At 58.3% G+C, this 57671-nt stretch carries 51 protein-coding genes and 1 pseudogene (1 of these 52 running past the window's edge); 25 read left to right on the forward strand and 27 right to left on the reverse strand.

The window, feature by feature from the left end:
- Positions 1–264 precede the first annotated feature (264 nt).
- Positions 265–1023 (forward strand): DNA-binding transcriptional repressor XynR, encoded by a 759-nt coding sequence (xynR, locus tag FHC48_RS18700; protein WP_023617555.1) that lies wholly within the window; start codon positions 265–267, stop codon positions 1021–1023.
- Positions 1024–1027: 4 nt separating this feature from the next.
- Here the strand turns inward: xynR and FHC48_RS18705 are convergent, their stop codons facing one another.
- The 5 genes from FHC48_RS18705 to FHC48_RS18725 form a co-directional block, all read right to left on the reverse strand.
- Positions 1028–2638: a glycoside hydrolase family 43 protein gene (locus FHC48_RS18705; protein ID WP_220418948.1), complete on the reverse strand. Its 1611-nt coding sequence runs from the start codon at positions 2636–2638 to the stop codon at positions 1028–1030.
- Between the two features lie 11 nt (positions 2639–2649).
- Positions 2650–4032, reverse strand: coding sequence for an MFS transporter (locus FHC48_RS18710; protein WP_023326596.1), 1383 nt, complete (start codon positions 4030–4032; stop codon positions 2650–2652).
- A gap of 226 nt (positions 4033–4258) precedes the next feature.
- Positions 4259–6226: a xylonate dehydratase YagF gene (yagF, locus tag FHC48_RS18715; protein ID WP_045415480.1), complete on the reverse strand. Its 1968-nt coding sequence runs from the start codon at positions 6224–6226 to the stop codon at positions 4259–4261.
- A gap of 14 nt (positions 6227–6240) precedes the next feature.
- On the reverse strand, positions 6241–7149 hold the full coding sequence (gene yagE, locus FHC48_RS18720; protein WP_059362821.1) for a 2-keto-3-deoxygluconate aldolase: 909 nt from the start codon (positions 7147–7149) through the stop codon (positions 6241–6243).
- A 223-nt stretch (positions 7150–7372) separates the two neighbouring features.
- Positions 7373–7825, reverse strand: coding sequence for a YhcH/YjgK/YiaL family protein (locus FHC48_RS18725; RefSeq protein ID WP_059360922.1), 453 nt, complete (start codon positions 7823–7825; stop codon positions 7373–7375).
- Between the two features lie 675 nt (positions 7826–8500).
- On the opposite strand from FHC48_RS18725, the gene arcA reads away from it, so the two are divergent.
- From arcA to FHC48_RS18750, 5 genes are all read left to right on the forward strand, one after another.
- Positions 8501–9721, forward strand: a complete 1221-nt coding sequence (gene arcA / locus FHC48_RS18730; protein WP_008501384.1) for an arginine deiminase — start codon at positions 8501–8503, stop codon at positions 9719–9721.
- Between the two features lie 10 nt (positions 9722–9731).
- Entirely contained in the window at positions 9732–10643 is a 912-nt protein-coding gene (arcC, locus tag FHC48_RS18735; protein ID WP_023293410.1) for a carbamate kinase, read from the forward strand.
- Positions 10644–10669: 26 nt separating this feature from the next.
- The gene (argF, locus tag FHC48_RS18740) at positions 10670–11674 is read left to right on the forward strand and encodes an ornithine carbamoyltransferase (protein WP_008501386.1); all 1005 of its coding nucleotides are present in this window, start codon (positions 10670–10672) and stop codon (positions 11672–11674) included.
- Positions 11675–11721: 47 nt separating this feature from the next.
- On the forward strand, positions 11722–13125 hold the full coding sequence (locus tag FHC48_RS18745) for a YfcC family protein (RefSeq protein ID WP_059362823.1): 1404 nt from the start codon (positions 11722–11724) through the stop codon (positions 13123–13125).
- Positions 13126–13205: 80 nt separating this feature from the next.
- Positions 13206–13685 carry an arginine repressor gene (locus FHC48_RS18750; protein WP_025912003.1) on the forward strand — a complete coding sequence of 160 codons (480 nt, stop codon included), beginning with the start codon at positions 13206–13208 and terminating at the stop codon, positions 13683–13685.
- Positions 13686–13688: 3 nt separating this feature from the next.
- On the opposite strand, the pseudogene FHC48_RS18755 reads toward FHC48_RS18750, so the two are convergent.
- Positions 13689–13806 (reverse strand): annotated as a pseudogene (locus tag FHC48_RS18755) (hypothetical protein).
- Here FHC48_RS18755 and FHC48_RS18760 point away from each other — a divergent pair.
- From FHC48_RS18760 to ridA, 4 genes are all read left to right on the forward strand, one after another.
- Complete coding sequence (locus FHC48_RS18760; protein ID WP_022646880.1) at positions 13786–13890, forward strand: pyrBI operon leader peptide; 105 nt, start codon at positions 13786–13788, stop codon at positions 13888–13890. The pseudogene FHC48_RS18755 and the gene FHC48_RS18760 overlap by 21 nt on opposite strands.
- A 34-nt stretch (positions 13891–13924) precedes the next feature.
- Positions 13925–14857: an aspartate carbamoyltransferase gene (gene pyrB / locus FHC48_RS18765; protein ID WP_032651472.1), complete on the forward strand. Its 933-nt coding sequence runs from the start codon at positions 13925–13927 to the stop codon at positions 14855–14857.
- A gap of 12 nt (positions 14858–14869) precedes the next feature.
- Positions 14870–15331, forward strand: coding sequence for an aspartate carbamoyltransferase regulatory subunit (gene pyrI / locus FHC48_RS18770; protein WP_008501390.1), 462 nt, complete (start codon positions 14870–14872; stop codon positions 15329–15331).
- A 73-nt stretch (positions 15332–15404) separates the two neighbouring features.
- Positions 15405–15791, forward strand: coding sequence for a 2-iminobutanoate/2-iminopropanoate deaminase (gene ridA, locus FHC48_RS18775; protein WP_008501391.1), 387 nt, complete (start codon positions 15405–15407; stop codon positions 15789–15791).
- Positions 15792–15842: 51 nt separating this feature from the next.
- Here the strand turns inward: ridA and FHC48_RS18780 are convergent, their stop codons facing one another.
- Together FHC48_RS18780 and mgtA are read right to left on the reverse strand one after the other, a co-directional pair.
- Positions 15843–18227, reverse strand: a complete 2385-nt coding sequence (locus FHC48_RS18780) for a beta-N-acetylhexosaminidase (protein ID WP_059362826.1) — start codon at positions 18225–18227, stop codon at positions 15843–15845.
- 204 nt (positions 18228–18431) lie between these two features.
- Positions 18432–21140, reverse strand: a complete 2709-nt coding sequence (mgtA, locus tag FHC48_RS18785) for a magnesium-translocating P-type ATPase (protein WP_039024032.1) — start codon at positions 21138–21140, stop codon at positions 18432–18434.
- A gap of 391 nt (positions 21141–21531) precedes the next feature.
- Here mgtA and treR point away from each other — a divergent pair, with 391 nt between their 5' ends.
- From treR to FHC48_RS18805, 4 genes are all read left to right on the forward strand, one after another.
- On the forward strand, positions 21532–22479 hold the full coding sequence (gene treR, locus FHC48_RS18790) for a trehalose operon repressor TreR (protein ID WP_059362829.1): 948 nt from the start codon (positions 21532–21534) through the stop codon (positions 22477–22479).
- Between the two features lie 129 nt (positions 22480–22608).
- Positions 22609–24027 (forward strand): PTS trehalose transporter subunit IIBC, encoded by a 1419-nt coding sequence (treB, locus tag FHC48_RS18795; RefSeq protein ID WP_059362870.1) that lies wholly within the window; start codon positions 22609–22611, stop codon positions 24025–24027.
- Positions 24028–24078: 51 nt separating this feature from the next.
- Positions 24079–25734, forward strand: coding sequence for an alpha,alpha-phosphotrehalase (treC, locus tag FHC48_RS18800; RefSeq protein ID WP_059362832.1), 1656 nt, complete (start codon positions 24079–24081; stop codon positions 25732–25734).
- A 135-nt stretch (positions 25735–25869) separates the two neighbouring features.
- Positions 25870–26616 carry an oligogalacturonate-specific porin KdgM family protein gene (locus FHC48_RS18805; protein ID WP_023293417.1) on the forward strand — a complete coding sequence of 249 codons (747 nt, stop codon included), beginning with the start codon at positions 25870–25872 and terminating at the stop codon, positions 26614–26616.
- 8 nt (positions 26617–26624) lie between these two features.
- Here FHC48_RS18805 and FHC48_RS18810 read toward each other — a convergent pair whose 3' ends face one another.
- Positions 26625–27284 (reverse strand): MurR/RpiR family transcriptional regulator, encoded by a 660-nt coding sequence (locus tag FHC48_RS18810; protein ID WP_023293418.1) that lies wholly within the window; start codon positions 27282–27284, stop codon positions 26625–26627.
- A gap of 179 nt (positions 27285–27463) precedes the next feature.
- On the opposite strand from FHC48_RS18810, the gene FHC48_RS18815 reads away from it, so the two are divergent.
- From FHC48_RS18815 to nrdG, 5 genes are all read left to right on the forward strand, one after another.
- Positions 27464–28861 (forward strand): PTS fructose transporter subunit IIC, encoded by a 1398-nt coding sequence (locus FHC48_RS18815; protein ID WP_071787691.1) that lies wholly within the window; start codon positions 27464–27466, stop codon positions 28859–28861.
- Between the two features lie 10 nt (positions 28862–28871).
- Entirely contained in the window at positions 28872–31469 is a 2598-nt protein-coding gene (locus tag FHC48_RS18820; protein ID WP_220418942.1) for a glycoside hydrolase family 38 C-terminal domain-containing protein, read from the forward strand.
- A gap of 1 nt (position 31470) precedes the next feature.
- On the forward strand, positions 31471–32043 hold the full coding sequence (locus FHC48_RS18825) for a fructose PTS transporter subunit IIA (protein ID WP_023293421.1): 573 nt from the start codon (positions 31471–31473) through the stop codon (positions 32041–32043).
- A 369-nt stretch (positions 32044–32412) separates the two neighbouring features.
- Complete coding sequence (gene nrdD, locus FHC48_RS18830) at positions 32413–34551, forward strand: anaerobic ribonucleoside-triphosphate reductase (RefSeq protein ID WP_023293422.1); 2139 nt, start codon at positions 32413–32415, stop codon at positions 34549–34551.
- 105 nt (positions 34552–34656) lie between these two features.
- Positions 34657–35121, forward strand: a complete 465-nt coding sequence (gene nrdG / locus FHC48_RS18835; protein WP_023326577.1) for an anaerobic ribonucleoside-triphosphate reductase-activating protein — start codon at positions 34657–34659, stop codon at positions 35119–35121.
- Between the two features lie 32 nt (positions 35122–35153).
- Here the strand turns inward: nrdG and FHC48_RS18840 are convergent, their stop codons facing one another.
- From FHC48_RS18840 to pmbA, 12 genes are all read right to left on the reverse strand, one after another.
- The gene (locus tag FHC48_RS18840) at positions 35154–37064 is read right to left on the reverse strand and encodes a transcription antiterminator (RefSeq protein WP_008501401.1); all 1911 of its coding nucleotides are present in this window, start codon (positions 37062–37064) and stop codon (positions 35154–35156) included.
- Between the two features lie 19 nt (positions 37065–37083).
- A complete protein-coding gene (locus FHC48_RS18845; protein WP_059362838.1) occupies positions 37084–38220 on the reverse strand; it encodes a lactonase family protein in 1137 nt (378 codons plus the stop codon).
- Between the two features lie 25 nt (positions 38221–38245).
- On the reverse strand, positions 38246–38986 hold the full coding sequence (locus FHC48_RS18850; RefSeq protein ID WP_021240686.1) for a 2-dehydro-3-deoxy-phosphogluconate aldolase: 741 nt from the start codon (positions 38984–38986) through the stop codon (positions 38246–38248).
- On the reverse strand, positions 38983–40101 hold the full coding sequence (locus tag FHC48_RS18855) for a DgaE family pyridoxal phosphate-dependent ammonia lyase (protein WP_059362842.1): 1119 nt from the start codon (positions 40099–40101) through the stop codon (positions 38983–38985). Before FHC48_RS18855 ends, FHC48_RS18850 begins: the two co-directional genes overlap by 4 nt.
- Positions 40085–41218: an amidohydrolase/deacetylase family metallohydrolase gene (locus FHC48_RS18860; protein ID WP_059362845.1), complete on the reverse strand. Its 1134-nt coding sequence runs from the start codon at positions 41216–41218 to the stop codon at positions 40085–40087. Before FHC48_RS18860 ends, FHC48_RS18855 begins: the two co-directional genes overlap by 17 nt.
- 42 nt (positions 41219–41260) lie before the next feature.
- Positions 41261–41902, reverse strand: a complete 642-nt coding sequence (locus tag FHC48_RS18865) for a DUF4310 family protein (RefSeq protein WP_008501407.1) — start codon at positions 41900–41902, stop codon at positions 41261–41263.
- Between the two features lie 13 nt (positions 41903–41915).
- Complete coding sequence (locus FHC48_RS18870; protein WP_008501408.1) at positions 41916–42692, reverse strand: DUF4311 domain-containing protein; 777 nt, start codon at positions 42690–42692, stop codon at positions 41916–41918.
- 22 nt (positions 42693–42714) lie between these two features.
- A complete protein-coding gene (locus FHC48_RS18875; RefSeq protein WP_006810338.1) occupies positions 42715–43014 on the reverse strand; it encodes a DUF4312 family protein in 300 nt (99 codons plus the stop codon).
- Positions 43015–43016: 2 nt separating this feature from the next.
- Positions 43017–43379, reverse strand: a complete 363-nt coding sequence (locus FHC48_RS18880; protein ID WP_006810339.1) for an SFCGS family glycine-rich protein — start codon at positions 43377–43379, stop codon at positions 43017–43019.
- 10 nt (positions 43380–43389) lie between these two features.
- Positions 43390–43728 (reverse strand): glycine dehydrogenase, encoded by a 339-nt coding sequence (locus FHC48_RS18885; RefSeq protein ID WP_025911967.1) that lies wholly within the window; start codon positions 43726–43728, stop codon positions 43390–43392.
- Positions 43729–44045: 317 nt separating this feature from the next.
- The gene (gene cybC, locus FHC48_RS18890) at positions 44046–44432 is read right to left on the reverse strand and encodes a cytochrome b562 (RefSeq protein ID WP_008501412.1); all 387 of its coding nucleotides are present in this window, start codon (positions 44430–44432) and stop codon (positions 44046–44048) included.
- Positions 44433–44470: 38 nt separating this feature from the next.
- Positions 44471–45823: a metalloprotease PmbA gene (gene pmbA, locus FHC48_RS18895; RefSeq protein WP_008501413.1), complete on the reverse strand. Its 1353-nt coding sequence runs from the start codon at positions 45821–45823 to the stop codon at positions 44471–44473.
- Between the two features lie 95 nt (positions 45824–45918).
- Here pmbA and yjgA point away from each other — a divergent pair, with 95 nt between their 5' ends.
- Complete coding sequence (gene yjgA, locus FHC48_RS18900; RefSeq protein ID WP_008501414.1) at positions 45919–46470, forward strand: ribosome biogenesis factor YjgA; 552 nt, start codon at positions 45919–45921, stop codon at positions 46468–46470.
- Positions 46471–46547: 77 nt separating this feature from the next.
- On the opposite strand, the gene mpl is transcribed toward yjgA, so the two are convergent.
- On the reverse strand, positions 46548–47927 hold the full coding sequence (gene mpl / locus FHC48_RS18905) for a UDP-N-acetylmuramate:L-alanyl-gamma-D-glutamyl-meso-diaminopimelate ligase (protein ID WP_059362847.1): 1380 nt from the start codon (positions 47925–47927) through the stop codon (positions 46548–46550).
- Between the two features lie 197 nt (positions 47928–48124).
- Here mpl and fbp point away from each other — a divergent pair, with 197 nt between their 5' ends.
- Positions 48125–49123 (forward strand): class 1 fructose-bisphosphatase, encoded by a 999-nt coding sequence (gene fbp / locus FHC48_RS18910; protein WP_008501416.1) that lies wholly within the window; start codon positions 48125–48127, stop codon positions 49121–49123.
- A gap of 150 nt (positions 49124–49273) precedes the next feature.
- Positions 49274–49630, forward strand: coding sequence for a LysR family transcriptional regulator (locus FHC48_RS18915; RefSeq protein WP_059362850.1), 357 nt, complete (start codon positions 49274–49276; stop codon positions 49628–49630).
- On the opposite strand, the gene FHC48_RS18920 is transcribed toward FHC48_RS18915, so the two are convergent.
- The 5 genes from FHC48_RS18920 to ytfQ form a co-directional block, all read right to left on the reverse strand.
- Positions 49602–51173, reverse strand: a complete 1572-nt coding sequence (locus FHC48_RS18920) for a methyl-accepting chemotaxis protein (RefSeq protein WP_059362853.1) — start codon at positions 51171–51173, stop codon at positions 49602–49604. The genes FHC48_RS18915 and FHC48_RS18920 overlap by 29 nt on opposite strands.
- Before the next feature lie 84 nt (positions 51174–51257).
- Positions 51258–52259 (reverse strand): galactofuranose ABC transporter, permease protein YjfF, encoded by a 1002-nt coding sequence (gene yjfF / locus FHC48_RS18925; RefSeq protein WP_023293434.1) that lies wholly within the window; start codon positions 52257–52259, stop codon positions 51258–51260.
- Complete coding sequence (gene ytfT / locus FHC48_RS18930) at positions 52246–53271, reverse strand: galactofuranose ABC transporter, ATP-binding protein YtfT (RefSeq protein WP_021240695.1); 1026 nt, start codon at positions 53269–53271, stop codon at positions 52246–52248. Before ytfT ends, yjfF begins: the two co-directional genes overlap by 14 nt.
- Before the next feature lie 10 nt (positions 53272–53281).
- On the reverse strand, positions 53282–54784 hold the full coding sequence (gene ytfR / locus FHC48_RS18935; RefSeq protein ID WP_059362856.1) for a galactofuranose ABC transporter, ATP-binding protein YtfR: 1503 nt from the start codon (positions 54782–54784) through the stop codon (positions 53282–53284).
- A 105-nt stretch (positions 54785–54889) separates the two neighbouring features.
- Positions 54890–55846, reverse strand: a complete 957-nt coding sequence (ytfQ, locus tag FHC48_RS18940; protein ID WP_021240696.1) for a galactofuranose ABC transporter substrate-binding protein YtfQ — start codon at positions 55844–55846, stop codon at positions 54890–54892.
- Between the two features lie 309 nt (positions 55847–56155).
- Here ytfQ and ppa point away from each other — a divergent pair, with 309 nt between their 5' ends.
- The 3 genes from ppa to FHC48_RS18955 all read left to right on the forward strand — a co-directional run.
- Positions 56156–56686 (forward strand): inorganic diphosphatase, encoded by a 531-nt coding sequence (gene ppa, locus FHC48_RS18945; protein WP_008501423.1) that lies wholly within the window; start codon positions 56156–56158, stop codon positions 56684–56686.
- 222 nt (positions 56687–56908) lie between these two features.
- Complete coding sequence (locus FHC48_RS18950) at positions 56909–57493, forward strand: hypothetical protein (RefSeq protein WP_059362859.1); 585 nt, start codon at positions 56909–56911, stop codon at positions 57491–57493.
- Positions 57490–57671, forward strand: partial view of a hypothetical protein gene (locus tag FHC48_RS18955; protein ID WP_023326564.1) — the beginning only. 289 nt of this gene lie beyond the right edge of the window; the window shows 182 of its 471 coding nt (coding positions 1–182); it begins with the start codon at positions 57490–57492; the stop codon falls past the right edge of the window. Before FHC48_RS18950 ends, FHC48_RS18955 begins: the two co-directional genes overlap by 4 nt.

Raw genomic sequence — 57671 nt, forward strand, 5'->3', positions numbered from 1 at the left:
GTACCTGCATGGCAGGCACGGATAAAATCAAGGCGTTGCATAGGTCGGGTCTCAGTCCAGGGCATAGCGAGTCTCCTCTTCTATGCCAGTTATAACTGTTACCCATGTATCCGGTTCATACCCTGCGCTTACCCGGCCTACACAACCCGTAGGCCCGTGCAAGCGTAGCGCCGCCGGGCGGATCAGGCCAGCTCCATTTCATTGATTTTTCACCCCGAAAAAGGTACGTTTTCGCCTTAATTCCAGCGTGGACATACCAGCATTATGCCGATTATTCAGTCTGTTGAACGTGCGTTGCAGATCCTCGACCTGTTCAACGAGCAGGCCACCGAGCTTAAGATCACCGACATCAGCAAACTGATGGGGCTGAGCAAGAGTACCCTCCACTCGCTGCTGAAAACCCTGCAGCTTCATGGCTATATCGATCAGAACCCGGAGAACGGCAAATATCGCCTCGGCATGAAGCTGGTCGAGCGCGGCCATTTTGTCGTGGGCTCCATCGATATTCGTCAGAAGGCGAAAGGCTGGCTGACGGAGCTGTCCCAGCGGACCGGGCAGACCACCCATCTGGGGATCCTTGACGGGCGTGAAGGGGTTTATATCGAGAAGATTGAAGGCAAGCTGGCCGCCATCGCCTATTCGCGCATCGGCCGCCGCCTGCCGGTCCACGCCACCGCCATCGGCAAGGTGTTGATTGCCTGGCTGGGCGAGACCGAGCTGAACGCCCTGCTGGAGGGTTATCAGTACACCACCTATACCCCTTCCACCCTCGCCTCTCGCGAAGCATTAATGGCCGCTCTGGCGCAGACCCGCGAGCAGGGTTACGCCCTGGATAGCGAAGAGAACGAGCAGGGCGTGCGCTGCGTGGCGGTGCCGGTGTGGAACCATGAATCCCGCGTCATCGCCGCCCTGAGCCTGTCGACCCTGACCTCGCGCGTGGACGACGCCGAGCTGGCTAATTTCCGCGAACAGCTTCAGCAGGCCGGGCTCGCGCTGTCACGCGCGCTGGGCTACCCGGCCTGAGCCGTTAAACCGGCTCGTAGGTGAAGTAGTCGAAGTCCGCGTGACAGCCGTCACCGCTGATGTCCTCGCAGTGCAGCCCCACAAACGCGCCGGTAAAGAAGCCGCGCCCGCCGATGTAGTCGTCCGACAGCTTCCACGCCTCATACGTTACCGGCACGGTGTGCCACGTCTCGCCGTCGAACGAGTAGCTGTAGCGGTAAAACAGCGTATCCACGTCCACCCGCAGCCAGACGCTCTCCGCACTCTCCGGCACCAGAATCGGCTGCTCGTGCAGCGGCCATGACGGCACGTTGTGGTCGAGCTGAATAACCTTGATGGTTCTCCCCTGCCCCTCCTCGAAGTCCACAAAGCAGTAGCTCCAGTTTTTGCTGTTGTAGTAGCAGGTCAGCCCCGCGCTCTGCTGGAAGTGGACCGGCGAGAACTGCATCCGCGTCTCGGCCCGGAAGGTGAAGTGCTGCCAGCGGCGCGCCACGGTCGACTGGGTGAATGTCGAGTTGAGCGAGTCGTTGCCGTAGAGCCGTAAATAGCCCGGGCGCGCGGTGAGTGAGCCGAGGGTGTCGTCGAACGGAATACGCAGGGTCTGCAGTTCCGGGTCGAGCGTGCTGCCATCGAAGTCCTCCCGCCAGCTGCTCTGAACGGCTTCAGGCTGCTCCGCCACCTGCGGGCCTTTCACGGTCAGCTGCGCGTGCTTGCCGCCTTCCACGTACGGCCAGCCGTCGCGCCATTCAATGCGGGCGATACCGGTCTCGCGGCCCAGCGGACAGTAGCCGCGCCCGCCGGAGGCCAGCAGCGGCACGCCGGGCAGACGCAGCGGGCGGCTGGTGAGGTAGGCCATGTACCACTCCCCCGTGTGGGTCTGCAGCAGCGAGCCGTGGCCGCTCTTCTGCAGCGGATTCTCCGGCAGGTGCCAGCTGGTCATCATCGTCACGTCCGGGTGCAGCTCGTACGGCCCGTCGATATTTTTGGAACGCAGCACCACGACGGCGTGCTCGTAGCTGGTGCCCCCTTCGGCCACCATCAGGTAGTACCATCCCGCGTGCCGATAAAGGTGCGCCCCCTCGGTGTAGCAGAGCGGCGTGCCGGTAAACAAGGTTTTGCGCTCGGGCGAGAGGGTGCCGGTCTGCGGGTCAAACGCCTGCATCACGATGGTGTTGTGCGGGTTGCTGTGGTGGCGCGGCCCCCACGGACGGTAGAGGTAGTACTTGCGGCCATCGTCGTCGTGGAACAGGGACGGATCGAACCCGCCGTTGCCCATCGGGATCGGCTCGCTCCACGGTCCCTCAATGGACGGCGCGGTGACGAGGAAGTTGCGGCCGTTTTTCCACGGCGAGTCGACAATCTTCACGTCGGTGTAGAGCAGCCAGAATTTGCCGTCGGCGTAGCTCAGGCACGGCGCCCAGATGCCGCCGGAGTCCGGGTTGCCCTTCATGTCCAGCATCGACACGCGGTCCAGCGGGGTGCTGACCAGCGACCAGTTTTTCAGGTCGCGGGAGTGGTAGATGCGCACGCCCGGGAACCACTCGAAGGTCGAAGTGGCGATGTAGTAGTCCTCGCCCTGGCGGCACAGGGACGGGTCCGGGTTGAAGCCGGTCAGAATGGGGTTAGTGATTTGCATAGTGCCTCCGGTTAATGGGATGCGGCTGTCGCGGCGTCGGGAACGGCCTCGCCCTGCGCCGCGCGGTGCTTGATCAGCTGCTGGCTGATGGCCTCCACGCGGGCGTCGGTGAGCTTGTAGAACGACAGCATGATGAACATGCCCGCGTAGAGCACCACCGGCACCACGCAGAACAAAATTTTGATGGTGGTCAGCACTTCCACCGGCTGCACGCTGCTGCTGGCGGAGTAGTTCACGTACGCCAGGATCCAGCCCACCACCGCCCCGCCAATCGCCAGGCCAATCTTCAGGCTGAACAGGTAGGTGGAGAACACCAGCCCGTCCAGGCGTCGCCCGCTGCGGCTTTCTTCGTAATCCACCACGTCAGAGGCCATCAGCCACTGCAGCGGCGTGGTGGTGTTAAAGACGAACAGGAACAGGATGTTGAGGGCGAAAATCAGCGCGATGTGCTCCGCCGGGGTGACGAAAATCAGCAGGCTGATCAGCGAGTAGGCGACGATGATCCACTTGAAGGCGGTGACGCGATCGAAGCGGCCCAGCAGTCGGGAGGAGCAGAGCGAGCCAAACATGGTGGCGAGGCTGCCGTAGAGTAAAAACTGGGTCGCCATCTCCGGGTGATCCATCACGTATTTGACGAAGTAGAGCGTCGCCCCGCCGCGCACCACGTTGGAACAGGTCGCCATCATCTTGAACGCGCACATGATCCGCCACTGGCCGTTGCCGAGCAGCAGCTTGAGATCTTTCGCCACCGACGAGCCCGGCTGCACCTCAAAGGTGTAGCGCTCTTTGGTGGTAAAGAAGCAGACGTAGAGCAGCACCACGCCGGTCAGCCCCAGCACGCACATGGCGCCGAAATAGCCCACCTGCTCATCCCCCTTGCCGATGATGCTCACCAGCGGCAGGGCAATGCCGCTGATGGCGAGCGATCCCGCCGCCGCCAGGAAGAAACGCCACGACTGCAGGGCGTGACGCTCTTTCGGGTCGGCGGTAATGACGCCCGGCATGGCACAGTACGGCACGTTAACGAAGGTATAAACCAAGGTCAGGAGAATGTAGGTCACGCAGGCGTAGATGATTTTGCCCTGCGCGGAGAAGTCCGGCGTGTAGAAGGTCAGCACGCAGACGATGCCAAACGGGATGGCGCCCCACAGCAGGAACGGGCGGAACTGGCCGTGACGCGTGCGGGTGCGGTCGACCAGCAGCCCCATCAGCGGGTCGGTGACGGCGTCGAGCACGCGGGAGACCAAAAACAGCGTCCCCATAATCCCCGCCGACAGGCCGAAGACGTCGGTGTAGAAATAGGCCAGCAGGAACATCGTGGCCTGCCAGACGAAGCCGCAGGCGGTGTCACCCAGCCCGTAGCCAATTTTGTCTTTCATGGTTAATTGCGTCATCAGAATTACACCCTTATGTAGTGTGCTGAATTACAACATCGTGTTAATGGAGTGTAATGAGCTGTTCAATTAACCAGCAATGGTCATATCTTATTTCTGAATTACGTTATTTTGCTTTTGTGACGCCAACGATATATCACAACTTATTGTTTAAATTGATAAAATAAAGACAAGAAAAAGCCGCCCACGGAATATATTCCGTAGACGACAACCGCGTGAAAAATAATTAAATGCCGAGCGCTTTTTTACCGGCGTTAATTACCTCGATAATTTTATCGGTGTCATAAATACAGCCTTTCCAGGTGCCGCCGCTGACCGACTGTAATGCTGCCCACAGGCGGGTGTCGTCCGGCAAAAAGTCGTGGGCGTGCAGGTCCGGGTGCGTCTGCCGCATTGCCAGCTCGCGTGCGCCCTGCTCCGGCGTCAGCGGGTTATCCACGGTGCCGATAAAGTTGACGCTGCCCGTTAATGTCAGTCGGTCGACGGCTATCTCGATGATGTCGTTATCGCGCAGCTTACCAATCGGCCCGCCCGCCAGCGCCTCCGGCGACACGTGGCCGAAGCAGGCGCCCGTCGACACGCCCGAGAAGCGCGCATCGGTGATTAACGACACCGTCTTGCCCCACGAGATATGCTTCAGCGCGGAGGTAAGCTGGTAGGTCTCTTCCATGCCGGTGCCGGACGGCCCGCCGCCGATCACCACCATGATATCGCCCTGCTTAATCTCTTCCCGCTTGATGGCCTTGATAGCCTGCGCTTCCGAGACAAACACCCGCGCCCGGCCGGTGTGGCGGTAAACGCCATCTTCACCGACGACCGACGGGTCGATCGCCGTGGCCTTGATCACCGAGCCTTCCGGCGCGATGTTGCCCGTTGGGAAGCAAACCGTTGAGGTCAGCCCTTTCGCTTTTGCCTTCTCAGGCGGCAGGATCACGTCATCCGGATCCACGCCATCCTGCTCGCGCAGGCACTGGCGGAAGCGCTCACGGCGCTCGGACGCCTGCCACCAGTCGAGGTTTTCGCCCACCGTCTGGCCGGTGACGGTCATGGCGTCCAGATGCAGAAGGCCAAGATCGCGCAGGTGAAGCATCACCTCCGGCACGCCACCCGCGAGGAAGGCGCGCACGGTCGGGTGATAGTCCGGGCCGTTGGGCAGCACGCTGACCAGGCGCGGCACCCTGCGGTTGACGCGCGTCCAGTGCTCTACGTCCGGGATCGTGCAGCCCGCCGCGTGGGCGATGGCCGGGATGTGCAGCAGTAAATTCGTCGAGCCGCCGAACGCCGCGTGGATCACCATGGCGTTTTCGATGGCTTTGTCGGTGAGGATATCGCGCGTGGTGATGCCAAGGTTATCCAGCTCGCTCACCGCCCGCGCCGACTGGCGGGCGATCTCCAGCCACACCGCCTGCCCGGACGGGGCCAGCGCGGAGTGCGGCAGCGCCAGCCCCAGCGCTTCCGCGACCACCTGCGAGGTGCCCGCCGTGCCGAGGAACTGACACCCGCCGCCCGGCGAGGCGCAGGCGCGACAGCCCAGCTCGGCGGCCTCCTGCAGGGAGAGTTCGTGGTTGGCAAAGCGCGCGCCGATGGTCTGCACCTTGCCCGCATCTTCCCCCACGGTCGGCGGCAGCGTCGCCCCGCCCGGCACCAGAATGGTCGGCAGGTCGTGCATCGCGGCCAGGGCAATCATGGTGGCGGGCAGCCCTTTATCGCAGGTTGCCACGCCTATTACCGCCCGGCGCGTCGGCAGGGAACGGATCAGGCGGCGAAACACGATCGCCGCGTCGTTGCGGTACGGCAGGGAGTCGAACATGCCGTGCGTGCCCTGAGAACGGCCGTCGCAGGGATCGCTGACGAAGGCCGCAAACGGGATCCCGCCGTTGCGGGTGATCTCTTTCGCCGCCGCCTGCATCTGCATGCCGATTTCCCAATGCCCGGTGTGGTAGCCCAGCGCGACCGGGCGTCCGTCCCCGGCGCGGATGCCGCCCTGGGTGCCGATGATCAGCACCTCTTTGCCGGTCAGCTTGTTGGCATCCCAGCCCATCCCGGCGTTCTGCGTCATGCCGAACAGGTTGCCGCTGGGGGATTCCATCAGCATCTGCGGGGTCAGCGGCAGCGCGCCCTGCGGCCCCGCCGCGTGGGTGATGACGGCATAAAACGCCTCGTCCTGCGGGGTGAAAATCTTCTCGATGGTCATGGTTATCGTCCGGCTCAGCAGAGCTTGAGCTGTTGCAGCAGGGTTTTCAGCTGCGCCTTACGCGGCTCGTCCAGCGCAGAGGCGGGCGGCAGCACGTGCGTGGAAATCGGGCGGCCGCAGAGCACAATCGCCTCTTTAATGACGTTCACAAACGGCGTATCCAGCTGATACATCTGCGGAATTTGCAGTAAGGTCTGATGATACTCAGCCGCTTTCGCCACGTCTTTATCACGCCAGGCTTTCAGAAGATTCACCGACACCTGCGGGGCAAAGTTGCCGCTCGCCGAAATCGCCCCGTCGCCGCCGAGCAGCAGGGTATTAAACAGATGATCGTCGTAGCCGCACAGCACGGTGAAGTGCGGATGGGCACCTTTGACGGTGTGGATCATGCTGCGCAGGTGGGCAACGGAGTCGATGGTATCTTTGATGCCGACGATGTTGCTGCGCGAGTCGGCGAGGGTTTTCACCAGCGCCGGGGTCAGATCCTGCCCGGTCAGCGCCGGGAAGTTGTAGAGCATCACCGGCAGCGTGACGCTGTCCGCCACCTGCTCGAAATAGCGGATCAGGTTCGCTTCCGACACTTTCCAGTAGTAAGGGTTGATCACCACGATGCCGTCCGCCCCTGCCTGCTGCGCGTGCTGGCTCAGCGCAATGGTTTCCCGGGCGTTGGTGCCGCCGGTGCCGATCAGGACCGGTACGCGACGATCGACATGATCGATAGCAAATTGGGCAATGGTTTTACGCTCTTCGGCGCCGAGCTGGGAGAACTCGCCGCCGCTGCCCAGGAAGAACAGACCGTCAACGCCTGCTTTGATGAGATCGTCGATCAGCGCGGCGGTGCCCTGCTTATCGAGCTGGCCATCGGCGGTAAAAATGGTGGAGACAGGGGGAATGATTCCCGTGAACAACGCGGACTGCGGCATGAGATCTCCTTGCTGAATCATTTTGTTCTATATTATAGAACAGCGTTCGATAAATTAACGATCATACTATGACGCAGGAAAAGCGCAGGTAAATGAGAGATGGAGAGGGAGTGCGGGAAATTTAAGCTGGATCACATATTGGAAGGTGCGGCCTGATGCCCTCACCCTAACCCTCTCCCACAGGGAGAGGGGACTTTTACACCCTCTCCCCTTGGGAGAGGAGTTACTCTACAAGCATCTTCACCACCACTTTCCTGACCTTAGCAGGTGCCCCCACCGCGCACAGCGGCTTGTGCACCTCACCCGGCCAGAACACCACAAAATCCCCTTCGCTCAACACCACGGTTTTCTCCTGCTCGCCTTCCGGCAGGAAGGCGATATCTTTATCCGCCAGCCAGTCGGTGTCCGGCGTGCCGGGCGGCAGGGTGCTGAAGGTCATCCCTTCCTGACCCTTCATCACGATCTGAATATCCAGATAGCGCGCGTGGTACTCGGCGCGGCGCTCGGCGAACGGCTGGGTCGTGTCTTCGGAGACCAGATAAAACAGGCTGTTGCCGTTGACGTCGTGCTTGCCGAGCGGCGTGGCGTCGGTGACGTGAGTTTTAACGTGCTCAATGGCCTGTCGCAGTTCGTCAGGCAGCCAGGAGTGCAGATGGTGGATGTTGCCGATAATCATCAGAAAACCCTCGATATAAAACAACGTTTCATTTTTATCTTTTATACGAGAATCCTAGCTGCCATACCAGCGCTTTTTAGACGGGTTTTGCGCGAACGCATGTTTATCGGGAATGGTGTTAATTTGCTGTTAAGCCCTCGCAGGCATTTATGCAGTCATTATGCATATCTTCAGTTCTTCGTTATCACGGCCTTGCGCTAACTTACTGATCGTCATGCCTTAACAACAAAACTCGCTACAGCTTCACATTTTATCACTTTGATAATTTGCTATTAAATTCAATAAATATTTATTGATTTTCCTTAAGCCAAAAATAGTTAATTAGCAATATTGCATAGTCATTCCACACAACCAATAAAAACATTTAAAATCAACAGCTTAACAAAATATTTCAAAGCATTAAATTCTACAAAACACTAACAACTGCAAATAATGACAACGGATAGTGCTTAGCTATTCACCTCGCCAGAATAGCCAATTAATCATTATCTGATGCGAATCATGCTAATGAAAATAAACCGCTTAATATCCATTTTCGCGTGAGCAATATCACAATACGGATTATTTAACTGCCTAGTATGAACCACGAAATCAATTGAGCTTAGCCGCCATGCAATTAAATACATCACATGGCGCATGCCCTTTTTATTCTGAAAAACAGTTAAAGGAATAATTATGGAAAAGCATTACGTCGGTTCTGAAATTGGTCAATTGCGTAGCGTTATGCTGCACCGCCCAAATTTAAGTCTGAAACGCTTAACGCCATCAAACTGTCAGGAGCTGCTTTTCGATGACGTGCTCTCGGTTGAGCGGGCGGGTGAGGAGCATGACATCTTCGCCAACACGCTGCGTGAGCAGGGGGTGGAAGTCCTGCTGCTGACCGACCTGCTGACACAAACCCTTGATATCGCTGAGGCGAAAGCCTGGCTGCTGGAGACGCAAATCTCTGACTACCGCCTCGGCCCAACCTTTGCTGGCGACGTGCGCGGCTGGCTGGCGGATATGCCGCACCGGGAACTGGCGCGCAGATTAAGCGGCGGATTAACCTACGGTGAAATTCCGGCAGCCATTAAAAATATGGTGGTGGATACCCACACGGCGAATGATTTTATTATGAAGCCACTGCCGAACCATTTATTTACCCGCGATACCTCCTGCTGGATCTATAACGGCGTCTCTATTAACCCAATGGCCAAACCGGCGCGTCAGCGTGAAACTAATAACCTGCGGGCAATATATCGCTGGCACCCGGCGTTCGCCGACGGCGATTTTATTAAGTATTTCGGCGACGAGAATATTAATTACGACCACGCCACTTTAGAAGGCGGCGACGTATTAGTCATTGGCCGCGGCGCGGTATTGATCGGCATGTCCGAGCGCACCACCCCGCAGGGCGTGGAGTTCCTCGCCAACAGCCTGTTCAAACACCGCCAGGCCGAGCGCGTGATTGCCGTTGAGCTGCCCAAACACCGCTCCTGCATGCACCTCGACACCGTCATGACCCACATCGACGTGGATACCTTCTCCGTCTACCCGGAAGTGGTGCGCAAAGACGCCCAGTGCTGGACGCTCACCCCGGACGGACGCGGCGGCCTGCTGCGCACCCAGGAAACCGACCTGCTGCACGCCATCGAGAAGGCGCTCGGCATTAACCAGGTACGTCTGATCACCACCGGCGGCGACGCCTTTGAGGCCGAACGCGAGCAGTGGAACGACGCCAATAACGTCCTGACCATCCGCCCCGGCGTGGTGATTGGCTACGAGCGCAACGTCTGGACCAACGAGAAATACGACAAAGCGGGTATCACCGTGCTGCCCATCCCGGGCGACGAACTCGGACGCGGCCGCGGCGGCGCGCGCTGCATGAGCTGCCCGCTGGAACGCGACGGAATTTAAAGGAGCCATCATGGAACGAAAACCCACTCTGGTTGTGGCCCTGGGCGGCAATGCGCTGCTCAAGCGCGGCGAGCCGCTGGAAGCGGAGATCCAGCGCCAGAACATCGAGCAGGCCGCCCGCACCATCGCCGGGCTGACGGCGCAGTGGCGCGTGGTGCTGGTACACGGCAACGGGCCGCAGGTCGGGCTGCTGGCGCTGCAGAACAGCGCCTACGACAAAGTCACGCCCTACCCGCTGGACGTTCTTGGCGCCGAAAGCCAAGGAATGATCGGCTACATGCTCCAGCAGGCGCTGAAAAACAGCCTGCCGCAGCGGGAGGTGAGCGTTCTGCTCACCCAGGTAGAAGTGGACGCCGCCGACCCGGCCTTCAGTAACCCGACCAAATACATCGGCCCGGTCTACAGCGAAGCCCAGGCAAAAACGCTGGCCGCAGAGAAAGGCTGGGTGTTTAAGGCCGACGGCAGCTACGTCCGCCGCGTGGTGCCCTCTCCGCAGCCGAAGCGCATCGTTGAGAGCGACGCCATCACGGCGCTGATCCAGCGCGACCACCTGGTGATCTGCAACGGCGGCGGCGGGGTGCCGGTGGTGGAACAGGCCAACGGCTATCGCGGGATCGAGGCGGTAATCGATAAAGACCTCTCCGCCGCCCTGCTGGCGCGCCAGATCGAGGCCGATGCCCTGCTGATCCTCACCGATGCCGACGCGGTGTACCTCGACTGGGGCAAACCAACCCAGCGTCCGCTGGCGCAGGTGACGCCGGAGCTGCTCAGGGGCATGCAGTTCGACGCCGGATCGATGGGGCCGAAGGTGGCCGCCTGCCGCGAGTTCGTTGAAGCCTGCAACGGCATTGCCGGGATCGGCGCGCTGGCCGACGGCGCGGAGATCCTCGCGGGCGAGAAAGGCACGTTGATTCGTAACTGAACACTCATTTTAAAAAGGATTTACCCATGACCATCAACCTGAAAAACCGCAACTTCCTCAAACTGCTGGACTATACCCCGGCGGAGATCCAGTACCTGATCGACCTCGCCATCGAGCTCAAGGCCGCCAAAAAAGCCGGGCGCGAGAAGCAAACCCTGGTCGGGAAAAACATCGCCCTGATCTTTGAAAAAACCTCCACCCGCACCCGCTGCGCCTTCGAAGTGGGCGCGTTCGACCAGGGCGCGCAGGTCACCTATCTCGGCCCAAGCGGATCGCAGATTGGCCATAAAGAGTCAATGAAAGACACCGCCCGCGTGCTGGGCCGCATGTATGACGGCATCGAATATCGCGGCTACGGGCAGGCCATCGTCGAAGAGCTGGGCGAGTACGCGGGCGTGCCGGTGTGGAACGGCCTGACCGACGAGTTCCACCCAACGCAAATTCTCGCCGACCTGATGACCATGCTGGAGCACTCCCCGGGCAAAACCCTGCCTGAGCTGAGCTTTGCCTATCTCGGCGACGCGCGCAACAACATGGGCAACTCCCTGATGGTCGGTGCGGCCAAGATGGGGATGGATATCCGCCTCGTTGCGCCGAAATCCTTCTGGCCGGAGGCAGGCCTGGTTGAGCAGTGCCGCGCCATTGCGAAAGAGACGGGCGCGCGCATCACCCTCACCGACGACGTGGAAGAAGGCGTGCAGGGGACCGATTTCCTCTACACCGACGTGTGGGTCTCCATGGGCGAGCCGAAGGAAGCCTGGGCCGAGCGCGTCAGCCTGATGAAGCCGTATCAGATTAACGCCCAGGTCATGAAGGCCACCGGCAACCCGAACGTCAAGTTCATGCACTGCCTGCCCGCGTTCCACAACGAGCACACGAAGGTGGGCCGCGAAATCGAGATGGCGTACGGGCTGAAGGGGCTGGAGGTGACGGAAGAGGTCTTTGAATCACCGAACTCCATCGTCTTCGACGAAGCAGAGAACCGCATGCACACCATTAAAGCGGTCATGGTGGCGACACTCGGCGACTAATCACCGCCCGGCGCGCCGCGGGGTGCGCCGGGTTTAAGGAGAACATCATGGGCAAGTTCAAGTTTCCCTCCGCTTACACCATTCTCTTTTTTCTGATTGCCGTCGTGGCCGTGCTGACGTGGATTGTCCCGGCCGGGCAGTACCATATGGCAATGAACGAGGCGCTCGGCAAAGACGTCCCCGTTGCAGGCACCTACGCGCACGTCGCGGCGCATCCGCAGGGGCTGGTTTCGGTGCTGATGGCGCCGATTGCCGGGCTGTACGATCCGGAATCCGGCCAGGCCGGGGCGATCGACGTGGCGCTGTTTATTCTGATCATCGGGGGATTCCTCGGGATCGTCACCAAAACCGGGGCGATTGACGCCGGGATCGAGCGTGTGACCACCCGACTGCGCGGACGCGAGGAGTGGATGATCCCGATCCTGATGGCGCTGTTTGCCGCAGGCGGCACGATTTACGGTATGGCCGAAGAGTCACTGCCCTTCTATACCTTACTGGTGCCGGTGATGCTGGCCGCGCGGTTCGATCCGGTTGTCGCCGCCTCTACCGTGCTGCTCGGGGCGGGGATCGGCACCCTCGGCTCCACCATTAACCCGTTTGCCACGGTGATCGCCGCCAACGCCGCCGGGATCCCCTTCACCAACGGCATCGCCCTGCGCGTGGCGCTGCTGGTCATCGGCTGGATCATCTGCGTGGCGTGGGTGATGCTCTACGCCCGCAAGGTACGCAAGGATCCCTCGCAGTCCATCGTTGCAGACAAGCAGGAGGAGAACCTCGCCCATTTCCTCGGCAACAAGGGCGAACAGTCCCTGGAATTCACCCCGGTGCGCAAAATCATCCTGGTGATTTTCGCTCTGGCCTTCGCGGTGATGATTTACGGCGTGGCGGTGCTGGGCTGGTGGATGGCGGAGATTTCAGCGGTGTTTCTCGCCAGCGCGATCATCGTCGGCCTGATTGCCCGCATGAGCGAAGAGGAGCTGACGTCGACGTTTATCAACGGCGCGCGAGATTTGCTGGGCGTCGCGCTGATTATCGGCATCGCGCGCGGTATCGTAGTCATCATGGATAAGGGCATGATTACCCACACCATTTTGCACAGCGCGGAAGGGCTGGTCAGCGGGTTGTTCACGGTAGCGTTTATCAACGTGATGTACTGGCTGGAAGTCGTGCTGTCGTTTCTTGTGCCTTCTTCATCCGGCCTGGCCGTTCTGACGATGCCGATCATGGCGCCGCTTGCTGATTTCGCTAACGTCAACCGCGACCTGGTGGTTACGGCTTACCAGTCGGCCTCCGGCATCGTTAACCTCGTCACGCCGACCTCTGCGGTGGTTATGGGCGGGCTGGCTATCGCCCGGGTACCTTACGTGCGCTACCTGAAATGGGTGGCGCCGCTGCTGGCGATCCTGACGGTGGTGATTATGGTGGCGTTAAGTCTGGGGGCGTTGTTGTAATTTGCCGGATGGCGCTGCGCTTATCCGGCCTACGGATCGGTGCGGTGTCACCGGTTATTTCGGGAACTGATATGGGAAACATGATGGATTACGAAGAGTACTCTCCCAAAGAACAGCTGCAGCTCACGGTGTGCCAGCGTTTGATCGCCGAAAAGAGTTACCTTTCGCAGGAAGAGATTCGCCGCGACCTGCAGGAGAGAGGGTTTGACAGCATCAGCCAGTCGACCGTTTCGCGATTGCTGAAGTTGCTCGGAGTCATAAAAATTCGAAATGCCAAAGGGCTAAAGATTTATTCGTTGAATCCTCAACTGCGCCCTGCCCCCGACGCCGCGCGTACCGTTTCGGAAATGGTGGTCAGCGTTGAGCATAATAGCGAGTTTATCCTTGTCCATACCGTCGCCGGATATGGCCGCGCGGTGGCGCGTATTCTGGATTATCACCAGCTTCCGGAAATTTTAGGCGTGGTGGCCGGCAGCAGTATTGTCTGGGTCGCCCCCCGGGTGGTAAAGCGCACCGCGCTGGTGCATAAGCAAATTAATTATTTACTCAGAACGCATTAATATTCACAAAGAACCGTTTGCATTGAGTAAAGCGTGCATTAAATCGCTTGATCCGAAAAGCGAGCTGCGTATAATGCCCGACAATTTGCCGGGAGGAAGCATGGTCAAGCGTGTACGACATAACGTCTTACCGCGTCTGAAATCAGACGCTGGCCTGCCGTTTTTCTTCCCGTTGCTAAACCTATTCCCAGAGCCCCTCATTTGAGGGGCTTTTTTTTGCCCGGCGTCAGGAGATAAACATGAATCCGCTTTATCAAAAACACATCATTTCCATAAACGACCTCAGCCGCGAAGAGCTGGAACTGGTTCTGGAAACCGCGGCAAAACTGAAGGCCAATCCGCAACCGGAGCTGCTGAAGCACAAGGTGATTGCGAGCTGCTTCTTTGAAGCCTCGACCCGCACCCGCCTCTCCTTTGAGACCTCCATGCACCGCCTGGGCGCGAGCGTGGTGGGCTTCTCGGACAGCAGCAACACGTCGCTGGGTAAAAAAGGCGAGACCCTGGCGGATACCATTTCAGTCATCAGCACCTACGTCGACGCGATTGTGATGCGGCACCCGCAGGAGGGCGCGGCGCGTCTGGCAACCGAGTTTTCCGGCGGCATTCCGGTGCTGAACGCCGGTGACGGTGCCAACCAGCACCCGACGCAGACCCTGCTGGATCTGTTTACCATTCAGGAGACCCAGGGCAAGCTCGAGAACCTGAATATCGCCATGGTTGGCGACCTGAAGTATGGCCGCACCGTACACTCCCTGACCCAGGCGCTGGCGAAATTTAACGGCAACCGCTTCTACTTCATCGCCCCGGACGCGCTGGCAATGCCGCAATACATCCTCGACATGCTGGACGAGAAAGGCATTGCGTGGAGCCTGCATGCCAGCATCGAAGAGGTGATGAGCCACGTGGATATTCTGTATATGACCCGCGTGCAGAAAGAGCGTCTGGACCCGTCCGAATACGCCAACGTGAAGGCGCAGTTCGTGCTGCGCGCCAGCGACCTGGAAGGCGCACGCGACAACATGAAGGTCCTGCATCCGCTGCCGCGCATCGATGAGATCACCACAGACGTCGATAAAACGCCGCACGCCTGGTACTTCCAGCAGGCCGGAAACGGCATCTTCGCCCGCCAGGCGTTACTGGCACTGGTTCTGAATCGCGAATTAGCTCTGTAAGGGGAGACGACCATGACACACGATAACAAACTCCAGGTTGAAGCCATCAAGCGTGGCACCGTGATTGACCACATCCCTGCGCAGGTGGGCTTTAAGCTGCTGACGCTGTTCAAACTGACCGAAACTGACCAGCGCATCACCATCGGCCTGAACCTGCCGTCGGGCGAGATGGGCCGCAAAGACCTGATCAAAATCGAGAACACCTTCCTGACCGACGAGCAGGTTAACCAGCTGTCGCTGTACGCGCCGGACGCCACCGTCAACCGCATCGACGAGTACGAAGTGGTCGGCAAATCCCGCCCGAGCCTGCCAGAACGTATCGAAAGCGTGCTGGTCTGCCCGAACAGCAACTGCATCAGTCATGCTGAGCCGGTTTCCTCCAGTTTCGCAGTGAAAAAGCGCGCGAATGACATCGCACTCAAATGCAAATACTGCGAAAAAGAGTTTTCTCATTATGTGGTGCTGGCCAACTAATTGAGGTTGGTAATGAAATCCCGGCTGTTATAATGGCCGGGAACATTCTTAACGCTGTAATTCTGGAGAAAACATGAGCAAAGTACTCGCGACGGAAAATGCACCAGCCGCTATCGGCCCTTACGTTCAGGGCGTTGATCTGGGCAGCATGATCATCACTTCAGGTCAGATCCCCGTAAACCCAAAAACCGGCGCGGTGCCGGAAGATGTCGCGGCGCAGGCGCGTCAGTCGCTGGAAAACGTGCAGGCTATCGTGGAATCTGCCGGTCTGAAAGTGGGTGATATCGTGAAAACCACCGTGTTCGTGAAGGATCTGAACGATTTCGCGACCGTTAACGCCACTTACGAAGCGTTCTTCACCGAGCATAACGCCACCTTCCCGGCGCGCTCCTGCGTGGAAGTGGCGCGTCTGCCAAAAGACGTGAAAATTGAAATCGAAGCGATTGCCGTTCGTCGCTAATTCGCTTTGGCGATGAAAAAAGGCAGCCCAGGCTGCCTTTTTTATGGCCCGCTACTGATTCCGCGTGGCGCGCAGCAGCGTCTCCAGCGGATAGACCGCCGCAATCACCACTTCGTCCTGCACCTTCGCCGCGTTATCCAGCTCGCTCTGAATCGAGGCGATCTCTTTGTCATCCAGCGTGCCCTGACGCGCCACCAGGTCGGTGAGCCGCAGGCCAATCGACGCCAGCTTATCCACCTCCTGGATCACCGGCTTCATCGCCTTCAGCTGATAGCTGTTTTCGCTTAAGGCCAGCGCGTCGCTGGTGTTGCTCTGCCAGCGGTTAAAGACGTGGCGCAGGGCGTCGGCGCTTTCCGTGTCTTCCGCATCGCTCACCAGACGGTCCGCCCATTTGTGCATCTGGCGCACGGTGGTGCTTTCGGCGTTCAGCGCATCCGCAAAGCGGTTGAGCGGCTCGAACTGATGGTAGTTTCCTGCCTGGAACTTCAGGTGCTGGCGGGTGTAATACTGAGCCGGTTCAATCGCCTGCGCGAGGACCTGCAGCGGCAGCGTGTCGGCATTACCGGCGAGGCGCGTGAACTGCACCTGCTGCTGGGTATGCTGCTGCAGCCCGACCGACACCGTCGACCAGCTGTCCATCGCCTGCAGGCGGGTGTACATGTTGTCGACGTCGTTGACGTCCTGCGCGGACCAGAGCCGCTCCGCCACCGCAAACGTACGCGGCCACAGACGAATATCCAGCACCGGCGCCACCACGTTTTCCGCCCACAGCGCCGCTTCGCCGCCGAGCAGGTTGGACTGGTTCGCCACGTCCGGCACGACGGGCGGAACGCCTTTCGGCACGTCGTCCAGACGCGTGCCGCTAATCGGGTAGCGCGTATTCCCGACGAGGAAATAACCGGAGAGTTTGTCGTTATCAACGGTGACAACCGGGCGCGTTTCGCCCATCCAGGTATCGACGGTGAAGGTCACCTGATTGTCATCCCGCCATTCAATATCCTGCACCGCGCGGCGGGATTTCCCGGCAAAATCAATAAACCCGCGCCAGCCGGCATCCCCTTTCACCAGCGTGAAGCTCCCCTCCACCGGCTTGCCCTTCAGGCGCGGCATGGAGAAGGCCCAGCTCTGGGCGCTGTCGGTGTCCGCTATCACGTCCACGCCGTTTAACCCCTGCGGGACGATCTCGTTGCGGTAGTGATAGGCGGTGGACTGGGGCTGGTCGAGATAAAAGCCGGTCGACAGAATGCCCCTGTAGCCGTTCTGCGCCACCTGCCCCAGCGCGTCCTGGCCCTGCCAGGACTGGATCAGAATGCTTTTCGGCAGATCGGGATGGTAGATCTCATCCCAGCCGACCATCTGGCGGTGATGCTTCTCGAGGATCGTTTCCAGCCTGCGGTTGAAGTACGCCTGCAGCGCGTGGCTGTCTGCCAGCCTGTTGTCGCGCATAAACTGCTGGATGGCCGGATTCGCTTTCCACTGGCTGTCGTCCACCTCGTCGCCGCCGATATGCAGATACGGATCGGGGAAGATCGCCGCCAGTTCGCTGACCATCGCGTCGGCAAAAGCGTAAGTTGCGTCTTTTGTCGGATCCAGCACCGGCTTCAGCACGCCCCAGTGGCGTTCCATGGCGTACGGCCCCGGGGCGCTCATCAGCTCCGGGTAGGCCACGGCAATCGCCGAGGCGTGGCCCGGCATGTCGATCTCCGGCACCACGCGAATGCCGCGCTCGGCGGCGTAACGCACCACCTCGCGCATCTGCTCAGGCGTGTAGAACAGCCCGTCGCTGGCAAGCTGGGTTAATTTTGGATAACGCTTCGAGCTGAAGCGCCAGCCCTGGTCGTCGGTCAAATGCCAGTGCAGCACGTTGAGCTTCGCCGCGGCCATGCCGTCGATCTGGCGTTTGATATCCGGCAGCGGGAGAAAGTGGCGTGCCGAATCGAGCAGCAGCCCGCGCCACGGGAAGCGCGGTGAATCTTCAATGGTCACCCACGGGATCGAGGTGTTTTCCGCCCCGTTCTGCACCAGCTGGAGCAGGGTTTCCATGGCGCGCAAGGCACCGAAGCGGGTGTTGGCAGAGATGTTCACGCCGTTGGCGTCCACCGTGAGCTTATAGGTTTCATCGCTGTCCGGCAGCGGCTGCGGCTTCACCTTTTTAGCGATGGCGATGCGGATAGTTGGTTTGTCTGGCTTTTCAGCCTGAGGCTGCAGCGTCCAGCCGGTTTGCAGGGCGATGCGCTGGCGCAGTCGGTTGACGGCGTCACCGAGATCGTCCCCGCTGACGCTTACAGAGACGTTGTTGCTGAGCACCAGTGCGCCCTGGGTGGTCGGGCGTTCGACCTTCGCAGGCCAGGGCATTAAGGGGAGATCCCCTGCCGGGGCGGCAAAGGCAGAGGCGCCGAGCATCAGCCCGGCGGTTAAGAGGCTGTACCGTAACATGAATGTTCCTTATCTGACGGGCCAAATAAAGGCAAAACATTCTGTTAACATGCGCTCAATTTGTCGTCAAGCGAATGCGCCGACGGAGATCACAGGTTGTTGAATTTGGGAGGAAAGCTATTGCCGGGTGGCGGCTTCGCCTTACCCGGCCTACGTTTCGGGAGTAGGCCGGGTAAGGCGAAGCCGCCACCCGGCAAACATAACTTACTGCCACCCATACCGACGCGCATAGAACCCTTTCACCATCTGGGTCAGCACCATATAACCGGCGAGAATCGCCACCAGCCACGGGAAGTAGCTCAGCGGCAGCGCCTGCAGCTGCAGGTAGCTTGCCAGCGGTGAGAACGGCAGCGCGATGCCGAGCGCCATCACAATGCCCGTCATCACAATCAGCGGCCACGCGGCGCGGCTCTGGATGAACGGAATGCGGCGGGTGCGGATCATGTGCACAATCAGCGTCTGCGACAGCAGCCCGACCACGAACCAGCCGGACTGGAACAGCGTCTGGTGTTCCGGGGTGTTGGCATGGAACACAAACCACATCAGGCAGAAGGTCAGGATGTCGAAGATGGAGCTGATCGGGCCAAAGAACAGCATAAAGCGCCCAAGATCTGCCGGGTTCCAGTGCTGCGGCTTCTGGATCTGCTCGTCGTCCACGTTATCAAACGGGATCGCCACCTGAGACACGTCGTACATCAGGTTCTGGATCAGCAGGTGCAGCGGCAGCATCGGCAGGAACGGCAGAAACGCGCTCGCCACCAGCACGCTGAAGACGTTACCGAAGTTGGAGCTGGCGGTCATCTTGATGTACTTGAGCATATTGGCAAAGGTACGGCGCCCTTCAATCACGCCCTCCTCCAGCACCATCAGGCTCTTTTCCAGCAGAATGATATCCGCCGCTTCGCGGGCAATATCGACCGCCCCGTCTACGGAGATACCGATATCCGCCGCACGCAGGGCGGGCGCGTCGTTGATGCCGTCGCCCATGAAGCCCACCACGTGCCCTTCTCGCTTAAGCAGGGTGACGATGCGCTCTTTGTGCATCGGCGTCAGGCGGGCAAACAGCGTGGTGCGCTGGGCAAGCTTCGCCAGTTCGTCATCAGAGAGATGTTCAATATCGCTCCCCACCACCACGTCGCCCGCGTCCAGCCCCACCTCGTGGCACACTTTGGCCGCCACCAACTCGCTGTCGCCGGTGAGGATTTTCACGGTAATACCGCTCGCCTTCAGCGCCTTCAGCGCCGGGGCGGTGGTCTCTTTCGGCGGATCGAGGAAGGCGATGTAGCCCTCGAGGATCAGATCGGATTCGTCAATACGCTGGTAATCCCCCTCCCGCGCGGGCAGGAACTTGCTCGCCACCGCCACCACGCGCAGCCCCTGACGGTTGAGGTTGTCGGTGACGCGCTTGATGCGGCGCAGCATGGTGTCGTCCAGCGGCACAATATCGCCGTTATAGCGCACCTGCGTCGACACGTTGAGGATCTCCTGCAGCGCCCCTTTGCAGATCAGCTGATGCACGTTCGGCTGCTCGCTCACCACCACCGACATCCGGCGGCGCTCGAAGTCGAACGGGATCTCATCCACCTTCTGCCAGCGGCCGGAGAGCGTGCGGGCGGCCTCCTCGTCCACGCCTTCCAGCACGGCGACGTCGAGCAGGTTTTTCAGCCCGGTCTGGTAATGGCTGTTCAGCCACGCGCTGTGCAGCACGCGCTCGCTGGTTTTGCCGGAGATATCGGTGTGGTTCTCCAGCACGATTTTGTCCTGCGTCAGAGTGCCGGTTTTATCGGTGCAGAGAATGTCCATCGCGCCAAAGTTCTGAATGGCATCAAGGTGTTTGACGATCACCTTTTGTTTAGAGAGCTTCACCGCCCCGCGCGCCAGCGTAGAGGTCACAATCATCGGCAGCATTTCCGGCGTTAAGCCGACCGCCACGGAGAGCGCGAACAGCGCCGCCTCCCACCAGTCGCCTTTGGTGTAGCCGTTAATCAGCAGCACGATTGGCGTCATCACCATCATAAAGCGGATCAGCAGCATGCTGACGCGGCCAATCCCTTTCTGGAAGGCATTCGGCTCGCTCTCCTGCTCGCTGACGCGCCCGGCAAGCTGACCAAACCAGGTGTTGCCCCCGGTGGCGGTGACAATCGCCTGCGCGGTGCCGCTGACGACCGTGGTGCCCATAAAGCACAGGGTGTCGCACTCGAGCGGGTTCATCTGCTGCGGGTCGCGGCTGCGCGCCACCTTTTCAACGGGCAGGGATTCGCCGGTCAGGGAAGCCTGCGCCACAAACAGATCGCGCGCCTGGATGATGCGTAAATCCGCCGGGATCATGTCCCCCGCGGCCAGCTTCACCAGATCGCCCGGCACCAGCTGGTCGATAGGCAATTCCACCCAGGCGTTTTCGCCGAGATCGTTGATCACGCGCGAGACGGTCGCGGTGTTGCTGACCATCGCCTTCAGGGCGTCCGCCGCTTTGGTGGAGCGGGCCTCCTGAATAAAGTTCAGCAGCGTGGAGATGCCCACCATCAGGGCAATCACCCCTGCGGCAAACAGATCTTCCGTCGCGTAGGAGATGAGGCCGAGCACGGTCAGCAGCAGGTTGAACGGGTTGCGGTAGCAGAGCCACAGATGCACCCACCACGGAGAGGGCTTTTGCGCCGGAATGAGGTTATCGCCATGCACGGCGCGGATTTTTTCCACTTCTGCCGCGTTCAGCCCTTCCGGGTGTCCGCCAAAGGCGCGCCAGACTTCGTTTTCATCCATCGCCGCCACGTTCAGGCAGCGTTCGGTCAGGGACGCGGGGATCGCCGCCCCCGCCATGTTTTTGGCGTTTGGCAGCGGGTCGCGCTGAACAAGACGGTGTGGCAGGTGGCGGCTCAGCAGGGCCTGCAGCTGCCGGGTGATATTTTTAAACATCGTCATTCCTCCGCATCCGCAAAGGCGGACGCAGCATTTCCTTCAGGCGTGGCAAAGCCGTACCTGAGAGGCACTCAATTTTTCAAGCAGGAACGTTTGGAACGCTGCTGCCTCACATCACCGGTGAGTCAGCAACAGGCTGGCTTACCGGAAAGAACGCATTCTCCCGTTCAGGAGAGGTGTGGGATCGGGATCCATGAAGCCTCCGGTAAGTAAAAAGTAGGGTGTCGCCGCGCAGTATAAGGATTTAAGCGTACCCTTTTTGATGATTCGGGCGGTATTATACCCCCCTGCAAATAAACCGAACGTAAACCAGATTTAGCCCATAGCGAAATCGCGCTATAGCATTAGGCTCAATTCATTACATTGTCGTTGTTACAGGGAATACAGCATGCAGAACCGCCTTACGATTAAAGACATCGCGCGTTTAAGCGGCGTGGGGAAATCGACCGTCTCACGCGTGCTGAACAACGAAAGCGGCGTCAGCGAACGCACCCGCGAGCGCGTTGAGGCGGTCATGAATCAGCACGGCTTTTCCCCTTCCCGCTCCGCGCGCGCCATGCGCGGGCAGAGTGACAAAGTGGTCGCCATCATTGTCTCGCGTCTGGATTCTCTGTCTGAAAACCTCGCCGTGCAGACCATGCTGCCCGCCTTCTACGAGCAGGGATATGACCCGATCATGATGGAGAGCCAGTTCTCGCCCCAGCTGGTAGAAGAGCATCTGGGGATGCTCCAGCGGCGCAACATTGACGGCGTGGTGCTGTTCGGTTTTACCGGCATCAAAGACGAGATGCTGAAACCCTGGCAGCCGTCGCTGGTGCTGCTGGCGCGCGATGCCCACGGTTTTGCCTCCGTCTGCTATGACGACGAGGGCGCGATTATCACCCTGATGCAGCGCCTGTTTGACGAAGGCCATCGCCACATCAGCTTCCTCGGCGTACCACACGCGGACGTTACCACCGGCAAGCGACGCCATGAGGCCTATCTGGCGTTTTGCAAAAAGCACAACCTCTCCGCCGTGGCCTCCCTGCCGGGGCTGGGCATGAAGCAGGGCTACGAGCAGGTCGCCAGCGTCCTGACGCCGCAGACCACCGCGCTGGTGTGCGCCACGGATACGCTGGCGCTGGGCGCGAGTAAATATCTGCAGGAGCAGCGTATCGACGGTCTGCAGGTCGCGAGCGTCGGCAGCACGCCGCTGATGAAGTTTTTGCACCCGGAGATCATCACCGTCGATCCGGGCTACGCTGAGTCCGGCAGACAGGCCGCCACGCAGCTGATCGAGCAGATCAACGGGCGCGCAGAGCCGCGTCAGATCGTTATTCCTGCCCACCTTTCATAACCCCCACCAATCGGTTTATTGTGATCTTCGCCCGATTTCGGGAACGTTCCCATTTTCGCCGTCACGCTGAAGGAGTAGGCTTGCGCTCAGGTCATTACACCCCCTCACCATCTGTCATGAGGTTTCATGATGAGTAAAGTCAAACAAGCAGATATTGATCAGCTGATCGTCCTGGTCGGCGGCCGCGAAAACATCGCAACCGTCAGCCATTGCATTACCCGCCTGCGCTTCGTGCTGAACGATCCGGCCAAAGCGAACCCGAAGGCGATTGAAGAGCTGAAAATGGTAAAAGGCTGCTTCACCAACGCCGGTCAGTTCCAGGTGGTGATTGGTACCGAAGTGGGCGATTACTATCAGGCTCTGCTGGCGACCACCGGGCACAGCGCGGCGGATAAAGAGCAGGCCAAGAAGGCTGCGCGCCAGAATATGAAGTGGCACGAGCAGCTGATTTCCCACTTCGCGGAGATCTTCTTCCCGCTGCTGCCGGCGCTGATCAGCGGAGGCCTGATTTTAGGCTTCCGTAACGTCATCGGCGACGTGCCGATGAGCGACGGCAAAACCCTGGCGCAGATGTACCCGGCGCTGAAAACCGTGTACGACTTCCTGTGGCTGATTGGCGAAGCGATCTTCTTCTATCTGCCGGTCGGGATTTGCTGGTCCGCGGTGCGCAAGATGGGCGGTACGCCGATCCTCGGTATTGTACTCGGCGTCACGCTGGTCTCTCCGCAGTTAATGAACGCTTACTTACTTGGTCAACAGGTGCCGGAGGTGTGGAACTTTGGCCTGTTTACCATCGCCAAAGTGGGCTATCAGGCGCAGGTCATTCCGGCCCTGCTGGCGGGCCTGGCGCTGGGCTTTATTGAAACCCGACTGAAACGCATCGTGCCGGATTACCTTTATCTGGTGGTGGTGCCGGTGTGCTCGCTGATTCTGGCGGTCTTCCTGGCGCATGCCTTTATCGGTCCGTTTGGCCGCATGATTGGCGACGGCGTGGCCTTCGCGGTGCGTCACCTGATGACCGGCAGCTTCGCCCCGATTGGCGCCGCGCTGTTTGGCTTCCTGTACGCCCCGCTGGTGATCACCGGCGTGCACCAGACCACGCTGGCGATTGATATGCAGATGATCCAGAGCCTCGGCGGCACGCCGGTCTGGCCGATTATCGCCCTGTCGAACATTGCTCAGGCGTCCGCGGTGACCGGCATCATTATCGTCAGCCGCAAGCACAACGAACGCGAGATCTCCGTTCCGGCGGCCATCTCCGCCTACCTCGGCGTCACCGAACCGGCAATGTACGGTATCAACCTGAAATACCGCTTCCCGATGCTCTGCGCGATGATCGGTTCCGGTTTGGCAGGCCTGGTGTGTGGACTGAACGGCGTGATGGCGAACGGGATTGGCGTCGGCGGCCTGCCGGGCATCCTCTCCATCCAGCCCGCTTACTGGCAGGTGTTTGCCCTGGCAATGGCCATCGCCATTATCGTCCCAATGGCGCTGACCACCGTGGTTTACCAGCGTAAGTACCGTGAGGGCTCGCTGCAGATTGTTTAACTTCATCTTTCGGGGCGCAGTTGCGCCCCTTCGCATTTGCAGGAACGCATTATGAATACCCTTCCTCACTGGTGGCAGAACGGCGTCATCTACCAGATTTACCCAAAGAGCTTCCAGGACACCACCGGCAGCGGCACCGGCGATTTACGCGGCGTGACGCAGCGTCTGGACTATCTGAAAACCCTCGGCATTGACGCCATCTGGCTGACGCCGTTTTATATCTCTCCGCAGGTGGACAACGGCTACGACGTGGCGAACTACACCGCCATCGATCCGGCCTACGGCACGCTGGATGATTTCGACGAGCTGGTCGCTGAGGCGCACGCGCGCGGCATTCGCATCGTGCTGGACATGGTGTTTAACCACACCTCCACGCAGCACGCCTGGTTCCGCGAGTCGCTGAACAAAGCGAGCCCGTACCGCCAGTTCTACATCTGGCGAGACGGCACGCCGGAGCAGCTTCCCAACAACTGGCGCTCCAAGTTTGGCGGCAACGCCTGGCGCTGGCACGCCGAGAGCGAGCAGTATTACCTGCACCTCTTCGCGCCAGAGCAGGCGGACCTCAACTGGGAAAACCCGGCGGTGCGCGCCGAGCTGAAAAAGGTGTGCGAGTTCTGGGCCGATCGCGGCGTGGACGGCCTGCGTCTGGACGTCATTAACCTGATTTCAAAAGATCAGGATTTCCCGGACGACAACATCGGCGACGGTCGCCGCTTCTATACCGACGGGCCGCGCATTCATGAATATCTCCAGGAGATGAGCCGCGACGTCTTTACCCCGCGCAACCTGATGACGGTAGGCGAGATGTCCTCGACCTCGCTGGAGAACTGCCAGCAGTATGCTTCTCTCGACGGGCGCGAGCTGTCGATGACCTTTAACTTCCATCATCTGAAGGTGGACTACCCGGGCGGCGAAAAGTGGACGCTGGCGAAGCCGGACTTCGTGGCGCTGAAAACCCTCTTCCGCCACTGGCAGCAGGGGATGCACAACAAAGCCTGGAATGCGCTGTTCTGGTGTAACCACGATCAGCCGCGCATCGTGTCGCGCTTCGGTGACGAAGGAGAATACCGGGTTCACGCCGCGAAAATGCTCGGCATGGTGCTGCACGGGATGCAGGGCACGCCGTATATCTATCAGGGTGAAGAGCTTGGCATGACCAACCCGCACTTCAGCCGCATCACCGATTACCGCGACGTGGAAAGTCTGAACATGTTCGCCGAACTGCGCGCCAGCGGCCGCGAGCCGGAGGAATTACTGGCGATTCTGGCGAGCAAGTCCCGCGACAACGGGCGAACCCCAATGCAGTGGGACGCGTCGCACAATGCGGGCTTTACCGAGGGCGAGCCGTGGATTGGCGTCTGCGATAACTACGAAACCGTGAACGCCCGCGCGGCGCTGGACGATGCGGATTCGGTGTTCTACACCTACCAGTCGCTGATTCGCCTGCGCAAAACCCTCCCGGTGCTGACGTGGGGAGATTATGAGGATCTCCTGCCGGAACACCCTTCCCTGTGGTGCTATCGCCGCCAGTGGCAGGGGCAGACGCTGATGGTGGTGGCGAACCTGAGCCGGGAACGCCAGCAGTGGCAGCCGGACCCGGTACAGGGCGCCTGGCGGGTCGCTCTCGGCAACTATGATGACGTTCCCTCCCGCCCCAATGCGCGGCTATTGCGCCCGTTTGAAGCCATCTGGTGGGTGCAGGAATAAATACCAGGAGATACAGCATGCTGTATCTCCTTTTTTAGGTTTAGCGATACGCTAAATGTACGACGATAACTTTTACATCACGCTGTGCCCAAAATAAAAATAGCCCTGCCAATTAAATAACCTCGGCAGGATATGATGAAAAAGACAATTATTAAAGCAACGTGTATTAGCGCATTATTATTAAGCACGCAGGGATGGTGCGGAAATACATCCGTCGACCTTCGATTTGGTCATAATACGCGCTCAGACGTAAATGATTCACGTATTAAGGTCATGCATCAGGCAAATAACGGTTTTTACTTCTCCGTTGAAGCCGCACAAAACCACAACGATACCTTTTTTGGTGATACCGACCGATATAATCCCGATGACAAAGGGTTAACGGAAGCAGCACAGGAGATTGAAACGCGCTGGCGCTTCGATCTGGGTAATGGCTTCGCCGTTGCGCCTGGCATGGTGACGGTTTTCACCGCCAGCAATACCCATTACCGCCCTTTTATTCAGGGCTGGAAAGCGTTCGATAACGGTCTGAACCTCTCCGCCCGTTACCGTTATAACACCGTTAATGACGCACACAGCGACAAAGAAGTAGACGGCAGCGGCTACACCCGCCGCCAGTCACACCAGTTCGACATTTGGTTCGCTTATAACATTGGCAAATTCGGTATGTCCTACAACCCGCGCTTCCGCTGGCAGGATGATGTCGATCAGGGAACCGGGGATGACACCTACTGGGAGCATACCGTTGCGTTCAACTACAAGCTCGACGATGGCTGGACGCCTTACGTCGAGCTGGTTTCACTGGATAAAACCTACATCACTGCCGATGGCAGTCATGAAAATGATTATGCCGTACGTCTGGGGATAGTGAAGCAACTCTGACGGTCTGACTACACCGTATCGTGCTGCAGCAGCCTGCAGCCGATACGGTCCACGGCGCTTAACAGTTCAAGCTGCCCTTCCCGCTGATACAGCGATACCGCGTTAATGTCGATCGGTAACGGCCAGCATAGCGATGAGATCGCCGCCAGTGTCGATCCCTCGCGGGTAATCGCAATAATCTTTAACCCTTTGCGCAACGCGTTACGCGCCATTTCAATCAGCGACTGCGTCTCCCCGGATTTACTGATCAGCACCAGCGTCCCCTTCGATACCCGTGTCAGCTGGTGCATGTCATTCAAAATAAGGTGCGGCAGGCTCGCCAGCGATAAAAAGCGCGACAGGTAATTGAGGCTGGTGAGCGAGGCTCCCCGTGCGTACAGATAGATATGGCTGGAATGGGTAAGCAACCCGGACACCTCCGCCACAATATCGTCCGCCTGCGGCCCAACGTCAGGCTCTACGGGTGCGGGTGTAAAATGATCGCGCAAAAAACGATACCGAAGCTCGGTATAACTTTTATAGCCCATTTTTTTACACACACGATTAACGGAAGTTGTCGTCGTAAAGGTATCACGGGCAATCTCTTTTGCCGATATATTAGAAATATTACATGCGTGATGCTGAATGTATTCAAATATCAAACGTTCACTTCCCTGGAATGAATTCATAAATTACGCCCTGTTTAATCCCGGCATGATATTAACACAACGGGAAAATAGTCTCTGGAAGACGCTTCACACATTGCATTTACGCGTATCACGATACGTAATTAGTATTAGCAAACATTAAAAACCGGTTTAGGTTCTCTTTATACTTTCCCTGTTTTCACATCCAGGGAATTATGACAATGACGAAACAAAAAGTTGTCGCGGTAACAGCCTGCCCGACGGGCATTGCGCACACCTTTATGGCGGCGAATAAAATTATTGCATGGGCTAAAGCGCACAATATTGAGGTTAAGGTCGAAACGCAGGGCAGCGACGGCGTTAAAAACCGCTTAACGAAGCAGGACATCGCCTCCGCCACGGCCATTATTCTGGCAACCGACGTCCCCATTCAGGATGCCGAGCGCTTTGAAAACATTCCTCACCTTCAGACCCGTACGCAAGAGCTGATCAAGCATACCGATCGCTATCTGCGTCAGGCGCTGGCCATGGAAAAAAGCATCACCACTGTCGTACATGAAGACGATCTTCAGCGTTCGGCTTACCAGATTTTTATCGGCCATATCATGGCAGCCATCAGCTATATGCTGCCGGTGGTGGTCATGGGCGGGCTGATGATGGCGACGGCTAAAATTACCGGCCAGTTTATTAACATCGAACATTCGCCGTTCAGCGTGCTGGATAAAGTGGGCTTTATGACCATCAAGTTCATGTATCCGGTTTTCGCTATGTATCTGGCATTTTCCATTGCCGGCAAACCGGCGCTGATCCCCGGGCTTATCGGCGGCATCATGTCAGACGAGGTCTACAAGCGCTTCTTCGATATCGACGGCTTTATGCCGTCCGGCTTCTTTGGCGCGATTGGCATCGGCTTCTTTGTAGGCTATCTGGTGCGCTGGCTGAATGATTCCATTCACGTCCGCCAGCAGCTCACCACCATTAAGACCATGCTGATCGTCCCGCTGATCACCGGCATTACGCTGGTGATGGTCATGGAATACCTGATCAACCCGATTTTTGGCTCGCTTAACCAGCTGATGGTGGTCTTTTTTACCTCGGCAGGTGACACCGGGCGCGGATTCTATTCCGCGATGATCGCCGCGGGCACCGCGTTCGACCTGGGCGGTCCGGTCAACAAGGCGGCAGGCTCGGTCGCGCTCGGCCTGAATGGCATGAGCGAAACGTTTGATCTCACCGCCCGCGAACTCTCCATCGTGATCCCCTCTATTGGCGTCGGCTTTGCGGCGTTTCTCAACGGCCGCTTTGGACTACCGGATGTCTTCAGCCGGGAAGAGAAAACCGTCGGGAGTACCTCGTTGCTGCTGGGCGTGATTGGGATCTCCGAAGGCGCGATCCCGTTCATCCTGAAAAACCCACGTCTGATCCCGGTGTTCATGACCGGTGCCGTTGCCGGCGCGCTAATCGCCATTGCACTTGGCGTGAAGCAGACGCTGCCTCTGCCTGCCATCTGGGGCTGGCCGCTGGCAACCAATGTGGTGGGCTACCTGGCGAGCGTCTTTATTGGCGCACTGATTTGCGCCCTGGGCGTGCTCTATGTCAGCCCAAAGAACGCCAGGTAAGGGGAACGTCATGAATAAGATCCACGTCATTGCCCATACGCACTGGGATCAGGAGTGGTATTTCACCCGTCAGGACAGCATGGTGCTGGCATCCTATAACTTTGCGGATGTCATCGACACGCTGGAGCTGGACCCCGCTTACAGCTGCTATCACCTTGACGGACAGATGGCGGTAGTGCAGGACTTTCTCGCCATCAATCCCGATTATCGCGCCAGGCTGGAAACCCTCGTCAAAGAGAAAAGAATCTTTGTGGGGCCATGGTATACCCAGACGGACACCTACAACGTGCATGGCGAATCCATTATTCGCAATCTCAAGTACGGCATTTTCGCCGCCCGCGCGCTGGGGCATGCTATGCAGGTCGGGTACCTTCCGGACACCTTTGGCCACAATGCGCAGATGCCCACCATTTTGCAGGGCTGCAATATCGACAATATCGTCTTCTGGCGCGGCATCGATCACGACAGACAAGCGAAAAGCAGCCAGTTCCTCTGGCGCGCGCCGTCTGGGGCGACCGTTATCGCCTGCGCGATGGCATTCGGTTATGGCGCGGCTAAAAACATGCGTTCAGACGCGAGCCATCTGCAGGGAAAAATCTTCCCGATGGTCAATCTCCTGCGTTCACGGGCCGGGATAAACGACCTGCTCCTCCCCTGCGGCGGCGATCAGGTCTGCATCGACCCGGCGCTGCCGGAAATTCTGCAGGTCGCCAGCGCACGCTCTCCCGATGGGGATCGATACGTTATCAGTTCGCTGGAGCGCTACGTCGACATTCTGCGCGCGCAGCGTGAACAGTTTGAAGGCTGGGAAGGGGAGCTGAAATCGCCGCGCTACACCCGCATCCATAAAACGATCGGCTCCGTGCGCTACGACATAAAAAAGAAAAATGATGAGGTGGAGCAGTTCATCCTGCGGCAGCTGGAGCCGACAATCGCTATGGCTCGCCATCAGGGGATTGCGGTCAACCTCTCTGTGGTCGATACGCTCTGGAAGAAGCTGTTACGAAGCCATGCCCACGACTCTATCGGCGGCTGTAATAGCGATACCACCAACCGCGACATACTGCATCGGCTGGAGCAAACCGAACAGCTGTGCCACAGCCTGTGGAACCTGGTGGTAAAAACCCTGGCCGCCGCCTGCGCTCAGGAAAATGACCTGCTGATTTTCAACCCGCTGGGCACCCCAACGCAGCGCGTAGTGATAACCACCCTGTATAGCCGTGCTGATAATATCGCCCTGACATATCAGGGGCAGCCCATCTCTTTCGACGTCCTGAAAAGAGACATTCTGCCCGGCGGAACGGCGATCTCCCTTAGCGCTGAAGGCGAATGTGAAACGCCCCTTCCTCCCTATTATCGCTGGCACGTTGCTGTGAAGACACCGGTTCTGCCGCCGGTCGGCTATCTCAGCGTTAACGTTAAGGATGACCCGGCGCCTTTCCAGCAGCAGGAACAGACAAAGGGCAGCGAGATAGAGAATGCGCATTATCGATTAACGCTGGATGCCGGAAAGCTCACCCTGCACGACAAACGCAGCGGCAGATGCATTCCCTCTTTCTTTACTCTCGAAGACTGCGCGGATGCGGGCGACAGCTACGATTTCTCACCGCTTGCGGGCGACACGCCGACGCGGTGCGACCAGTTCACGCTCGTCGACTGCCTGAAAACGCCGCTTGTCGAAAAGCTGATCGTGGAAGCCACCCTGCTTCTTCCGCCGGATCTCGCAGACCGTCAGGAAAATGCCCGAACGCCGTTATCCCTTCGTCTGGCGTGTGAATTACGCGATCACGATCCGAACCTGTATGTGGACAGCTCGCTGGAAAACAGCCACTGCGATCACCGGCTACGTTTGCTGATTAACAGCGATATTCACACCCGCCACGCAATCGCCTCGCAGCCCTTCGCGATCATCGAGCGCGAAACGGGGTGTCACGCTGAAGAGTGGCAGGAACACTATCGCGAAATGCCCGTGGATATCGAAACCAGCGAGGGAATCATCGCTGTCGCACAAGCGGGCAAAGCGCTGGTGGTGAATAGCCGCGGCATGAAGGAGTTTCAGATAATCGGCGACGCACCGGCTACGGTTGCCCTGACGCTGTTTAAATCAACGGGCGTGCTGGGACGCAGCGATCTCGACTGGCGACCGGGCCGGGCATCCGGCATCAATAATACGGTGGTCGAGACCCCCGATGCCCAGTTGCTGAAACCGTTGCGCTTCTCCTTCACCGTCGCGCTGGCCGATAGCGCCGATCACCTCACGCTTCGCCAGCTGGAAAATCAGACAGCGGGACAGCCCTTCACCTATCAACGGCAAACGCTGCACACGCTCGATCACCGTCTTGAGCGCTTTTCGTTGCGTCTGCCCGACCGCAGGCTTCCGGCAGAATTCTCATTATTGTACCTGCCGGAGCCGCTCATCCTCTCTGCCTTGCCCCATGCGCAGCAGTCGCAGGGTACGGTCGTTCGCGTGTTTAACGCCGGCACGGAGCCCGTTCCCGTCCCGGCAAGCCTGGAGGGGTTTCGTCAGATCAACTATCTGGAAGAGCCGGTGCAGCCGGTAATGGCTATTCCCCCTTTCGCGACCTGCGATTTTTTAATGGAGGCTTAATATGAACCTGCTTGCATTGACGCATCCCGATCTGGTTTTTATCAACCCGCCGCACCGTTCGCCTGAAGCGCTAATACGCTGGCTCGCCGAACCGCTCGCCAGGCAAAAAATCATCAGTGATGAAGAAACGTTCATCCAGAGCGTGTTACAACGCGAAAGTGAAGGTCCTACCGCGCTGGGTGAAGCGCTCGCCGTCCCGCACGGTAAAACCGAGGCGGTGCAGCAGGCGGCGTTTTGTCTGGCCCTCTTCGATGACCCGATACGCTGGCCGGGGCTGGACGGTGATGAAGAGGTGAGAATGGTTTTCCTGCTCGCCATTCCGCCCGCGGAAGCAGGGAGTACCCATATGCAGCTGCTGACGACGCTGACCTGTTTATTGACGGAAGATCGGGTGCGTGAGCGACTGCTGGCGGCGCGCACCCGGGAAGAGGCGATGTCCGCGCTGAGTGCTGAAGAACCACAAAAACAGGACGATGCTCCTGAACGCTCCTTTCTCATCCCGGCGGTGCTGGGCAGTATCGCAACCGCAGCCTTTTTGCAGGCGGGACTGAGCTGGATCTGCGGGGGGAGTTAAATGAACAGCGCTTAGCACACACCGTGCTGAGCGCTTGTTTTTGTTGAATAATTAATCAGATTTTTCTCGCCCGCCTTTACAATCGCTGAAGCGCCCGTCGTTTGTACTCTCGTCTTTTTACTTTGTTCTGCATCAAATAAATCGCAAACATGTTTGATGCAAATCACTATATGTAGCACTTAAAATGCACGCCGACCCAACATCTTGTATTTATCGTCTACTATTCCAACAACAAGACGGCGCTTACGCTGGCCGGAATTGTGGATAACACGAGCTGGGAACGCGGGAAGTCTTTGGCCTGGCGGGAAATGCGTCCGGTGAATACTTCTCCACCTCTGTGGATAACCTGTTTTTAAAAATGGAGTGATCATGACACCGCATGTGATGAAACGTGATGGCTGTAAAGTGCCGTTTAAATCAGAGCGCATCCAGGAAGCCATTCTGCGTGCAGCTAAAGCAGCGGGAGTCGATGACGCAGATTACTGCGCCACCGTCGCAGAAGTCGTTAGCAGCCAGATGACTGAACGCAGCCAGGTCGATATCAACGAGATCCAGACCGCGGTTGAAAACCAGCTGATGGCGGGGCCTTACAAGCAGCTGGCGCGCGCCTACATTGAGTACCGCCACGATCGTGACGTGCAGCGCGAGAAGCGCGGTCGCCTGAACCAGGAGATCCGTGGCCTGGTGGAGCAGACCAACTCCGCCCTGCTCAATGAAAACGCCAATAAAGACAGTAAAGTGATCCCCACCCAGCGCGACCTGCTGGCCGGTATCGTCGCCAAACACTATGCCCGTCAGCATCTGCTGCCGCGCGACGTGGTCTCGGCGCACGAGCGCGGCGAGATCCACTACCACGATCTCGACTATTCGCCGTTCTTCCCGATGTTCAACTGCATGCTGATCGATCTGAAAGGCATGCTGACCCACGGCTTTAAAATGGGTAACGCGGAGATTGAACCGCCTAAGTCGATCTCCACGGCTACCGCGGTCACGGCGCAGATCATCGCTCAGGTCGCCAGCCATATTTACGGCGGCACCACCATTAACCGCATTGACGAAGTGCTGGCCCCGTTCGTGACGGCGAGCTTCAACAAGCACCGTAAAACCGCCGAAGAGTGGCAGATTCCGGACGCGGACGGCTATGCGCATTCCCGTACCGAGAAAGAGTGCTACGACGCCTTCCAGTCGCTGGAATATGAGGTGAACACGCTGCACACCGCCAACGGCCAGACGCCGTTTGTAACCTTCGGCTTTGGGCTGGGCACCAGCTGGGAATCACGCCTGATCCAGCAGTCGATCCTGCGCAACCGTATTTCCGGCCTCGGCAAAAACCGTAAAACCGCCGTGTTCCCGAAACTGGTGTTCGCGATTCGCGACGGCCTGAACCACAAGTTTGGCGACCCGAACTACGACATCAAACAGCTGGCGCTGGAGTGCGCGAGCAAGCGCATGTACCCGGACATCCTTAACTACGATCAGGTCGTCAAAGTCACCGGTTCGTTTAAAACGCCAATGGGCTGCCGTAGCTTCCTCGGCGTGTACGAGGATGAAAACGGCGAGCAGATCCACGACGGGCGTAACAACCTGGGCGTGATCAGCCTCAACCTGCCGCGCATCGCGCTGGAGGCAAAAGGTAATGAAGCTGAATTCTGGAAACTGCTGGATGAGCGCCTGCAGCTGGCGCGTAAGGCGCTGATGACCCGCATTGCGCGCCTCGAAGGGGTCAAAGCCCGCGTGGCGCCGATCCTCTATATGGAAGGGGCCTGCGGCGTGCGCCTGAAGGCGGACGATGACGTATCCGAGATCTTCAAAAACGGCCGTGCGTCGATTTCGCTGGGCTACATCGGCATTCACGAGACCATCAACGCCCTGTTTGGCGACACGCACATGTACGACAGCGAAGCTCTGCGCGAAAAAGGCATCGCCATCGTTCAGCGCCTGCGCGACGCGGTAGACCAGTGGAAAGAGGAAACCGGCTACGGGTTTAGCCTGTACAGCACCCCGAGCGAGAACCTGTGCGACCGCTTCTGCCGTCTGGACACCGCCGAATTCGGGATTGTGGAAGGCGTGACCGATAAAGGGTACTACACCAACAGCTTCCACCTCGACGTCGAGAAGAAGGTGAACCCGTACGACAAGATCGACTTCGAAGCGGCCTATCCGCCGATCGCCAGCGGCGGCTTCATCTGCTACGGCGAGTACCCGAACATTCAGCACAACCTGAAGGCGCTGGAGGACGTGTGGGACTATAGCTACCAGCACGTGCCGTATTACGGGACCAACACGCCAATTGATGAGTGTTACGAGTGCGGCTTCACCGGTGAGTTTGAATGTACCAGCAAAGGCTTCACCTGCCCGAAATGCGGCAACCACGATGCGGCTCGCGTCTCCGTGACCCGTCGCGTATGCGGCTATCTCGGCAGCCCGGACGCCCGTCCGTTTAACGCTGGCAAACAGGAAGAAGTGAAGCGCCGCGTGAAGCATCTGGGAAATGGGCAGATCGGTTAATCCGCTGCCACATTAATGCCCGGTGGCGCTGCGCTTACCGGGCCTACGGACCGCTCTCTTTTGTAGGCCGGGTAAGCGCAGCGCCACCCGGCGTGGTTATTCGCAATGAACTATCACCAGTACTACCCTGTCGACATCGTCAACGGCCCCGGCACCCGCTGCACCCTGTTTGTTTCAGGCTGCGTCCACGAATGCCCCGGCTGCTACAACAAAAGCACCTGGCGACTCAATTCCGGCATGCCGTTCACCGCGGAGATGGAAGATAAAATCATCAACGACCTGAACGACACGCGCATCAAACGCCAGGGGATCTCGCTCTCCGGCGGCGATCCCCTGCACCCGCAAAACGTGCCGGATATGTTGAAGCTGGTGAAGCGCATTCGCGCAGAGTGTCCGGGAAAAGATATCTGGGTCTGGACGGGCTACAAGCTGGAAGAACTGAATGCGCAGCAAATGGAAGTCGTGGATCTGATTAACGTGCTGGTCGACGGCAAGTTCGTGCAGGATTTAAAAGACCCGGCACTCATCTGGCGAGGCAGCAGCAACCAGGTTGTGCATCATCTGCGTTGATCAAAGGCGGATATTATCCATCCGCCCTTATCTCAGAAACGACTCAAACTCTCCATCGCCACCGCCTTAAACCCGGCGAAATCCTCGCAGCTACAGAGCCGTGACATCGCCCGCTCGCGCAGGAAAGTGACGAAAATATCGTAAATCGCCATCGCCTCTTCGTACTCGCTTTTGCTGATGGCGAGCAGGAAGATAACGTGCGCGGTTTCGTCGCCCCACTGCACGCCGTGCGGGGCGAGCACGGTGTAGACCACCGTTTTCTGCGCCAGCAGGCCGAGGGAGTGCGGCAGCGCGATGCCGTCGCCGAGCATGGTGCTGACAATAGCTTCACGCTCAACAACCGAATCCAGAAACTCCGCGCCGACAAAGCCTTCGGCCTCAAGCTGTTCACACAGCTCGCGGAAGAGCGTCTGCTGATCGATAGGCTTGTCGATAATGCGGAAATGGGCCGCGTCGAAGTATTTATCCAGCATCCACGGGCGGGTGCGGTCCACCAGCACCAGCTTGCCAATCTGCTCTAACTGGTAGTCGGTCGGGAACGGGGCGATCATCACCACCGGTTTCGACTTTTCGCTGACGCGGGCGGTCGCGATCACAAAGTCTTCGCTAATGGTTTCCGCCAGCTCGTACTCGCGCAGGGTGAGCGTGCGCGTCACCTCAATCTGCGGGTATTTACGCTGCAGTACCGCCTCAATCATGCGCACCATGGCGTTACCGGCGTCGCATACCAGCAGCACGCGCGGCTGGCGCTGGTAGCCTATGTTGTAGTGGCGCTCAAGCCCGACGCCAATATGCAGCACCAGGAAGCCAATCTCGTTTTCGCTGATCACATACGGCGTGTATTTGCCCCAGCTCGACACCGCGGCCAGCGTCATGTCCCACGCCATCGGGTAGTGCTGCTTGATGTTATCCAGCAGCGGATTGGGGATCATGATTTGATACCGCACGCGGGTGATCATGGTTTTGATGTGCGTGAGCAGGTCCGCATGCAGCTGCGCGTCGCTGAGCAGGTTGTAGTTATAGTGAGTGTTGATATAGCGCAGGATGTAGTTGACCAGCGCCTCGTCGTCGTCAGCGTTAATGGCGCTGGGCGCGATCTCCTGAATCTGCCGCGCCGCAATGTGCACGCACAGCCAGCTCTCCTCCGACGGCGAAAGCGCCTTGCCCGCCAGCTGCTGGATGGTCACCGCGATATCCTTCGCCGCCTCGCGCACGTTCTCTTCCACGTCTTCGGCATGGAATTCCGGCAGCGGGTAACCTTCGCTGATGCGACGTACCGATACCGCGCAGTACAGGCGCAGGAACAGCTCGCCTTCATCGGTCAGGCGAATGTGGTGACGGGTCAAGGCGTCGTGCAGCACCGGCACCATCTGCTCCGCCACGCCCGCATTCAGCGCCACGTCGGTTACCAGCGGGTTCAGGCTGTCCTGCTGCGCCAGCTCCCAGAGCAGATCGGTCAGGCAGGCGCGGGTCGACATCTCGCTGCCAAACAGCTTCATGCCGTGGCGCGGACGGGTTTCCAGCGTCAGGTTGTAGCGATGAAACCACTCGCGCACCTCCGCCATATCGCTTTGCAGCGTGGCGCGGCTGACGAACCACTCGTCCGCCAGATCCTCCAGCTTAAGAGAAAACGCCGAGGTCAGAAAACGCACCACCAGATAATGCACGCGCTCCGGCCCGGTCCGCGGGATACGCAGCGCGCGCGGGTGGGATGCCTGAAGCTGCTGATAGCGCTCGGCATCCTCAATTTTGAGCTGGTAGCCGTTGCCCCGGCTCAGGATGAACTGCGCGCCGTGGCTGGCCAGCAGCGCGTTCAGGGCGGTGATGTCCGCACGGACGGTTCGCGTGGAGACCGACAGCCGCTGCGCCAGCTCGTCCTGCGGCAGCGTCTCGTTTTGCAACAGGTCGAAAAGTTGCGCCAAACGTTGGTTCGGAAATCGCACGTCGTTGTCCTCTTACGGCTTAAGGTGAAATGACCATCTGGGATGGGCTGCCGACCGGGGTATAGTCTGGCTCAAAGCTCAATTTCCCGTCCTGCGCCACGCGGAAGCGGGTAATGTTGTCGCTGCGCTGGTTCATGACGTACAGCCAGCGCCCCTGCTTATCGAGCGTCAGGGTGCGCGGGTAGTCACCGCGCGTCCACACATCGTCCTGATGCGTCAGCGTGCCCTCCGCCGTTACGGTAAAGTGCCCGATGCTGTTATGCAAACGGTTAGCCACATACAGCTGCCTGCCATCGGCGCTTAATGCGAGCCCGGCAGCAAAGCTGGTGCCTTTGTAACCTTCCGGCAGGGCAGAAACCGTTTTACCCTCTTTCAGGGTGCCGTTGGTATTCACGGTATACCGGGTGAGCGTAGACGCCTCTTCGTTAATCAGCCACAGGGCATCGCCCTTCGGCGTAAAGACAAAGTGGCGCGGCCCGGCGCCTTTCGAGGAGGCGCTGATAAACGGCGGATCGTTCGGCGTCAGCTTTCCTGTCCGATCGTCAAAGCGGTATTGGTAGATGCGATCCAGCCCCAGATCGGTGGAAAAAACGTATTTCCCGCTCGGATCGGCGGCGATCATATGCGCATGGGGGCCGTTATGATCGCTGTTCGCGAAGCTGCCCTCGACGGCAGCTGCCGGCTTCGCCGCGCCCGGTTCGCCTTGATCCTGATGTATGTCCGTGGCGTCACCCAGGCTGCCGTCTGCGTTAACGGGTAAAACGGCAATGGAGCCGCTGACGTAGTTCGCCACCAGCAAATGCTGGCCGTTCGGCGTCAGGGAGAGATACACCGGCCCGGCACCGCCGGAGGCCACCTGACTGAGCTCGCTCAGCTCACCGTTATCGCCGACGCGCAGCGCCTGCACCACGCCCTGCTCCACTTCGCTTGCCAGATACAGCGTTTTGCCGTCCTGTGAAAGGGTCAACTGCGCCGCATTCGGCAGTTTGCTTACCCGCGTTTTATCGTTCAGCGCGCCGGTTTGCGGGTTAACAGTAAAACGGTACAGCCCTTCACCGTTTGGATTATAGGTACCCACCCAGGCGTATTGCGTCTGGGCGACAGCGGCGGTGGCGAACATTGAGAGTGAAGCGACAAGCAGGGTACGGGTGTGCATGGTGGCTCCTGTATAGGTGTGAGTTCTACTTCACCAGCTTCTTCGTCATCGCCAGCAGGGTACGCACATCTTCCGGACGCGTATCACCGCTGGCTTTGTCGATAATCGAGCTGTAGATATGCGGGATGATTTTACTCACGCCCGCGTCGAGGGCGATCTGCAGGATCTCCTCATAGTTTTCCAGATCGATACCTCCGGTCGGCTCCAGCCAGAAGTCGTGACGGGCGCAGGCTTCCGCTACCGCTTTGTACTCGTCACGGCACTTCAGGCCGCCCATCGGGAAGTATTTGATAGAGCTGCCGCCGAAATCTTTCAGCAGAGCAATCGCCGTTTCCACCGGCACAATGCCGTCCATAGCTGCGCTGCTCAACGGGCCGGTGGAGATTTTCACCATCCCGACGGTACCGGTCGGAGAGACCAGACCGTTGACCACGGAGTCGTTTTGCCCTAGCAGCGCGCGGCTGGTGGCCACGCCGGTAAAGACCTGGTTAACGTGCTGCGGCTGCACCTGGCGGGAGATTTCACTCACCATCGCCGACTGGTTCGGATCGCCCGCGCCCAGGCCAACGGAGAGCGCGTTATCAATCAGCTTCGCGTATTCGCGCATATCGGCAACGGCGCTCGCCACGTCCGGGTAATTTTTGGAGAGCACGCCCACCAGCACGTGGCCTTCCGCCGCCTCGTAGATGGCGCTGGCGTTGGCCTTTGAGCCAGCCAGCACGTTCAGACAGACGCGGTCACGGTAAAAGTTGGGGGTCAGTTTCATGCGTTTTTCTCCAGTCCTAATACTTCACTAATGCGGCGGTACACAATGTTCAGCTGGTCAGCATTCACGCTGCGCACGTCCGCTTCGATAATCCCTTCGTTGGCCTTGTAGCCACGGAAGTAAATGGCGTACTCGCCCTGCTTGAGCTTCGCCACCAGGTCACCCGTGCCGACGCCGGTGGTGGCTTCGTCAAACTTAATCTCGGTGCGGGCGATGTCGCGTCCGGCGCTGTCCCAGACCACGCGCGCGGTCACACCGTTCAGGGTGTTGAGCGCCTCGATAAACGGCGTCATTTTCGCCACCATCTCGGCACCGCTCTCTTTGGTGGACGTCAGATAGTGTTCGATGGCGCAGGTCAGGCCAAGAATGCCCTCTTTACCCACCTTCATGGCGCGGCCAATCCCCGCCGTCTGGCGCTTCACCCACTCAACGTACTGGGTCTTGCCGATCACCAGCCCGCTGGTGGGGCCTTCGATCGCCTTTGCACCGCTGTAGATCACCAGGTCCGCGCCGGCGCGGTAGTACGCGTGCAGATCTTCTTCCGCCGCGGCATCGACGATGAGCGGCAAGTCGTGTTTACGTGCGACAACCGCCGCCTGCTCGACGCTGAGCATGCTTTTCTGCACGCAGTGGTGAGATTTGATGTACATGATCGCCGCCGTGCGCGGGGTAATCGCCGCCGCCAGCTGATCGGCGGAACATTCGTTGGCGTAGCCCGCTTCCACCAGCCTGCCGCCACCCAGCGCCACCATGGTGCCCACCGGCGCGCCAAAGTTCACGTTGTGGCCTTTCGGCAGGACGATCTCGTTGTTCTCAATCGGGGTCACGTGCAGGTTTTCCAGCAGCCAGTCGCTGTCTTTCACCAGCACAGCGGCCACGGACTGGGCAATGCCCGCCGACGCGCAGGAGACCACCGTCGCCCCTTCCACGTCCAGCAGCTTCGCGATGTATTCCCCGGTTTTATTGACCAGATCCTTCATCTCGAAATAGTGTTTCATGCCGTCCATCGCCGCCTGTACCACCTCCGGGCGCGGCGTGGAGACGCCCAGCGCCGTCATGCGGCCAGAGGTGTTAATAACCTGCTTTAAGCGGTACTTCTCATAAATCGAAGGCATTTTCCGTGCTCCCTTGTTCGGTCATGTAGCCCTTGCCCGCGCGGATCGCGGCAAGCGGCACCAGTATGTGTTCAGCCTGCAGGCTGTCGTTTTCGGCATCCGTCAGCACCGTCGGCTGACGTTTAAGGGTGAACAGCGTCAGGTCGGCATCGAGACCCGGCTGAATGCGGCCTTTACGCGTCAGGCGCAGGCCGTCGGCGGCGTTTGCGGTTACGCAGTCAATCACCTGCGGCAATGACATGCCGATGGCGAGGAATTTCGACATCACGCTTGCCAGCGAGCCCACCGGGCCGTTGATGCGGTTGCGGCAGTAGATGTCCGAGCTGATGGTGTGCGGCAGGATGCCCATCGCGATGGCGCGTTTTGCCACCTCAAAGCTGAAGCTCGCCGTGCCGTGGCCGACGTCCAGACGCACGCCGCGCTTCAGCGCAGACGTAATGGAGGCGCGCAGTTCGCCGGAGGGCGTCAGAATGCGGTTAGGCTTGCCGTTGTAGCAGTGGGTGATGATGTCGCCGGAGCTCAGCAGCTCGGCAATTTCATCGAGGTTCGGCGGGTTGTTACCAATGTGCACCATCAGCGGCAGGTCGCCGTTCTCTTTCTGAATGGCTTTGGCGCACGCCAGCGGCGTGATGCCGTTGTCACCGACCACGCTGCTGCTCATGCGCGCCTTCAGGCCGACGATAAAATCAGGATGGCGTTTCACCGCCTCTTTCACCGCGTCGGCGTCAATATTGGCCATGTTGGCCAGCTCGTTCTGGGCAATCAGCCCCACGCGGGAGATGTTCAGCAGGGCAAAGACCTCGGTGGAGGCCTTGCGGGTAATCGCGTAGAAATCGTCCACGTCGTCGGCCCCGGTGCTGCCCGCGTCCACCACGGTGGTCACGCCGGTGGCAACGCCCACGCTGTCCGGCTCGTCGTGGTAAATCGGGGAGTTCGGGTAGCAGTGTACGTGGGAGTCAATCCAGCCTGCGCTGACGAACACGTCACCGTTTAGCTCCACCGTTTTGCGGGCGGGAGCGTCTATGTCGCCCGTCGCGGCGATCTTCCCGTCCTGAATGGCGATATCGGTCAGGGTATCGTCGGCGAGGCGCGCACGGCGCAGGAGTAAATCAAACATGAGGATCTCCTGAAAAGGCGGGCGCCGGAGCGCCCGCGGGTATTAAAGGGCAACCGGGAACAGCCAGCCCAGAATCATTGCGCCGAGGATAGCGCCACCGGTAATGGGCTTCTGCCAGATGTAGAACAGCAGCGCGCCCAGCAGAGAACCCACGCCAATCGGAATGGAGGCGGTCATGGCGCTGAGGATAATCAACGGTCCGAGGAAGCGGCCGGAAGCGTTGCCCGCGCCCATCATCACGTCTGCGCCGTAGGTGGAGTTGCTCTGGTTGATGGTGAACTTACGCGCCAGGATGATGACGTAGCCAATCGCCAGGCCAATCACTAGGCCGGTGATCAGCGCGGCAATGAAGTTGGTCACCGGGAACATGATCCCCGCGCCCAGCAGCAGCGCCGGAACCCCGAGGCCCACGCCGGTCTGGATCGCCCCGCCGATGTCGAGAATACCGACCAGCGAGCCTTCGATAATACGGGCGAACAGGAAGCTCGCGCCGAACGCCGCCACCGCGCCGTAAACGCCGGTGTCAATTCCCGCTTTCAGCATCGCCACGAAGGCCACTTCGTTAAACGCGCCGATGCCGTAGAGGTAGTACATGTGCGTCCCGGCAAACACGCCGGAGGAGAGCAGGCCAACGAAGATCGGGAACGACCAGTCGGCATACCAAAAACCTTTATTCTGTTCCATGTCGAGGCTCCTGTTATTTACCGCTGAGCGAGTTGTGGATCATGTCGAGCCAGTTCGGCACGGTCAGATGGAAGGATTCGATCATCTTCATGTCGAAACCGCGGAAGAAGCCGCTCAGCACGAAGAGCAGAACGATCGCCGCCATCATCACTTTGGTGACGTGGTTCCAGCCGCTCTCTTCCACGCCTTTACCGATCAGGATCCCCAGCACCAGGCCCGGTACGGCGTTGCCCATAATCAGCTGCGCCGCGCCGCCAAAGATGGTGGCCCAGAAGCCCGATTTTTTACCCGCGTCGATGGCCGCCAGCCAGAAGATCACCGGCATCACGGTGTTGACCAGCAGGTTCGCGGCAGGCACCAGCACCTTCACGGCGGTGACCTGAAGCGCAGCGGGCACGGAGGAGGCGGTCAGGTTAAGGAAGGTCACGACGATCATGCCGATCACGCCGCAGGCAATCGCCATTTTGCGCGGATCGTGCAGCGTTTCGCCGACGTTACGGTTTTTGATCATCAGTGCGGCAGCACCCCAGTTTGGGATGATGCGGTGGTCAACGTCCTGTGTGAAAGCCCCTGCGGCCACGGAAGAGGCCCAGGCGTTAAAGAAGAAGCCTAACCCAAAGGAGAAGTGGGACGCCGGATCCCCTTCGCAGGAGTTCAGTTCCCCCAACGTACGAAACGCGCCCATACCCTGAGTGGTAGGCGCATGAAACATGCGTGCAGCCCCGGCCCCGACACCGACGCCTACCAGGCCGCCGATGATGAGCGATTTTATTAATATAATTAAGAACATCAGTCTGCCCTTTTATGAATAATCAGCGTTGCGTGACGAAATCCACCTGGTCGAGATTGATGGCTGTCACGTTGACGGTCACATCCAGCTCCACGCTGTAGGTGCGTCTTTCCCGGCGCAGAAAGAAGAACAGAAACGCTTCTTTTCGCACCGCTTCTTGCGCCTGAACGACCTGCACATCCTGTGGCTCAATACGCAGTAAGATATGCGGTGAGGCTTTCATCACCGCGGCCTGAACGTGGTTGAGCGCGTCAGCAAAGGCGCGCGCTTTGGCGTCGCCCTTCCCCTTCACTCTCACCGTGGTTGTGAACTGTTCTTTCATGCTTATGCGCCGTATTTTTTCTGCCACGCCTGTACCAGACGCTCGCCCAGCTCTTCTTTATCCATAAAGCCAAAGCCCAGCACGTTGCAGCCTTCGTTGATGGCGGTGACGCCTTCATCCACGGAACGCATACCGTATTTGGCTTTGTAGCCATATTTGGTCTGGGCGGTGATGGCACCCGCGCCGCCGCTGCCGCAGAAGGAGATGCCGAAGGTGGCGTTTTCCGCTTTCATCACGTCGCCGAGCTTCATGTCTGCCGCCATGCCCGGTACGACAACCGCGCGTCCACCTGCTTTTTCCACACCGGCCGCCACTTTCTGACCTTTACCCAGGCGATCGCCAATCACGACTGTAATCTGTTCCATGTGTTGCTCCTTAAAGGTTGTCTTTCGCGACTTCAAAGTGAACGGAGAGCAGCCAGGCCTCTTCATCTGGAAGGTTGCCAAACTGCGCCACCACTTCACGGGCAAGCCGCATTGAATCCGGTGAAATTTCGTCAAACAGCTCTGCTTCAACCTCCGGCAGCGGCTCGCCGGTCACGGACCGGTGCGCCATGGCGCGCACGTGGGAAGTAAGCATCTGCTCCTGTACCGCATTGGGGATGATGTTGTTCCGGGCCAGCAGGGCATAAACCTGCTGCAGCATGGTGTTCGCGAGCTGTTCTGTTTGCTCTGCCTGTTCCCCAACGTCGTTCATTACCGCTCCGTTAATCACTGGTCTTACCCCGTTAATGGCTCTGGAATAAAACTAACGTTGGGGGGGAATTGTTTGTAGCGAGTTGTTTTCCACTTCGAAGTGGAAAGGGGAGCCGCAGCAGTGATCTGTGCCACATAAATACGGTGAATCTGGATTAATCACGGCATTTGCGTGATGAATATCACGTATTCCAGCGGCAAAACGCGCGCCGGGGAAACGAAAACGTTCAGGCGTGGTGACGCAAAAATGTGATGGCGATAGGGTTTACTTATTACCGCGCAAAAAAAAACGGGGGCCACTGGCCCCCGCTGGTTGTTTGTCAGATGCGCGATCGGTTAACGGTATTTCTTGTGATACGTATTACGGGTCGTCACAAACTGCTCGGCCGCCGCCTGGGCTTCCTTCACTTTGCCTTCGTTAGCGAGCTTCAGCGCGCCGTCGATCTGGCCGACCAGCACGTCAAAGCCGTGGCGGTAGTCTTTCATCTCTGCGCTGTCTGCCGCTTTGCTTTCCAGTTTAGGAGGCGTCGCTTTTTGTGCGTCCAGCGCCGCTTCACGCATTTTGGTCAGCGCGTCTTTCATTTCCGCCGCATTGTCGGTTTTCTGCACCACCTTCAGGTTTTGCCCGAGGATGCCCATGTCGTCTTCAAGATCGGCAGCAAACGCAGAAGAGCCAAGAACCAGCGTTGAAGCCGCGACGATCGCTAACAGATGTTTACGCATTGCTCACTTCCTTTTTTATTATTAACAAAACGCTATCTCTATTGTCCGGCGATTTTCATTTCCGGGAGTAATACAGAACCACACTGTATATTGCTGCGTGTTTCAATATCGTTACCGACCGTAACGATATTGCGCCACATATCCTTCAGATTGCCAGCGATGGTAATTTCGCTCACCGGATACTGGATTTCGCCATTTTCAACCCAGAAGCCCGCCGCGCCGCGAGAGTAATCGCCGGTGATGCCGCTGACGCCCTGACCCATCAGCTCGGTCACCACCAGACCGGTGCCCATCTCTTTCAGCATCTGCTCAAAGTTGAGGCCCTGCCCGGCAATGCGCCAGTTGTGAATGCCGCCCGCGTGCCCGGTGCTTTTCAGCCCCAGCTTGCGCGCGGAGTAGTTGGTCAGAAGCCACTGGGTCAGAATGCCGTCTTTCACGATGTCACGACGCTCGGTGCGCACGCCTTCGCTGTCGAACGGCGTGGAGGCCAGGCCTTTCAGCAGGTGCGGATGCTCTTCGATGGTGAGCCATTCCGGCAGGATCTGCTTGCCCAGCGAGTCGAGCAGGAAGGTCGATTTACGGTAAACGGAGCCGCCCGCGATAGCGCCCACCAGATGGCCAAACAGACCGGTCGCCACTTCGTTGGCAAAAATCACCGGCGCTTTCATGGTGGAGAGTTTACGCGGCGACAGGCGAGACAGCGTGCGTTCGGCACACTCTTTGCCTACCCACTCCGGAGACTGCAAATCCCCCAGCGCGCGGCCAATGGTATAGGCGTAGTCGCGCTCCATGTCACCGTTCTCTTCGGCGATGACGCAGCTGGAGAGCGAGTGGCGGGTAGAGCAGTAGCCCTGCAGCATGCCGTGGCTGTTGCCGAAGACTTTGATGCCGTAGTGGCTGTTAAAGCTGCCGCCTTCGGTATTGGTGATGCGCTTGTCGGCCTGCAGGGACGCCTGCTCGGCGCGCGCGGCCAGCTCAATCGCTTCGTCCGGCGTCACTTCCGCCGGATGGAACAGGTCGAGATCCGGCGCGTCAAACGCCAGCAGATCTTTATCCGCCACGCCGGCGTAAGGATCCGGCGAGGTATAACGGGCGATATCCAGCGCGGCCTGCACCGTACGGGCGATGGCATCCGGACTGAGATCGGTGGATGACGCACTGCCTTTGCGATTCTGGTGATATACCGTGATACCCAGCGCGCCGTCGCTGTTGAATTCAACATTCTCCACTTCGCCATAGCGGGTGCTCACGCTAATGCCGGTGGTTTTGCTGACCGCCACTTCGGCGCCATCTGATTTTTCTGAAGCAAGCATCAGCGCGGTGGAGACGGCTTCTTCCAGAATCTTACGCTGCGCTTCAACTTGTGAGGTTACTTTCATCGCAAATGCCATACTGTAAGAGAGAGTTAACTGAAGTCTAACAGAGAACCGTTTTTCAGTGCGCGTCTTAACTGGTAACATTAGCCTCTTTTTTTAAGGAGCCTGACATGACTAAGCAGCCCGAAGACTGGCTCGACGACGTTCCCGGTGATGACATCGAAGACGAAGATGATGAGATCATCTGGGTCAGTAAAAGTGAAATTAAACGTGACGCCGAAGAGTTAAAACAGCTTGGCGCGGAAATGGTAGAACTGGGTAAAAACGCGCTGGATAAGATCCCGCTCGACCAGGATCTGCGCGATGCCATTGAACTGGCACAGAAAATCAAAAAAGAAGGCCGTCGTCGCCAGCTTCAGCTTATCGGGAAAATGCTGCGTCAGCGCGATGTTGATCCGATCCGCCAGGCGCTGGATAAGCTGAAAAACCGCCACAACCAGCAGGTTGCGCTGTTCCATAAGCTGGAGCAGATCCGCGATCGTCTGATTGAACAGGGTGATGACGCCGTACCGGAAGTGCTGAATCTGTGGCCGGATGCCGACCGCCAGCAGCTGCGTTCCTTGATCCGCAACGCGAAGAAAGAGAAAGAAGGGAATAAGCCGCCGAAGTCTGCGCGCCTGATTTTCCAGTATCTGCGCGAGCTGTCTGAGAACGAAGAGTAATCCGTTCCCCTCACCCCGAAGGGGCGAGGGGGAAAAGAACGTAGGCCCGGTAAGCGCTAGCGCCACCGGGCTTTTTTTTACGCTTCGGCGGCCGCTTCCGCTTTCTTCGCCAGCCCGTCCAGCAGCTTCTGATGGATCCCACCAAAACCGCCGTTGCTCATCACCAGAATATGGTCGCCGGGCTGAGCGGCTTTCACCACCATATCCGCGAGCGCATCCACATCCGCGCTCCAGTGCGCAGGCTGGATGCAGGCATCGGCCACTTCCGCCACCTGCCACGGAATATGCTGCGGCTGCAGCAGGAAGACTTCATCGGCACGTCCTAACGACGGCGCGAGATCGTCTTTGCAGATGCCCATCTTCATGGTGTTCGAGCGCGGTTCCAGCACCGCCAGAATGCGCGCGGTACCGCCGACTTTGCCACGCAGGGCGGCAAGCGTCGCCAGAATGGCCGTTGGGTGGTGCGCGAAATCGTCGTACACCGTGACGCCGTGGGCTTCACCGCGCAGCTCCAGACGGCGGCGGGCATTGATAAACGAGCCCAGCGCATTCGCCGCATCCGCAGGCAGAACGCCCACGTGGCGTGCGGCAGCAATGGCCATCAGGCCGTTGTGCATGTTGTGTTCGCCCACCAGGCCCCACTTCACCTCGCCCACTTTTTCGCCGTCGAGCAGCACTTCCCATTCGGAGGCATCGGCGTTGAGTTTCTTCGCCTGCCAGTGGCCCTGCTCGCCCACCAGCTCCTGCTCGCTCCAGCAGCCCATTGCCAGGGTCTGCTTCAGGTTGATGTCGTTTTCCGGCAGGATGATGCGGCCCTGGCCCGGCACGATGCGCACCAGGTGGTGGAACTGTTTCTGTATGGCCTTCAGGTCGTCAAAAATATCCGCGTGGTCAAACTCAAGGTTGTTGAGGATCAGCGTGCGCGGGCAGTAGTGCACGAACTTGGAGCGCTTGTCGAAGAACGCGCAGTCATACTCGTCGGCTTCGATCACAAAGAACGGGCTGTCCCCCAGGCGCGCAGAAACGTCGAAATTACCCGGTACGCCGCCGATAACGAAGCCCGGCTTGTAGCCGCAGGCTTCGAGGATCCAGGTCGCCATGCCCGCGGTGGTCGTTTTGCCGTGGGTACCGGCAACGGCAACCACCCAGCGGTCGCGCAGGACGTAGTCATGCAGCCACTGCGGGCCGGACATGAACGGAATATTGCGTTCCAGTACCGCCTCAACGCACGGATTGCCGCGGGTCATGGCGTTGCCAATAATCACCAGGTCCGGCTCGGGATCCAGCTGGCTGGCATCGTAGCCCTGAATAAGAGAGATGCCCTGTTTCTCCAGAAGTGTGCTCATTGGCGGATACACATTGGTGTCCGAACCTGTCACCTCATGGCCCAGCGAGCGCGCCAGCATTGCCAGTCCGCCCATGAAAGTGCCACAAATCCCCAATATATGAATGCGCATACGTCACTATCCTTCTTTAATGTGGCGCACATTTTACTCACATGTTAGCGGCTGTGAAACGCATTTCAGGTAAATCCGTATGTTGCTGGCGCGATTCACCTCTGCGCTACTATTTGAATATTTGTTAAGATTGTTGGGCTTTAGTCGTTTTAGTGAACATACAATCGCTCTACTCACAAAGATGCAGGGAAAGTGTTATGAAAACGTTAGGTGAATTTATTGTCGAAAAGCAGCACGAGTTCTCTCATGCTACCGGTGAACTCACTGCTTTGCTGTCGGCAATAAAGCTGGGCGCTAAGATCATCCACCGTGATATCAACAAGGCCGGTCTGGTCGATATCCTGGGTGCCAGCGGTGCCGAGAACGTTCAGGGCGAGGTTCAACAGAAACTCGATCTGTTCGCAAATGAAAAACTGAAAGCTGCACTGCGCGCGCGCGACATCGTTGCGGGTATCGCCTCCGAAGAAGAAGATGAAATTGTTGTTTTCGAAGGGTGTGAACACGCGAAATACGTTGTTCTGATGGATCCGCTCGACGGCTCCTCCAACATTGATGTTAACGTTTCTGTCGGTACCATTTTCTCCATCTACCGCCGCGTCACGCCTGTTGGCACGCCGGTGACCGAAGAAGATTTCCTGCAGCCGGGCATTAATCAGGTTGCTGCCGGTTACGTCGTCTATGGCTCCTCCACCATGCTGGTCTACACCACCGGTTGCGGCGTACACGCCTTTACGTACGATCCTTCCCTGGGCGTTTTCTGTCTGAGCCAGGAACGCATGCGCTTCCCGGAGAAGGGCAATACCTACTCCATTAACGAAGGTAACTACATCCGCTTCCCGAACGGCGTGAAGAAGTACATCAAATTCTGCCAGGAAGAAGATAAAGCGACGCAGCGCCCGTACACGTCCCGCTATATTGGCTCTCTGGTCGCGGATTTCCACCGTAACCTGCTGAAAGGCGGCATCTACCTCTACCCAAGCACCGCCAGCCACCCGGACGGGAAGCTGCGTCTGCTGTACGAATGCAACCCGATGGCGTTCCTGGCCGAACAGGCGGGCGGTAAGGCGAGCGACGGTAAAGAGCGTATTCTGGAGATCGTGCCGGAAAGCCTTCACCAGCGCCGTTCGTTCTTCGTCGGCAACAACCACATGGTTGAAGACGTTGAACGCTTTATCCGCGAGTACCCGGACGCGTAATCCCTCTCTTCAGGGGAGCCGATCCGGCTCCCCTGTTCATTTATATATTTTACCGTATAAGTGTTTATAAAAAACACGCTTTAATATTCGCCACTGCTCCTGCATTATTTCCATAACAGTTTGACAGATATTTCGTGGAGCAGAAACGCAATGAAAAATTATTCCCGTGCTAATACCGGCATTGATTTAAATCTTATCCCTGTATTTATTGAAATCGTCCGCTGCGGCAGCATGGCAAAGGCCTCTTTGCGTCTGGAGATGTCACGCCCTGCGGTGAGTCTGGCATTAAAGCGTTTTAATCAACTCTTTGATGAGCCGTTATTTCTCCGCAAAGGCTTATATCTTGAGCCGACGGAAAAAGCATTAGCCTTAACCAGCTCGCTGGAAATATTAATGGGCGAAATTCACGTTAATATCGGGGCGCTTAATTCCGAAAGGAATAAAACCCCGGCACAGAACGTACCGGGGCTGGGTAATATTATGCCGCGTTCTGAGTCGTCACTTTGAATGATGACATGGCTTCCATCAGCTGACGCGACTGCTCCTCAAAGGAGCGGGTCGCGGCGGAGGATTGCTGCACCAGCGCCGCATTCTGCTGCGCGGTTTCATCCATCTGGTTTACCGCAATATTAACCTGCTCAATGCCGCGGCTCTGCTCCTGAGACGCGGTCGCAATCTCACGCATCAGTTTGGTCATGCGCAGCACTTCTGTTGCGATCTCATCCATTGTTTCGCCCGCCTGCTGGGCCAGCTCGCTGCCCTCGTTAACGTGGGTTTGCGAATCACTGATAAGAGAACGAATCTCCTTCGCCGCGTCGGCGCTGCGGCTGGCCAGGTTTCGCACCTCGCCCGCGACGACGGCAAACCCGCGCCCCTGCTCGCCCGCGCGCGCCGCCTCTACGGAGGCGTTAAGCGCCAGGATATTGGTCTGGAAGGCAATGCCGTCGATCACGCTCAGGATGTCGGCGATGCGCGCCGAGCTGCCGGAGATATCGCGCATTTTTTCAATCACGTAGCAGACCATTTCGCTGCCGTGATCGGCCGTGTCGGAGACCGACTTCGCCAGCTGGTGCGCCTGCTCGGCGTTATCGGCGTTGAGCTTCACCGTGGCGGTGATCTGTTCCATGCTCGCCGCCGTCTGCTCCAGCGACGTGGCGGTGGATTCCGTTCGCTCGGCGAGATCCCGGTTCCCCAGCGTCAGCTCGCGGCTGCCGGTGTCAATCTGCGCGCTGGCATCGCGTACCCGCAGAACCGAGTTCATCAGCGACTGACGCATCTCCTCAATGACCGCGTTAAGGCGGTTAAACTCCTGGCTCGCGGGCGCGGCCAGCGTATGGGTTAAATCGCCCGCCGCCACGTTCTCCAGCTGAGCAATCGACGCCGAGAGCGGCTTGAGCAGCATATGGCGCAGCGCAAGCCAGGCCAGCACGATAATGCCCGCCGTCAGCAGCGCGGCGACGATAATCAGGATCAGGACGCGGGTTTTGCTCGCCTGCACGGCGCTCACTTCCGCCTGACCTCGCGCTTCGCTCCATTTCTGAAACGCCTGCATGTCGTTATCAAACGCTGACGCCAGCGGGATCAGCGTCTTCTCCAGCAGGTCGTAATACCCGTCCGCGCTCTGGTCGTTGAGGGTTTTCAGCATCGGGTTGATCCCCTGCTGGTTATACGCCGCCAGGCTGGCTGCCACTTTATCGAGCAGCTGCTGCCCCTGCTCGTCAGCCACGCCGCCGTCGATCACGCCCTTCAGCGTTTTCTGGGCCAGGGCGACTTCCTGATTGATGTTTTTTACCGCGTTGGCCGCATCGTCCAGCATGCCGATTTCCATCATGCGAACGGCCTGACCCGCTTCATTGCGCGCGCGCAGGATCAGCGTATAGCCTGAATTAAGCTGCACCATCTGCTCACCCTGAAGGTGATTAATACGCTGCAGCGAAGAAGAACTCTGTGTGAGGGCATAAATGCCAATGCCGCTGACAATCAGCAGCAGAAGGGTCATAACGGCCAGTAAAGAGAGCAAGCCGGTACGAATCGATAGCGTTTTCAGCATGATATTATTTCCGGTAGCGAGATATTTCTGGGCATAAAAAAAGAGTATCGGCCGCTACCGGAAAATGTTTAGACTTTCAGCATGTTATCGCTCTGTTACCGATGTGTTCACACGGGTAACAGGCGAGCTTTGGCGGTTCTCCCAGAGCACCGTCAGGCCGCGCTGCAGGGCAATAAAAATAAACAGCAGAATGCCGATGGCGATCTTCGTCCACCAGGAGCTGAGCGTGCCGTCAAAGTTGATATAGGTCTGGATCAGCCCCTGAATCGCCACGCCGAACAGCGTCCCCAGCACCGTCCCCACGCCGCCGCTGAGCAGCGTACCGCCGATGACCACAGAAGCAATCGCATCCAGCTCCACGCCAACGCCTGCAAGGGCATAGCCCGCCTGGGTATACACCGAGAAGACGATCCCCGCCAGCGTCGCCAGGCCGGTCGAGAGCATATAAATGCGGATGGTGGTGCTGCGGGTCGAGATCCCCATCAGGTTGGCCGACGTGGCGTTGCCGCCAATAGCGTAAACCTGATTGCCAAACCGGGTGCGGTGGGCGAGGAAGATGCCAATCACTACCACGCCCAGCATCAGCAGCCCCATCGCGCTCAGGCGGCCGCCGCCGGGGATTTTCCACGCCAGGCTGGAGAGCGTGTCGTACACCGGATGGTTAATGGGAATCGACTCTTCCGACACCAGGTAGCTCACCCCGCGCAGGAAGAACATCCCCGCGAGGGTAATGATAAATGCCGGAATTTTTAACGCGTCGATCAGCAGCCCCATAAAGGCGCCAAACGCACAGCCCATCGCCAGCACCAGCGGAAACGCCACCAGCGGAGAGATGCCCCAGAAGCCGATCGCTTTCGCGAGGAACACGCCCGTAAACGCGATCACCGAGCCGACGGAGAGGTCGATCCCGCCGGAGAGGATCACAAAGGTCATGCCGACGGCGATGATGCCTAAAAAGGCGTTATCGGTCAGGATATTGCAGATCACGCGCGTCGAGGCAAACCCCGGGAACTGGGTCAGGCAGTAGAGATAGCCCAGCACAAACACGCCCAGCGTGATCATTAGCGGCAAATTACGTTTTATCATGGCCACGGATCCCCTTAATGATGCTGACAAAGCGCGGCGACTGGACGATCAGCACGCAGAGCACGACCACCGCTTTCACCACCTGGTTGAGTTCCGGCTGGAATCCCGAAAGCAGGATCCCGGTGTTCATGCCCTGAATGATCAGCGCGCCGATCGCCGAGAGCAGCAGGTTAAAGCGCCCGCCCATCAGCGACCCGCCGCCGATCACCACCGCCAGGATCGCATCCAGCTCCAGCCAGAGCCCGGCGTTGTTGGCATCGGCTCCGCGAATATCCGCCGCGACGATCACGCCGGCGATGGCGGCGCAAATACCGCTCAGCACGTAGGTCAGCATCACCATCAGCCGCGTGTTAACCCCGGCGTTGCGCGCGGCGCGAATGTTGATCCCGACGGCCTCAATGAACATGCCCAGCGCCGTTTTGCGGGTGAAAAGCCAGAACACCACGAGCGTCACCAGGGCAATCATCACCGGCGTCGGGAAGAACAGAAGGTTGCCGCTGCCGAGCCACGCCAGGCTCGGCGAGTTAAAGGTGACAATCTGTCCGGAGGTAATTAGCTGCGCGACGCCGCGCCCGGCCACCATTAAAATGAGCGTGGCGACAAAGGGCTGGATTTTCAGCACCGCCACCAGAATGCCGTTCCATAATCCGGCCAGCACGCCAGTGCCTAAGGCTGCAAGCAGGACCACCGGCAGGCTATGCCCGGCCACGGTCATGGAGGCTGCCGTGGCCCCGGCGATAGCCATCACCGCGCCGACGGAGAGATCAATCCCGCCGGTGGCGATGACCAGCGTCATCCCGATGGCCAGCAGCGCCACGGGCGCGGCGCGGTTTAAAATGTCTATCGGGCTGCCAAACAGGCGGCCATCCTGCACGATAATCTGGAAGAAATGCGGCGCGACCAGGCTATCCACCAGTAAAACCACCAGCAGCGCCGCGATTTGCGGCGTGCCGGTCGGCCAGCTGAAGCGGCGCTTTGACTCACCGGTTTGCGAAAGCGAACGGGACATCACGATTCACTCCTTATGCCGCGATGGCATTCATGATCGCCGGAACGGACAGCTTATCCAGCGGGATCTCTGCCACCTGTTTACGATCGCGCATGATGATGACGCGATCGGCATAGCCCACCAGCTCTTCCAGCTCGGACGAAATGACCAGCAGGGCCAGACCGTCTGCGCACAGGGTTTCGATAAGCCGGATAATTTCGGCGTGCGCCCCTACGTCAATGCCGCGGGTCGGTTCGTCGAGGATCAGGAACTGGGGTTTGGTCAGCAACCAGCGGGAGAGCAGCACTTTCTGCTGGTTACCACCGGAGAGGAACTCGATGGGCTGTTCCGCGCTCGGGGTGCGGATGCCGAGCTGGCGGATAAAGCGCTCAGCAATGGCGTTCTGCTCTTTGCGTGGGATCGGCCGCAGCCAGCCGCGCTGCGCCTGAAGCGCCAGAATGATATTTTCCCGCACCGAGGCGGCGGCAATAATGCCGTCCGTTTTCCTGTCTTCCGGGCAGAAGCCCACACCCAGACAGGAGGCCTGATGCGGCGATCGCAGGGTTTGCGGTTTGCCCTTGATCAGCGCGCTGCCGCTGTCGGCGGGCTTGATCCCGAAGATCACCTCGGCGGTCTCGGTACGCCCCGAGCCCAGCAGGCCCGCCAGCCCGACAATTTCGCCCGGCCGCACCTGAAGGTTAAACGGCGAGATGACCCCTTTTTTGCCGTAATCGCTGAACGCGGCGACCGGCTTCTCGCTCAGCAGCGTGCGGCCCGCGCGCTGAAGGGCGTTGGTCTCCAGCTCGCGGCCCAGCATCATTTTGACCAGCTCGATCTGCGGCAGCTCGCGGGTTTCGCGGCAGCCGACAAAGCTGCCGTTGCGCAGCACCGTAATGCGATCGCTCACCTCATACACCTGATCGAGGAAGTGGGTAACGAAGATCAGGCTGACGCCCTGATCGCGCAGCTGGCGCATCAGGGTAAAGAGCATTTCCACCTCCTGGGTATCGAGGCTGGCGGTGGGTTCGTCGAGGATCAGCACCTTTGCGGAGAGATCGATCGCGCGGCAAATGGCGACGATCTGCTGCATCGCCACGGAAAAGCGGTTCAGCGGCTCGCGGACGTCGAGGGAGAAGCCGTAGGATTCCATCAGCTTTGTCGCCCGCGCCTCCATCTCTTTACGGCGCAGCAGCCCAAAGCGTCGTGGCTCACGGCCAATAAACAGGTTATCCGCCACCGACATATTCGGCAGCAGGTTCACTTCCTGGTATACCGTCCCGATCCCCAACTGCTGGGCATGGGCGGTGTTTTTTGGCGAAATGGCGTTGCCTTCCAGCCAGATGGTGCCGCGGTCGGCGTGATAAACGCCGGTCAGAGATTTAATCAGCGTCGATTTTCCCGCGCCGTTTTCCCCCAGCAGCGCCATGATCTCCCCGCGCCGCAGGCTGAAATCAACGTTATCCAGCGCCTTTACGCCGGGGAAGAATTTACTCAAGCCCTCTGTGCGGAGGATTTCCTGGTGTTGTTCAGTGGTCATGGTTTCCCCCTGCATCAAGCCGGATGGCGCTACGCTTATCCGGCCTACAAAAGAGCGTATCGTAGGCCGGGTAAGCGCAGCGTCACCCGGCATGTTCAGACAGGCTTAGTAGCCCATATTTTTCTTCTTCTCTAACTCTTCTTTCGCCGTGTCAGGCAGGTAGAGCGTGGATTTGGTGACCGTCACTTTCTCCGGCATCGTGCCGTCTTTCTTGAATTTCTCCAGCGCGTCGAATGCCGGGCCGGCCATGTTTGGCGTCAGCTCCACGCTGGCGTTGGCTTCGCCGTCGATCATCGCTTTGTAGATATCAGGCACGCCGTCGATAGAGCCGGTGAGGATATCTTTGCCCGGCTTCAGGCCCGCTTCTTTAATTGCCTGAATCGCGCCGATCGCCATGTCATCGTTGTGGGCGTAAACCATGCAGATGTTCTTGCCGTTGTTTTCAGCCTTAATGAAGCTCTCCATCACCTCTTTACCTTTGCTGCGGGTAAAGTCGCCGGACTGAGAGCGGATAATCTTGATGTTTGGCGCTTTGGCGATGGCTTCTGCAAAGCCTTTTTTACGGTCGATGGCCACGCTCGCCCCGACGGTGCCCTGCAGTTCAACAACGTTACACGGCTTGCCGTCGACCTGTTTTATCAGCCAGTCGCCAATTAACTGCCCTTCCAGCACGTTGTTGGCCGTCACGGTGGTCATATAGAGAGATTTGTCTTTAACGTCGATGGAACGATCGAGCAGGAAGACCGGGATTTCAGCGTCTTTCGCTTCCTTCAGGACGGGTTCCCAGCCGGTCGCCACGACGGGTGCAATAAAGATGGCATCCACGCCCTGGGCGATAAAGGAGCGCACGGCTTTGATCTGATTCTCTTGTTTTTGCTGACCATCGGCGATTTTCAGGGTAATGCCGCGTTTCTGAGCTTCGCTTTTCGCCACGTTGGTTTCTGCCGCTCGCCAGCCAGATTCAGAGCCGACCTGCGAAAAACCTACGGTTAAGGGAGCGGCCATCGCCATAGACGACATGGCTGCCGAAACTGCTGTGACAAGGAGTAAGCGCTTCCACATATGAACGTCCTCGTAGGGTGAGTTATTGTTGGTTAAAAGATGTTCTGCGGAATGACTATAGCCCATGAAATATGTAACGAATTGCGTTACATCACACTTCAGAAAAGTGAATAAAACGTTAATCACAAGTTTGTAATCGCTTTCATTTCTCCATGAAAAATGCGGCTGAGTTTATGGATTTTTCTGTCATGGAATCGGTCTGAAAAGTGGGAAGAACGTGGAGAGAAGGCGAAAACAGGCGGAGACATTCAGCGCGAGTTGGCTATAATACCTGCCACTTGTTTACCATCCATTTTAAAGGACACCGACATGAGCTTACTCAACGTCCCAGCGGGTAAAGAACTGCCAGAAGACATCTACGTAGTTATCGAAATCCCGGCTAACGCAGATCCGATCAAATACGAAGTGGACAAAGAGAGCGGCGCCCTGTTCGTAGACCGCTTCATGTCTACCGCGATGTTCTATCCGTGCAACTACGGTTACATCAACCACACCCTGTCTCTGGACGGTGACCCGGTTGACGTACTGGTCCCAACGCCATACCCACTGCAGCCAGGCGCAGTGATTCGTTGCCGTCCCGTTGGCGTGCTGAAAATGACCGACGAATCCGGTGAAGATGCGAAGCTGGTTGCGGTACCGCACACCAAGCTGAGCAAAGAGTACGATCACATCAAAGATGTGAACGACCTGCCAGAGCTGCTGAAAGCGCAGATCACTCACTTCTTCGAGCACTACAAAGACCTCGAAAAAGGCAAGTGGGTTAAAGTTGACGGCTGGGACAACGCAGAAGCAGCGAAAGCGGAAATCATCGCCTCTTTCGAACGCGCTGCCAAGAAGTAATTCTTACTGCTGTTAATGAAGGCCCCGCGAGTCGGGGCTTTTTTATTTCCCTGGTTTAAAGTAGTACAAACTGAATTTTTGAGAATAATCCCATTCCTTATGTTTTTGACATTAAAACCAAAAAAGATACCCTATCATTTATAGTGGGAGCGGTTAAATAGCCTGGCTGTTCACAACATATTGTCATGATGATCATTAATCCCCATTCATTACAGGATTCATATGTCATCCATTAACATTGATGTTGCCCGCCCAACTGGAATTTATTTTATCATTGAACGGTTGTATTCCCGCGATGGTTTTATGCCTTCTATTGGGGAAATCAGCCCCTCTTTGACACAGGTACACCGTACTGTCATTCAGCTAAAACGCAAGCAGGATATGTTTATGGATGGTGTTAAGGATACCCCTAAAGATATTACCCTTTGGCAACAGATAAAATATATTACAGGTTCAAAAGTAACGACCAAGGATACAGATGCGTTAGTGTATACGACCGATTTTATCGGCTCCCTTGTTGCCACCACGCCTTTAGGTAATATTGAGCATGAAAATATTCCTCGCTTCCTCACGACAGAGTCTATCCACTCCCTTCCACAGGCGGTGAGTTATGGGCGTGATCCCATCCCACAAGTCCTTCTTTATGGTCGTAAGGATATAGTCTTCTTTATGGACAATGGTGGTAAGGGTACGCCAACCGCTATTGCAAAATATAATCACAATACTCGTGACCTTGCCATAATCAAAGATCAGCTAGAAGCCAGTAAAACGATGAAGGAGCTGCTATCTAAGGGAGCAAAATTATGAGTAAGAAAAGCCATGTCATGAGCCTATTCGTCCTTATTATTGCCTCCTTTGTCTTTGGCAGAAGTACTTATGTTGAATATCTGTCATGGTACTATGGAAGCGATCATTTAATATTCAGTCAAATAAATAGCGCATTACTATCTGGTTTACTTAACGGACTTTACTTCGCGCTATCATC

Origin of the sequence: Enterobacter sp. EC_50, from assembly GCF_019584525.1 — a bacterium.
GTDB classification, from domain to species: Bacteria; Pseudomonadota; Gammaproteobacteria; order Enterobacterales; family Enterobacteriaceae; genus Enterobacter; species Enterobacter roggenkampii.

Bases quoted from the DNA above. Each gene is read 5' to 3' on its own strand.
- xynR (WP_023617555.1), top strand. From the start codon at position 265: ATGCCGATTATTCAGTCTGTTGAACGTGCGTTGCAGATCCTCGACCTG.
- FHC48_RS18705 (WP_220418948.1), bottom strand. From the start codon at position 2,638: ATGCAAATCACTAACCCCATTCTGACCGGCTTCAACCCGGACCCGTCC.
- FHC48_RS18710 (WP_023326596.1), bottom strand. From the start codon at position 4,032: ATGACGCAATTAACCATGAAAGACAAAATTGGCTACGGGCTGGGTGAC.
- yagF (WP_045415480.1), bottom strand. From the start codon at position 6,226: ATGACCATCGAGAAGATTTTCACCCCGCAGGACGAGGCGTTTTATGCC.
- yagE (WP_059362821.1), bottom strand. From the start codon at position 7,149: ATGCCGCAGTCCGCGTTGTTCACGGGAATCATTCCCCCTGTCTCCACC.
- FHC48_RS18725 (WP_059360922.1), bottom strand. From the start codon at position 7,825: ATGATTATCGGCAACATCCACCATCTGCACTCCTGGCTGCCTGACGAA.
- arcA (WP_008501384.1), top strand. From the start codon at position 8,501: ATGGAAAAGCATTACGTCGGTTCTGAAATTGGTCAATTGCGTAGCGTT.
- arcC (WP_023293410.1), top strand. From the start codon at position 9,732: ATGGAACGAAAACCCACTCTGGTTGTGGCCCTGGGCGGCAATGCGCTG.
- argF (WP_008501386.1), top strand. From the start codon at position 10,670: ATGACCATCAACCTGAAAAACCGCAACTTCCTCAAACTGCTGGACTAT.
- FHC48_RS18745 (WP_059362823.1), top strand. From the start codon at position 11,722: ATGGGCAAGTTCAAGTTTCCCTCCGCTTACACCATTCTCTTTTTTCTG.
- FHC48_RS18750 (WP_025912003.1), top strand. From the start codon at position 13,206: ATGATGGATTACGAAGAGTACTCTCCCAAAGAACAGCTGCAGCTCACG.
- FHC48_RS18760 (WP_022646880.1), top strand. From the start codon at position 13,786: ATGGTCAAGCGTGTACGACATAACGTCTTACCGCGTCTGAAATCAGAC.
- pyrB (WP_032651472.1), top strand. From the start codon at position 13,925: ATGAATCCGCTTTATCAAAAACACATCATTTCCATAAACGACCTCAGC.
- pyrI (WP_008501390.1), top strand. From the start codon at position 14,870: ATGACACACGATAACAAACTCCAGGTTGAAGCCATCAAGCGTGGCACC.
- ridA (WP_008501391.1), top strand. From the start codon at position 15,405: ATGAGCAAAGTACTCGCGACGGAAAATGCACCAGCCGCTATCGGCCCT.
- FHC48_RS18780 (WP_059362826.1), bottom strand. From the start codon at position 18,227: ATGTTACGGTACAGCCTCTTAACCGCCGGGCTGATGCTCGGCGCCTCT.
- mgtA (WP_039024032.1), bottom strand. From the start codon at position 21,140: ATGTTTAAAAATATCACCCGGCAGCTGCAGGCCCTGCTGAGCCGCCAC.
- treR (WP_059362829.1), top strand. From the start codon at position 21,532: ATGCAGAACCGCCTTACGATTAAAGACATCGCGCGTTTAAGCGGCGTG.
- treB (WP_059362870.1), top strand. From the start codon at position 22,609: ATGAGTAAAGTCAAACAAGCAGATATTGATCAGCTGATCGTCCTGGTC.
- treC (WP_059362832.1), top strand. From the start codon at position 24,079: ATGAATACCCTTCCTCACTGGTGGCAGAACGGCGTCATCTACCAGATT.
- FHC48_RS18805 (WP_023293417.1), top strand. From the start codon at position 25,870: ATGAAAAAGACAATTATTAAAGCAACGTGTATTAGCGCATTATTATTA.
- FHC48_RS18810 (WP_023293418.1), bottom strand. From the start codon at position 27,284: ATGAATTCATTCCAGGGAAGTGAACGTTTGATATTTGAATACATTCAG.
- FHC48_RS18815 (WP_071787691.1), top strand. From the start codon at position 27,464: ATGACGAAACAAAAAGTTGTCGCGGTAACAGCCTGCCCGACGGGCATT.
- FHC48_RS18820 (WP_220418942.1), top strand. From the start codon at position 28,872: ATGAATAAGATCCACGTCATTGCCCATACGCACTGGGATCAGGAGTGG.
- FHC48_RS18825 (WP_023293421.1), top strand. From the start codon at position 31,471: ATGAACCTGCTTGCATTGACGCATCCCGATCTGGTTTTTATCAACCCG.
- nrdD (WP_023293422.1), top strand. From the start codon at position 32,413: ATGACACCGCATGTGATGAAACGTGATGGCTGTAAAGTGCCGTTTAAA.
- nrdG (WP_023326577.1), top strand. From the start codon at position 34,657: ATGAACTATCACCAGTACTACCCTGTCGACATCGTCAACGGCCCCGGC.
- FHC48_RS18845 (WP_059362838.1), bottom strand. From the start codon at position 38,220: ATGCACACCCGTACCCTGCTTGTCGCTTCACTCTCAATGTTCGCCACC.
- FHC48_RS18850 (WP_021240686.1), bottom strand. From the start codon at position 38,986: ATGAAACTGACCCCCAACTTTTACCGTGACCGCGTCTGTCTGAACGTG.
- FHC48_RS18855 (WP_059362842.1), bottom strand. From the start codon at position 40,101: ATGCCTTCGATTTATGAGAAGTACCGCTTAAAGCAGGTTATTAACACC.
- FHC48_RS18860 (WP_059362845.1), bottom strand. From the start codon at position 41,218: ATGTTTGATTTACTCCTGCGCCGTGCGCGCCTCGCCGACGATACCCTG.
- FHC48_RS18865 (WP_008501407.1), bottom strand. From the start codon at position 41,902: ATGGAACAGAATAAAGGTTTTTGGTATGCCGACTGGTCGTTCCCGATC.
- FHC48_RS18870 (WP_008501408.1), bottom strand. From the start codon at position 42,692: ATGTTCTTAATTATATTAATAAAATCGCTCATCATCGGCGGCCTGGTA.
- FHC48_RS18875 (WP_006810338.1), bottom strand. From the start codon at position 43,014: ATGAAAGAACAGTTCACAACCACGGTGAGAGTGAAGGGGAAGGGCGAC.
- FHC48_RS18880 (WP_006810339.1), bottom strand. From the start codon at position 43,379: ATGGAACAGATTACAGTCGTGATTGGCGATCGCCTGGGTAAAGGTCAG.
- cybC (WP_008501412.1), bottom strand. From the start codon at position 44,432: ATGCGTAAACATCTGTTAGCGATCGTCGCGGCTTCAACGCTGGTTCTT.
- pmbA (WP_008501413.1), bottom strand. From the start codon at position 45,823: ATGGCATTTGCGATGAAAGTAACCTCACAAGTTGAAGCGCAGCGTAAG.
- yjgA (WP_008501414.1), top strand. From the start codon at position 45,919: ATGACTAAGCAGCCCGAAGACTGGCTCGACGACGTTCCCGGTGATGAC.
- mpl (WP_059362847.1), bottom strand. From the start codon at position 47,927: ATGCGCATTCATATATTGGGGATTTGTGGCACTTTCATGGGCGGACTG.
- fbp (WP_008501416.1), top strand. From the start codon at position 48,125: ATGAAAACGTTAGGTGAATTTATTGTCGAAAAGCAGCACGAGTTCTCT.
- FHC48_RS18915 (WP_059362850.1), top strand. From the start codon at position 49,274: ATGAAAAATTATTCCCGTGCTAATACCGGCATTGATTTAAATCTTATC.
- FHC48_RS18920 (WP_059362853.1), bottom strand. From the start codon at position 51,173: ATGCTGAAAACGCTATCGATTCGTACCGGCTTGCTCTCTTTACTGGCC.
- yjfF (WP_023293434.1), bottom strand. From the start codon at position 52,259: ATGATAAAACGTAATTTGCCGCTAATGATCACGCTGGGCGTGTTTGTG.
- ytfR (WP_059362856.1), bottom strand. From the start codon at position 54,784: ATGACCACTGAACAACACCAGGAAATCCTCCGCACAGAGGGCTTGAGT.
- ytfQ (WP_021240696.1), bottom strand. From the start codon at position 55,846: ATGTGGAAGCGCTTACTCCTTGTCACAGCAGTTTCGGCAGCCATGTCG.
- ppa (WP_008501423.1), top strand. From the start codon at position 56,156: ATGAGCTTACTCAACGTCCCAGCGGGTAAAGAACTGCCAGAAGACATC.
- FHC48_RS18950 (WP_059362859.1), top strand. From the start codon at position 56,909: ATGTCATCCATTAACATTGATGTTGCCCGCCCAACTGGAATTTATTTT.